This window comes from Paraglaciecola sp. 25GB23A (genome assembly GCF_040012495.1).
In the GTDB taxonomy this organism is placed as follows: domain Bacteria; phylum Pseudomonadota; class Gammaproteobacteria; order Enterobacterales; family Alteromonadaceae; genus Paraglaciecola.
Genome location: NZ_JBDYKM010000024.1, coordinates 1 through 56,526, shown reverse-complemented (window position 1 = coordinate 56,526; position 56,526 = coordinate 1). Strand labels below are relative to the sequence as shown.

Below are 56,526 nucleotides of genomic sequence, written 5' to 3'. Positions count from 1 at the left end.
TTATATCTACTCACGTCCGCAATATGCCGAAGGTACACATTTTCTAATGTAGGTGAAGATTCCACCACCAGAATAGCTGATACTACCCCTTGATGAGCGCTGCCTACGCCCAAAGAATTTGTGGAATAGCTGCTGTAATTGTCATCCCCGCCATATTCCATAATGACGTTTTTTAAACTGCCTCTACTGCCTTCAGCAAATTGAACATATCCCCAATCACCTGCGGCGGGGGTCTCGTTGTCTGAGGTAAAGGTTATGGGCTTCGCCGCACTACCGCTGGCGATTAATTCGCCTTTTACAATTAATCTGCTGGCACGGTCATAACCATATACCTGAATGTCAGGATTAATGGTCAAGGAGGAATCAGTACCAATGGTGGTGGCATTGAATAACTTAATGTTATCGGTAGCAGTAAAATTTACATCTAATTGCCCAGTAATAAACAAGGCACTGCTGTCAGTGGTGTCACCCGTCAGTGTATAATTGCTCAACCTTCCTTGGCTGTCGGCTAAGGGATTCCAATACCCACCTTTGACATTACTATTTAACTGAATACTGCCAAGCGCATAGGCGCCCGTACCCGAAATATAAATGCCATAATCACCGGCATGACTGACGTTTAGTTTGTCAATGCTATAAGCACCAGTAACAGTTGATTGAGCATACACCCCATAACTTTCACTGTACTCAACCGTCAAATCATTGATTGAGGGCGCAGCATTACCTCTAAACCAAACCCCCGCGGCTTTGGGGTTATTTGCGTCGTTATTATATCTACTCACGTCCGCAATATGCCGAAGGTACACATTTTCTAATGTAGGTGAAGATTCCACCACCAGAATAGCCGATACTGCCCCTTGATGAGCGCTGCCTACGCCCAAAGAATTTGTGAAATAGCTGCTGTAATTGTCATCCCCCCCATATTCCATAATGACGTTTTTCAAACTGCCTGTACTGCCTTCAACAAATTGCACATATCCCCAATCCCCTGCGGCAGGCTTGGTTTTGACGGATGAAACTGTAACAGGGTTACTTGGATGACCGTGCATATTCAACTGGCCGCTAACTACTATTCTTGAGCTACGATTTGCGCCAAATAAAGTCACCCCTTGATAGATATCTAACTCGACATTTGAAGGAATTGTCAAGCTTCCATAAAACACTAAGTCTCTGAATATTTCTGAGTTTTGAGTGAAAGTATAATCGCTTACGCGAACGCTGTTTATAGTTGGTTCTACTGTAAATGTATTATTTCCACTGACTACTGGAAAAGCACCACTTGCTGACGAGCCCAAGAATGTGGCCCCCAATGTCCCTTCTAAATAATTATTGCTTACTCCATAAGATCTTGTGGGGGTAGTCGTGCCATTAAAAGCCGCATTTACTGCATATTTGCTAACATGGGTAATTGTCGATTGTTGCAGTGTAGACAGAGTTTCATATCGGAATGATACTCCACTACCGTTGATATGTTTGATTGTTGAACGAATTAGGCTAGCGTTACCTCCATCGAAAAACACCACTGAATCGCCATTACCGCCATATTCTATTTGTACACTATCCAAGACCCCTTTACTGCCAGATTTAAACTGAATATAGCCCCAATTACCTGGTTGGGGACTACTGTCATCTGAGGTAAATACGATATCATTACTGGAATCAAGCGCATCAGCTATAAGTTCGCCGTAAACCACTATGCGTGAACCTGTTCCGGTTAAGTGAATTGTTGTATCAGGAGCTATGGTCAGTTTATTGAAATCAGCATTGTCCTGCCAAGTAAAAGTATCATTACTTGGTATAATCAACTCACCCGTAATGCGATAAGGATGAAACCCACTCGCTGGCCAATCCACTGTTGATAGGATGCCATTAATATCGGTCCTAGCCTCTACCTGTACCGCGTCAGAAAATCGGAAATATGCAGCTCTTACCAATTCGCCGTCACTATTATATTCAGCTGGCACCTTGTCATAAGAGTAAACACTAAACTGGTAAACTTGTGCTTGCTTAAGACCTGTAAAATCAAATGAGCCTGAGCTACTGGCTTTAACTCCTTTTACCTGCCAATCAGAAGTAGCACATATTCCTGTAGGCAGGGTTGCAGGCTCATTCAAATTGCCAGGAACAGCTGACAAATTTTCGGACATACAAACAAGAACACCATCATAACCAATCGGCAATCCGTTCCAACCTACTTTGACACCATTAGATAATCCGGACGCGTATACATTGCGTGTGGTGGTAGTGGAAACTGTCAAACCGATTTTCTTTTCTGCAATATGTAACTCTCCATCAGGGGACTGTAACTGCCAAAACAAGTCGTTTTCGCTTCCTGCGGTAACCACCGGAAATAGGTCACCTGAGGCCGGAGTAGTGTATTTCCAAGTGTTGAGTCCATTTCGAATTGACAATTGATAACCTTCAGGTAAATCAATAAATTTCAGTCTGACCTGACTTCCAACTGAAGTACTACTAACACTTGGGCTTGTACTTATCTTTTCTCCGCTAAACTGGCTCAGTAAGGTACCGTGGCGACCGAGTCGGGAATCAGAAAAATAGACCGGTAAAGTTAAGTTTGCTGACTCAAAGGCTAAGTTGAATTGCTCTTGAATGTCCGCTGAAGTAATTTCCTCGCCCCTGCTGTTTTTATCATCTATTACACCGTAAACACCTAAGCCTCCACTAATCAGTACATTGGCAATGGTACCTACCGCCTTATAGGCGCCGGACGAAGGCAATGCGGCACTGCCGAGTGATACTAAACCTAAGAATACTTCCTTGTTAAAATGGAGGCCATCTGGTTGAGGTAGTTCTAAAATCACTTCTGCTGACGCAAACGTTTTTATGTCGTTCAACATTAACGATTGCATCATACCATCGATATTTTCAAAGGAAATTGGCCGGTTACTGATCAAATCATTGTAGAGCTCATGAAACTGGTCAAATTCGTCTGTATCGAAAAAAGCTCGCCCATCAGCAACAAATTGACTGACAACCGCCATCAGCAATTCATTACGTTCCAGGGCACTGCGTTTTGATGCTAATGTTGTCCATACACTGGTAACGCCGGAACCAGCCGCAAAAGTCACTGCTACAGCGCATCCGGCTCCAAGCGTAGGAACTGCAGTACCGACACAAGTTAATCCTACTGCAACCGCTGTAGAGCCAACAGCAAAGGCCGAACGCAACGCCAATTTTCTGCTTTCATTAGCAATTCCTTCCTCCAATAAAGCAAAATAGTATTCACTAGCCACCTCAAGCTGTTGCTGTACTCTGTCTGAAGGAGAACGCATATAAAAATAGGCTAAATGGTAAGACACTTCATAAAGTTTCGCCGCAGTTAATCGGGGTAGTTCAGTTACAAACTTGCCATCTTGCTTAACGTAAAAAAGTTCATAAGGCAGGGCAAGGACCACTTGGTCAGAACCATTTTCAGGTAAATAAGACTGGTAATAAGGTATAGTGTATTGTTGGTTATCAAATTCAATAGTGGCTTCAGCTATAAAAGGTGTCGCCGCAACTTGGAATGAGGCTAAAAAAACCATGAAAATGGTCAGATTGACTAACGATGTAGTATTTTTATGTAACATTGTTATTCCTAATCAAATTTACTAATGCTTCCAGAGCAATGCCTATAAATTAAATCATTTCATTATGGCTTTTTGGAAATCTGTAAGAGTTTGTAACTATAATCTAAATTACTCCTATGCAATTAAACGAGGAATAAAGTAAAAATTGCCAACTTTCCTTATTTCAACTTTGACAAAACAATCTATCGTCTAACTTCCCACAAAACCCATTTAAAAACTTTCACATTTCGGACAATTTATTTCTTTTTGTATTCTTTTGGTGACATACCCGTTACTTTTTTAAATACTGTTGAAAAATGGCTATGAGTAGTAAACCCGACCGCATAGGAGACATCGTTGATAGCATTGCCTTGTTCGAGAAGTGTTTTGGCTTTGTGAATGTGGTATTGCGTGAGCAGCTCATTGGGGCTGATGCCGAACAGGCGTTGACATTTACGTCTTAAGTTGCGTTCTGAGGTACAAAAAAGTGTTGAGAGCTGGGTTAAGTCTAATGCAAATTGATTGTCTGAATTGTGGGTTTGCAGTGGCTGAATGGGTTTGTCGTTACTTTGTGAAGACAACCGTTGTAAGCACTGTTGTTCGGCAAAGCTGATATTGGATTCTATCAATAATGTTTGTAAAAATTCACCCATCGCCACGTTCCTTGAGACATCCCTTGATATTAGAAATCAAACCTTTGAATTAACTTAAAATATTCAGTTTGCTGTGCTTTAACCATGCAGGTGAAAACAATTAACCGTTATCAGATTTTGGACAATTTTTATCACTATTTGGACAATTGTTAATTTAATGATAAAAAGTAGTTGGATAAATTTATTTGAATAAAAAATAACAAGGAAAGTGGTCTTGTCTCCGATAAATTTTAAACTCGCCATCAGGATATTTTTGTCCAGTATTTTACTCTTACTAGCAGCACAAAGCTGGGCACAAAGCCAACAATTTTACCTTCCTAATCACCCTGAACTCGATAACCTGAATGTGCGCGATGTGTATTTGGATGACTATTCACGCATGTGGATTGGCACCGAAGATGGCGTATTTCGTTTTGATGGCAACAAAGTAGATGCAATTGATCAAACATTTGCCGGTGATGATGGTGTTATTGTTCCGTCTGGGCCTATTTCAAGATTTCATCGCTTAAATGAGCAATATCTTATTGTTTCTTATGCACCCGCAGGCCTCGCGCTGTTTGACTTGTATCAAGATAAATATCTTAGTGAGCCGTTTTCTATTGTTAATTATCAAACAGGAGAATATCCGCGTGGCATTTACCAGTTAAATCAGAACCAGTGGGCCATGGTTTATACTTTTGTAGTTTCGATCATTGATATGGCATCCAAACAGGAAGTGGCACACTTTAACATTGAGGATGGTTATGTCGCCGACACCACAGTGAGTGAAACTCAAGTGCATATAGTCACCACCACCTTAGGTCTCATTAACTACGATATTGAACTTAGAAAATTCACAACAACTGCATTATCGGTTGACTATCCAGCAGGTTCTACAATATCTATTTTAAATCTCGATAAGCATGTTTATATTGCTATTAATAATGATCTTTACACCTTACAAGCTAATAAGAAACTGGCCTTTATTGAGCGCGTTCCGAGTTGTGCAAATGACAAAGGAGGCTTTCCTTACATCAGAAAATTCAGTGTGAATCAACAGACTAATATCATGGTCAGTAATTGTGGCATTTTTAGTTTAGTTAATCCGACTGATACCACGGATTTTCGCATTAGTACCCTAGTCAGTTTTACGCCTTTACAGCAGGCGGCGCATAAAACTTCAAGCAATTATGGCAATAGTATTTTTATTAAGGCCGATGACACCCTATTTTACTTAAATAAAGACGGAAAAATAATCAGCCAGCGCGAGAATACCAAAAATGTCGCGGGCGGTTTTTATTCACAAAATCAGTACCCTGATAAACACTTTGCCTGGGTAAGTAATGACGACAGCCAATTCACGCTTAGATCTGATGTTATTAGCCAATTTTCTGGATTAACTAAGGTGCAACTGCAACGCTTGTTGGGTACGAATAAGTTACGACAAAGCCTGTTTGAAAATGAACATACACTGTGGATTGGCACCCAAGGCTTAGGTTTGTTTAAATTAGTTTTTAATAAACAATCGAACGAATGGCAAACAGTGTGGAATGGACTTGCTGGGTGGCAGGTAAGAGCCTTATATCAAGATGGTAATATCTTGTGGATTGGTACAGAAAGAAACGGTATTTATTGGCTTGATTTAACTGAACTAACACTTCATTCTTTGGATTTACCCGAAAATGTTGATTCAGCTTTTCACTTTGTAGCCTTAAATGAACAAGAGTTACTTATCAATACCTATGCTTGGGGTTTACTTGTAATTAATAGGCAAAACAAAACAATAACCAAACACGTGCCCTATGCTATAACCAGCGCTAATACCTCAGAAACCGATTTTAGAATGCATAGCCTGCGCGGCATATTTAAAGCAAAAAGCGGTGAGCTTTGGTTGGCCACACATCAACAAAATAGAAATGTGATTGTTTTAAATCCAGATTTTAGTTTGAAACAAGTTTATAACCAAAAAAATGGATTGCGACATTTTATGTTTGACATAATGCTGGATAAAAACGATACCGTTTGGCTAGCGACTTGGGGCGGTGGCATTGCCTATAAAAATAAATCGGAAGATCAGTTTCATTTTCTAAGCCGCAAAGATGGCCTACCCAGCGACACGATTTATAGCTTAAAAATTGGTGTTGATGGCAACCTGTGGGCAAGCACGCTTAATGGCCTAGTAAAAATTGAAAACTACCTAGATAGTGACCCAAAGCAATGGCGTATTACTAACTATTACAAAACAGATGGCTTAAGCACACAAAGGTTTGATTCAGAGTCTCATTATCAGCAAGCAGTTGGTACCTTGGTTTATGGCGGTTATGACGGCTTGTTGTGGTTTAACCCAGCGACTGATATTAGGCGTAATGACCTGCCTCCGAATGATAGTTTTTTTACTGGGTTGTCGGTAAATGGCCAAAATATCGCTTTATCTGCTAATGAAAATAACGACAAAACCCATGTTACTTCAAGCCGTGTCTCGCTTCCTTACGATGCTGAAAATATTAAACTTAACTTTGCTGCACCGAGTTATATATTGCCGGCTAAAAATCGCTATCAATATCGCACTAAACAACAAAATAAAATAGGAAATTGGATAGAACTGCAACAACCAGAATTATCTTTTGCCAGCTTAGTTCCAGGTGAATATCAATTTGAAGTAAGAGGGTCAAATAATGATAGTGTTTGGGCAAAGTCTGCCAATCTCACTTTAGCGGTTGAATCACCATGGTGGCAAAGTAAACCAGCCTATATCGCCTACGTATTGTTAGTGATACTAACCGGCATCATCTATGCCGCTTGGAGAAATAGGGCGATTAATCGGCGCAATGTGCAACTTGAAAACCTGATTGCACAACGTACAGAAGAATTAAACAAAACCTTGCTCACCAAACAATCTATGTTTGAAAATATCTCTCATGAATTTCGTACCCCCTTAACGTTGATATTAGGCAAAGCCGAAAACCTACAAAAATCAGACATGGACATAGAACAAAAGTCACATGTTTCGATGATTTACAAACAAGCCCACCGGCTGTATGAATTAGTCGAGAATTTATTAAAACTGGCAGAAATGCGAGCAGTAGAAAAGCAGAAAAGAGTATGTAAACCGGCCATTGAACTCTATGAGTTGTTGCAAAACTGGTGTCATTTAGCGGATGAAAAGCAAATTAAAATCCACTTTGAGAGTTTTATTCCAGACGAACTACAAGTAGTTTTAATAGAAGAAACGTTGCTTTTGGTTGCTGGCAACATTATTGGCAATGCCATTAAATATAGCCCCACTGGAACTCGAATTGATATTGCACTTAGTCAACAACACGGCAATATTGTTTTAATTTTTAGCGATGAAGGCCCCGGATTTAAAAATATAGATAATGTTTTTGAACGTTTTTCACGGGAGAGTAATGTTGGCTCGGGTAATGGTTTAGGCTTAGCTATTGTTAAACACATTGTTGAACAAAATAAAGGCAGCATTACATTAGAAAATATTAAACCGCGTGGTGCAAAAGTAAGCGTTAGTTTACCGTTAAATAAATTATCGAATGACATTCAAGCGCCTGTAAGTATAAATGAAGATGAATTGACCATTGATTCAACACACCAATATTTACCCTTGCCTCAATTCCCTACTAAAAGTCAAATATTACTAGTTGAAGACAATGATGACTTGCGACAATACCTAATTTCATTACTGCAACCTCATACAAACGTTCACAGTTGCACACATGGACAAGAAGCGCTGCTTTGGCTTGAGCAACATAGTCCCGATTTAATTTTATCGGATGTGATGATGCCTGAAATGGATGGTTATGAGCTGTGTGCAAAAGTTAAACAAAATAATGAATTAAAACATATTCCGTTTATTTTACTCACCGCTAAGTCAGATTTAGCCAGTCAGAAAAAGGGCCTTGCCCTGCAAGCCGACGACTACATTGCCAAACCTTTTAGCTCGGACGTATTACTAGCTAAAATCGCTAATACCTTACAAACCTTGCAGGCTTTTAGGCATAAATTACGTGAGTCAATTGTGGGTGCTGAAGTAGAATCTAAGGTACTTGCTGACTCTCCTAACCATGAGTTACTAGCAACAATACAAGCACAGTTACAGCAAAATTATGCTGACAGTGTATATGCTGTACATGATCTTGCAAGCGCTTTGCATATGTCAGAAAAAACCTTGAACCGCAGACTTAACAGCTTGTTACGTTGCTCTTTTTCCAAGTTGTTACGTGACTTTAGGTTAGAACGGGCGTTTGAAAAATTAAAACAAGGCCATGCACCCAGCACAGTTTGTTTTGATTGTGGTTTTAGTTCACAAGCCTATTTTGGAAAGTGCTTTAAAGAAAAGTATAAGCGACCACCGGGACAAATTTGAATGTCATAAAATAGAAGTAGTTGGTCAATGATATTTTTTATGGCTTCTGGGCGGTAACTAAACATAAGACTGACTGCGGTGACATCTCGCTCTGGATGTTCTGCGCAAATCATCTAACACACTTCTTAGGTTTTACGGATATTTGCCGATAACTTTATTATTGGGTTGGAGGAATTATGTCTAAAAGAATAAATACGTTAAGTCGAAAAGTAACAATGTTAACAGTTACCTTGGTTATGTTCACTCTTTCGGGCTGTATGCAAGGTAATGCTGCGACAGATATAGAGTACACGTTCGTTACGGTAGATGGGATTATTCCTCCTAGTGACAATACTATTAAGTTAGTCAATTCGGTTTTTTACAAAAATTTTATTGGAGGAGATTGGCGTTTTAAAGGCTCAACTAGAGTTAACGATACGATTAATGCGTATATTCAAATCCCCCAGCAACTTGAAATGAGCCAAAGCGCTCAAGAAAACTACTTAAAAATGGCTATCTGTCCTTCGGCGCAAAACAAGGCGCTATGGGATGAAATAAAAGGCAGTAAATTAGCCGTACATATATACACTCATAAGCGAAAATACAGCACTTTTGCTATTTGTGATAATTCGGTGCGAACTTAGTCAGCTAATTACAATTATGACAAGGTAATTAAGCAAGCTAAATTAAATATACCAAGCCAACACCAGTTTGTGCTTTACCCTAAAAACTTGATTTTAATATTTAAAACCATTGCATAATCGACAAGCTTGTTTGAATCACAAGTGGAGTTTGACCAGAATAAGTCCGCGCAGTCACTATATAAAAAGTTAACTGAAGTTTAATTCAATTCAGGTGCAATTCAGCCTCTTGGCTTTAACATTCGTTACAAGTTAAAGAGGAGATCACCATGAAAAAACAAACTATCATACTATTATCGTTACTCGCCCTGAGTCCCGCTGCTTTTGCTAAACAACAAAAAGTAAAAGTACTCGATGTGGCGCCTGTTTACGGATACGTCATGATTGAAAAGCCGGTTGAGCTTTGTCGCCCACTCCACTCCAATAAGCAATCGTCAAGACATGATACTGCTTTATTGGGCAGTATTGTGGGTGGAACAGTTGGTCATCTAACCAGCGAACGTCACAACAAAGCCCAAGCGACTATCATAGGCGCGGTGATCGGTGGCGTCATTGGTAGTCAACTCGAATCTGGCCGGTATCAAGTGAGCAATCCCCCATCAATGCAATGCACAAGCCATTATGTAAAAGCAGAAAAGGTGAGGGTTATTAAAGGCTATGATTATTGGTATCGGATCCATGGCAAGCTATATAAAGGATTTAGCAAGTCAGAGCCCAACAGATATATTTCTGTGCATTAGGATGCGTTTAATTTTGTTTTCACATGGCTTATGTCAACCTTACTTTCTTGCTAAAGTAAGGTTTGATTAAAATTTTGCTGCACATAGCCACTACATTGGGACAACTTTTGAAAAAAATCTCAGTCAAATCCATGGTAAAACTTAGTTTGATAAGCTTTTTATTGTTATCAAACTTGGCTGTGGCTGATGATAAAAAGAAAACTCCAGCACCACAAACAAAATCTGAAGCGGCTCAACAAGCACAGCAAAAAGTAAACGGACGTGTACTAAAAGTTGAACAAAATCAAACAACTTACCGTGTTAAAGTATTACAAAAATCAGGCCGTGTTGTGTCTGTTGACGTTGATAAAAAATCTGGAAAAGTGACCAAAGAGAAAAAGGACTGAAGATGCGCGTATTGATCGTTGAAGACGATAGTCGTTTACTGACCCAACTGGATCAGTTGTTGCAAAAAAATGGCTATAGTGTTGATTTAGCTGATGACGGTGCAAAGGCGCTCTTTTTGCTAAATGAACACCCTTATGATTTGGCTATTATAGATATTGGTTTACCGGTGGTAGATGGCTTTGACGTTATTCAACGAGCACGAAAAAATAACATCACTTGCCCTATTCTGATATTAACTGCTAGAGATCGATGGCAAGAAAAAGTGGAAGGTTTGGATGCCGGTGCAGATGATTACCTCACTAAACCGTTTCATAATGAAGAGTTACTTGCCCGCGCAAAAGCACTGATACGTAGAGCGGCAGGCAAGGCACATCCACTAATTGAAAAAGGTCCTATCGCTCTCGACACACTCAGTGAAGAGGTGACTATTAATGGCAATCATGTTGAATTAACCGCCTATGAATACAAGGTACTCGAATATTTGTTATTAAATCCGCAAAAGATTGTTTCAAAAACCGAGTTGACCGAACACATTTATGATCAGGATTTTGATTTAGACAGCAATGTTATTGAGGTATTCATTGGCCGTTTGCGCAAAAAGATTGATCCTGACGGGACACTCAATCCGATAGAAACCCTGCGTGGTCGAGGCTACCGTATTAATAGAGATCTATAAACACGGTGCATTTTCCAACGGCCTTAAACAAACTTTCGCTGCGCTTTAGAAGTTTTGCCGCAGCGATTTTAACCCTGATTATTTTTATTCCTTTAACGGCGATAACCCTTGAAAAAGCCTTTAACAACAGTTTAAGCCAATCAATGCTGCAGCAATTAAAAGTTCAAAGCCTAACTTTAATCAGTGAGTTTGAATTTGAAAACAATCAAGCCAGCATGCCGGAACAATTGATCAATGACCAATTTAACCTGCCAGATTCAGGGCTTTACGCGTTTATTTTGACTGAAAATAATATCGTCTGGAAATCCTTATCATCCCTTAACTGGCAACAATTACCTAAGCTTATACCGCCAGCCATTGGCACTGAGACCTTCATTGAAGAATTCGGTGCGACAGATGAATATTTTCTTTATGCCTATACGGCAGAATTTGAAAATGCAGATACCTATCAAGCGGTCAGCTTTTTTATATTGCAAGATAAGGGCATTTTTAATACAGAAAAAGACAAGTTTGCCAATATTCTTTTTGAATGGCTTGGCCTTATTGCTGCACTATTGCTGGTATTACTATTGGTGAGTTTAAATGCTGCCTTATTGCCAATTAGTCGACTTAATCAACAAATTAAAAAAGCCGAGCGAGGTCAGTTAAAACGGGTCGATCAACAATACCCGCCCGAATTGGAGAAACTGAAAAGTAGCATCAATCACCTATTAGATAGTGAAGAACTACAACGGTCTCGATATAAAAATAGTTTGAGTGATTTAGCCCATAGTTTAAAAACCCCCTTGGCGGTTTTGTCTGGATGCGCCGAACTACCGCCGGAAGCTAGAGAGCCTATTCAGCAGATAGACCTGTTAATAAAACGTCAACTTAAACGTGCTGTTATAGGCAGTTTTGCAGGCTGGGAGCAAGCGGTAGAAATTCGACCATCGGTTGTAAAACTAGTTAATGCAATGGCCAAAGTCTATGCCGATAAACACTTAAAGTTGAACATTGAAGACGTTGATGCAAGTACCCGTTTTCAAGGTGATATTACTGATTTGATGGAGTTATTAGGTAATTTGTTAGATAACGCCTGTAAGGCAGCGCAGAAACACATCACTGTTCAAAGCTCAATAAATACTAACTGGCTTAATATATCCATAGGCGACGACGGTCCTGGGATCCCTGATAACAAACGTCAGGTTTTGCTTGAACGAGGTATACGCTTAGATAGTTATACCGAAGGACAAGGCATTGGCATGGCGGTTGTTGCAGACTTAGTTAGTGCCTATCAAGGACAACTCGAAATTGGCACCAGCGCCGCAGGAGGCGCCTTAATCACCCTGAGATTCCCAGTCAGACAATAACGGGCTTATGGCGTTTGTGGCTCTTCCTTTTTCTCGTCAACTTGTTCATCATTTTCACTCGCCAGTAATAGGGCAATCCAACGAGTATTGGGATTAGATTCAAGTGCAATTTTTACAATCATAGTGAGGGGCACAGAGAGCAACATACCTACCGTTCCCAATAACCATCCCCAAAAAATAAGGGACAAAAATACCACTAAGGTGGATAAACCTAAACCTCGCCCCATATAACGTGGTTCGACAATATTGCCCATAATCGTATTAGTCATTATATAACCCAGCGCAACCAATCCAGCAGAGCCAGAGCCTAATTGCACAACCGCTAATAATACAGCCGGTATTGCCGCAATAATAGAACCAATGTTGGGAATGTAGTTAAGTAAAAACGCCAACATTGCCCATAATAGAACATGATCAAGCCCAAGAAAATAAAGCCACAAACCAATCACTAAACCAGTGCCAAGACTCACCAATGTTTTGATCGCTAAATAATTTTTAACTGACACTAAAAATTTATCTATTTGTTGGATCTTCATATCAGGATCATCAAGTGCAATATGCACTTTTTTGGGAATGGAATCAGCTTCAAACAGCATGAATACTACAATTAATAAAATAAGCAGAAAGTTAGTGAGTACACCCCCAAGGCTCGAAAGTAGGTTGCTTACCATATTCATGGCCATACCCGGATCTAAATAAGATAATATTTGTTGTTTATCAAACTTGAGATTGAAATTCTGTGCTTGACCAATTAACCAAGCAAATTCATCGACTAATTGAGCTCGATATTTTGGTAGATTTTGGCTAAATTCATTCATGGATTGCCCAACTAATCCGGCTAGAATAAATCCAAAAACGACTATCATCAGTATCACTAACACAACCGCAATTGAACGCGGTACTTTTTTGCTAATGGCCCATGTCACAACCGGACTGCAGGCCATAGCGATAAAGAGCGATAATAAAAAGGGCACAACAATCACACTGGCCGCTTTAATACCAGCTAAGACAATAACAATAGATGCTAATATAAGTAATACTTTGAGTGAAGATGAAGACGGATTTTGCATTAAGAGTTTCTTTGGCCATTCCTTTTCTAGCAAACTATCAGATATGGCATTACTTTTACAGTATGATGACGTTGGTATTGGTGACTAACAATGACTAATAATTTTGGAATATCTTAAAAATGAAATTAAACCCCGCTACTATTCGTATTAAAAACCTTCGATTACGCACTTACATCGGCATTAACCAAGATGAAATTGTGAATATGCAAGATGTCGTGATTAATGTAAAAATTCATTACCAAGCGGATCAGGCAACAGATACAGACTTAATGGATGATGCTTTAAATTATAAAACGATCACCAAGCGGATCATTAAATTAGTGGAAAACAATCGTTTTTCGCTGTTAGAAAAACTCACTGCTGATGTACTCGCAATCGCAGCGGAACATCAATGGGTGACTTACGCAGAAGCCGAAGTCGATAAACCACATGCATTACGCTTTGCAGATTCGGTCTCATTGTGTTTATCTTGCAATAAAAATTAACCACAAAGGACATCATGAAAATTCTCATTACGGGTGGCACAGGTTTAATTGGATCAAATTTAATTCCTTTATTAAGGCCAAACGAGATTGCCGTCTACACACGTAACGTGGCAATGGCTGAACAAATTTTAGGGCACAAGATCCACTATCTTTCTTCTCTAGCCCTCCTGAAGAATTTAAATGACTATCAAGTAGTGATTAATTTGGCCGGAGAACCTATCGTCGGCAAAAAATGGACAAGTGAACAAAAACACAAAATCGAACAAAGCCGGTGGGCAACTACCGAAAGACTAGTCGAACTTATCCATGCTAGTGACGAGCCGCCAGAATTACTTATAAGTGGTTCTGCGATTGGTTTTTACGGCCCTCAAGATGATCAGTTAATCGACGAATCATTTGATACGCCCAATGATGACTTTGGTCACCAACTTTGTGAAAGATGGGAGCAACTTGCCAGAAAAGCCGAATCTACCAGAACAAGAGTCTGTATCATACGTACAGGCGTTGTTCTTACTAAACGTGGCGGAGCATTAGAAAAAATGTTAACGCCCTTTAGGTTGGGTCTAGGAGGCCCAATTGGAAATGGAAAGCAGTACTTCTCTTGGATACATTTAGAAGACATGCTGCAAGGCCTTGTTCATTTGATTGTTAACCCAGACTGCAAAGGTATATACAACTTTACAGCCCCGAATCCAGTCACAAATGGTGAGTTCAGCCACGCCTTAGCGAAAGCCCTTAAACGCCCTTGCTTTTTTAAAGTACCTGAAGCTCTATTAAGGCTGACTATGGGAGAATCCGCAGATCTTTTATTGTATGGCCAACGTGTGCTACCCAAACGCTTAGTAGACAGCGGGTACACCTTTATTTACCCTGAGATTAATAAAGCCTTAGATTGCGTTAGAAAAAAATAGAGCTCAGTATAGTGATGGCTATGCTTATATCCATCACTACCTACCCTATTGCTTAGACCATTTGACGCAGCAGAGCGCTGGTGTTTAGTTTCAGCAAACGCCAACAACTAATCGCACCTAAACACGATACGACGATGGCACCCGCTATTGGTGCTATCAACCAATATTGCCAGTGCATTTTAGCTTCCATTTGAAAGACTTGAGTTTGCAGCAAATATAAACTCAATTCGTTAAATGCAGTTGCCATTAATCCTGCTGTTAGCCCGATTATTATAAATTCACATAATACACTGCCGCGTATCAGGCGACCTTTCGCTCCAAGCGTTCGTAAAATAGCCAATTCTTGTTGACGCTCATCCATACTCGCTTGCACCTGTGCAACTAACACCAGTGAACCGGCAATCAAGACTAATACCAAAATAAACTCAACTGCCAATGAGACTTGCTGCACGATTGAGCGCAATTGATCAATTCTGGCATCCACATCAATCATGGTAACACTGGCAAAAGGCTGCATCAGTCCGGTTAACAGTGGCTTTTGCTCTGAGGCTAAATAAAAACTCGCCAAATAGGTAGGACTAAACTGACTTAAGGCTTTTGGCTCAATAACAAAAAAGAAATTCGGTTTCATCGACTGCCAATTAACATCGCGTAAACTACTAACGGTCACTTCCACCACTTCACTGCCAATATTAAAGGTCAGTTCATCGCCTAGTTTTATATTTAAACGCTGGGCTAGGCGTTCTTCAACAGAAACACCATAACGCGTTTCTCCTTGGGCGTTTGTAAGGGTTGTATCATCAAACCAACTTCCAGCCACTATTCGACTGCCTGTCTGTAAAGTATTACTCCAAGTAAGATTAGCCTCTCGTCCTAATCCGTCGCGTCCAGTAGTTTGTTCTTCTTCATCCTCTTTACTGATCGCGGTACGAATTTTTTCACCATTGATGGCAACAAAGCGGCCTCTGACAACGGGATAAAATTCTTCAATATCAACATTACTATTGGCAAAGTGTTGAGCGAGTTCCCCTTGTTGATCCTGGGTAATGTTTACTAGGAAATAATTGGGGGTGCCTTGCGGAAGTTGATCTTGCCACTGCTGCACCATATCGTTGCGCATCACTAATACAACCAATAACAACATAATGGTAATAGCAAAACTAATTAATTGAACACTGTTGTCTAGGGCGCGACGATGAATACGTGCCCAAGCTAGACGCCAAGCACTCATTTTGCCCTGCCCTAGTGCTCTGCCAAGCCAAATTAACCCATAAGTGACACCTAACAGTGCGAGAACCAACAATACGCCTGAGGTAAACAAAATAGCGCTAATCTTCAGATTCTCGCTATAGGCCCACATCAATATAAAAATAGCACCGCCAGAAGCAATAAATTGAATAATTCTAGAACTCAGGGTGGCCCCTAGGTCCCGTCTAAGCACTCGCAGTGGTGACACCGAAAATAGTTTAAGTAGAGGATAGAGTGAAAACAATAAGGCACAAATAGAGCCAGTAAAGATGGCAATAAGCAAAGGACGCCAATGCCACTCATCCATAGATACATTAATCGTATCGGCTAGCGCCCAAACAACCAACTGTTGCAATACGAAGCCCACTAACGAACCGATAACTATACCGAGTAGAGTGATAAATAGTATTTGTAATAAGTAGACATTCTGTACAAACTTTTTTGTGGCACCGAGAGTTTTCATTATAGCGACAGGGTCATAATGGCGCTGACTGTAACGCTGCGCAGCCACGGCAATTGAAACCGCAGCTAACACTATGGCGAGTAAACTAGCCAATAAAAAATACTGTTCTGCCCTTTTTACCGAATTACCTATAGGTGAATTGTCATCTTCTATGGATTTCCACCGATGGATTTCACTGTCCAAATAAGGCATTAACCATGCGTAATAGTCTTCTAGGTTTTGTGAACTGCCAGTAAAGAAGTAGGCATAGGTTACTCGACTACCAGGACCCGTGACCTTAGTTTTTTCCAAGTCATTGAAGGAAAGTAAAACTTTGGGGTCACCGCCAAAAATATTAAAACCTGCGTCAGGTACTTCTATTAATACTTTATCAACGACAAATGTGGCATCTCCCACTTCGATACTATCGCCAACGACCAAGTCCAAACTTTGCATTAAGCGTGATTCTACCCAAGCATGCCCTGCCTTTGGCAGTTCATCGGTAACTTCGCCTTTAGTAAACGCGACATCGCTTATTTTTAATTTACCCTTTAGCGGGTAACCAGCGTCAGCCGCTCTCAATTCTGCCAGCAACATTTTATTTTTGTTAAATATCATCGAACGAGTATAGACCTGTTGAGTGGTCTCTAATTCATATGACGCGGCTTTGATTAGCCAATCGGGATTAACTGGTTTGCGAGAGTCCAACACACGATCTGCGGCAATAAATTCAGCGCTTTTTGCAGTCAAGGCAGATTGCAGTCTTTCACTGAATAAAGACAGTGATAATACTGACGCAACGGCCAAAACGATAGCTAACAAAATAATGGTTAGCTCACCTCGTTTGGTTTCGTGTTTAAATAAACGCCACGCTAGGTCGACGGAAGCTGATTTCATTCTTTTATCTCATCCACAGCAACTTCACTTAATTCACCGGCATGCATATGTAATTGCCGCTGACATTTTGCAGCCAGTTTCTGATCATGGGTCACTAAAATAAGGGTGGTATTGAGTTCTCTATTTAAATCAAAGAGCAATTGCTCAACCTTGTCGCTATTAGCGGCATCTAAGTTACCGGTAGGTTCATCTGCAAATAAAATTTTGGGTTGAGTAATAAATGCTCTCGCTATAGCAACACGTTGTTGCTCTCCTCCAGAAAGTTGATTAGGGTAATGTTTAGCTCGATGATCTAATCCAACAAGCTTAAGAATTTCTAAGGCTCTATTTTTTGCGTCTACCAAACCGGCAATCTCAGCTGGTAACATAATATTTTCAAGTGCAGTCAAACTCTGAACCAGCATAAAACTTTGAAAAATAAAGCCTACCTTAGCACCACGAAGTTGAGCTCTTTGTTCTTCATCCATACTATGCATGGCTTGGCCATCGATGAATATTTCTCCTGAACTCACCTCATCAAGTCCAGCCAATAAACTCAGTAATGTCGATTTACCCGAACCAGACGCGCCAACTATTGCGATTGACTCGCCCGCTTTAACGTCAAAGCTAATAGGTTTTAAGATCTGTAATTGACCTTGGGTCGTAATTACTGTTTTACTAATGCTGTGTGTACTAATCATACTTAATGGAGTCATAGTGTTTTTTAAATTTACCCATGTTTATCAATTTAACGTTAGATTGTTTGTATTACTTATACCGATAATACTTTTTTCAGATCATTTAGCGGCTAAAGAGCAAAAGTTGCTTATCTTAGGTGATAGCTTAAGTGCCGGCTATGGCATATCCCAAGCAGAAGGTTGGGTTAGTTTGTTACAAGATATGTGGAAAGAAAGTCCAATTACTGTTGTCAATGGTTCTATTAGTGGTGAAACAAGTGATGGCGCACTGGCACGCTTACCTAGATTGATAGAACAGCACCAACCAAGCCATATTTATGTAGAGCTGGGCGGTAATGATGGTTTACAAGGGCACCCGATTGACAAAATGGTCGATAACTTAAGTAACATCATTGAATTAGGGCAAGCCAGCGGCGCGACTGTCATTTTACAGTCAATGCAGATACCAACAAACTACGGTAGACGCTACACCGAAATGTTCACCGCAGCTTACCAAACATTGGCAACACAGTATCAAATTGCCCTCATCCCTTTCTTTCTACAAAAAATCGCACTGGATCCAGATTTAATGCAACGCGATGGGATTCATCCAAACGCCAAAGCACAAATACTGATAGCAAAAGATATGAAAAATAAGCTTAATGATCTTATTTTAACTAGCAGTACAGATAATAACCAACTAAACTATACCCAGTAGTAAAAATCTAAATTTAGGAGTACCCAATGGAGATTAGTTCATCTGGAGCGGGATCACTTGCTCAGACTGTACCAACACAAACAGGCTCTCAACAGGAAGTTGTGCAGGCGCAAACGCAACAACAAAAAGTGGAATTGGAATCTTCAAGCGAATCTGCAGAGGCCTCTCGCCCCTCTTCGTCAAATGAAAGAGTTGGATCCGTCGTCGATATTCAAGTTTAACAATTTCTGTATCTACTTAATAAAATCAACTAGAAAGCCAGTTTTGTTACTGGCTTTTTTATGCCAAAAAATCACAGAACTTAAGGTCAAACGTTAAACCCATTAGAAACTCTTTACTACTGCAATTATCTCATCAGCACTCTTTAAGCAGCGTACCTGGCTAAATAGCTGACCGGCTTGTGGATACTGAATTTTTAGATAACCTAACCACTGTTTTAATCTATTGGGAAAATATCGTCCTTTATCACCAAAAATCTCATAACCAGAGTATTTTACTAATAATAAACGCACCTCTTCCCACTCCATCGATAACTGACTGCCTTTAATTACCTGAGCCAAATTTGGTAAGGCCAAAGCCCCTCGCCCTACCATTAAGTTTTCACAATTTGAGATTAGTTGACAATTGACAGCATCTTGCTTTGACCAAATTTCACCATTGGCGACAATGTCTATGTCAACGGATCTTTTGATTCTTGCAATCCAATCCCAATAAGCTGGTGGTTTGTAACCATCTAGTTTAGTTCTAGCATGAATAACCAATAAATCAGCCCCAGCCTCAGCTATTGCTTGCGCATTTTCTATGGCTAAAGAAGTATCATTGAATCCTAATCGCATTTTGGCACTCAGTATTTTCTCTTTGGGCACCGCTTTTCGAACTTGACTGATAATTTGAAATAAGGTTTCGGGCTCCTGTAACAGCACAGCCCCTCCCCTACTTTTGTTGACTGTTTTAGCTGGGCAACCGAAATTCAAATCTATACCGTGAGATCCCAAATCGATGGCACGGGCAGCATTCTCAGCCAACCAATTAGGCTCATGTCCTAATAGCTGGATTTTAACTGGTACGCCAGCCTGTGTTCTGCCACCGTTTTCCAACTCTGGACAAATTCGCTGATACACCCGACTGGGCAGTAATTGGTCTACTATCCTAATAAATTCAGTGACACACAGATCAAATCCGCCTATGTGTGTCAACATATCCCTCATTAGACTATCAACAACACCTTCCATAGGTGCGAGAGTTAGATGCATAAAGCCTCAAATATAAACAATAAAACCAATATAGTTAGGGTAAAGTTAGCCTTTCGAAGACTTAAAAAAATCATTTTTTCGCGTTTGGCAATTATCGATAATCGCCAATTTGCAGTTAGTATCCGCCGCTGACCAATTTAAAATTTCGTTCAAACTTCTAAAACAACCAATACAAATATCTTTGTCATCAAGGCAGCATTGCCTAATACAGGGAGAATGAGGTTGTTCCTCAGTTATATTCATCATAAATCCAATAGAATCGTTATTGTTGATAGTTACAGATTAGGTAGTAACACGGTTCAGAACAGCAATTAGCTTAAAAGGTTTACACAAATAAAAAAGCCCCATTTGAATGGGGCTTTTGAAAAACCGAGTGTAATTAGAGATTTACACCGCGATTTTTGGCTTTTTCTTTAATATATGGTTCCCAACTACGCGCACTTCTCGCAGTTGAAGTATCTTTCTTTGCTTCCAATACATGCACATAAGCCGTTTTGAAGTCACCAGAATAGAAACTAGCTTCCATCATAACCATATGGATCCGACCCACGTTGTCTGCACCGTTATCTAAGGCTTTTTGTAAAGCCACTAATGCATCCTTGTACTGTTCAGATAAAGCAAGTGATGTACCTTCTTTATAGAACAAGTCTGGATCTGAGCTCATTGCAGCCGCTTGGCCATAATAAACTGCAGCCTTTTTAGGCTCTTTAGCTAAGTTCCAAGTACTGGCTAAAGTAGAGAGATTCTTCTCGTCCTTTTTAACCAAACCTGATTTCATATACTTTTCAAACAACACAGCCGCTTTGTATGGAATATTATTCGTAGAATAAAGCTGCATTAACGCTTTTATTTCAGCTTCCTTGGTCAAATATCCTTGATTCAGTGCCATCTCAAAAGTAGACAGAGCTTTTTTGTAATCCTCAACCAACATGTAGAAAAATCCAAGTTGAGTCCAATTAGCCTTGTTGTCTGGAAAAATAGTCACCAAATCTTCTGCAACTTGGATTGTCTCTTTGTACATCTTACGATTATAAAAAGCAGTCAACTTAAGTGCATAAGCGTTCTTGTTGGGTTTGTCTGCCAATTTTATAGATTTATTGGCAGGCTCAACAATATCGGCCCATTTTTGTTGTTCATAAAGTGCAGTAGCTATACGTAAATAAACTTCAGAGTCTTCTTTACAAGTAAAAGCCATCCATTCTTTATATTTAGTTACCGCATCAGCATACTTCTTTTCTTGCATATTTAAGTCAGCAATCAAGCGTAAAGTACCCGCTTGTTCTAGGTCGTTTAACTTCTTACCCTTAACTGACTTGTTCAAATATTCCAGAGCCTTATTGGCCTTGTCTGGCTGAGTCGCCAGCAAGTTCCCAATAAAACGGTCGGTGAAAGCGCGATCAAATTCTTGAGATGTATCGATTTCATACAAAATCGATAATGCCTCATCAACTTGGTCTAGGTTATAGGCGTCTAAAGCTTTAGAAACCTTTTTACCGGTTCTCTCACTTGGAATATTGGATGGTCCTTTCTTATAATCTGGACAGATTATAGGAGCACCTTGTGCAAATACCGCATTTGGCAACAATGTAGCCACTGACAAGGCTGAAACCACGCATAATTTTTTTAAATGTAATTTAATCATGATTGATCCAACTTAAAGTCTAATTGAACTGTCAACCCAAATTGCTTTATCGGCTTACCATCTTCGATCTTTGGCTTATATTTCCATTTATCCAAAGCCCGTTTGGCTTCTCGGTCAAAGATACGTTTAGGTTCTGAGTCAATAACCTCAACATCTTCAACACCACCAACTTCGTTTATGGTGAACGACAGTCTTACCCATCCTTCTTTACCATCACGAGCAGCTTGAACAGGGTATTTAGGTTCGATACGAACGATTGGCGTAGCATCACCATCACGTTGCATTGCACCAACACCACCAATGTCTACAGACGCTCCACCTACATCGATAGACGGCATGTTAAAGCCTAATCCATCAGTATTTGCTTTAGCCACATCAGGTTCAACCGGCTGAATCTTAGGCGGCTGTTTTGGCGGTGGCGGTGGCGGTGGCGGTACTCTTTTTCTTGTTTGTGTAGAATCATCTGGCGTTGCCATAACAATATCGATTATTGGTGAAGGTGGAACTTTATCCACTGGCCGAGATGAATTTTCAATCAACTTTGCCATCACTACAAACAATCCAAACGCTATTGCTGCACCTACTAAAATTGAAACTAATAATCTTCCCATCTTAACCGCCTGTCGTTGCTATAGATATGCGATCAACACCAGCTGCTTTGACTTGATCCATCACATCCATAACAACTCCATAGTCAGAGTTTTTATCTGCTTGAATAATCAACACGTCAGAAGGTTGCTCTGCCATCAAACGTTCCAAGTTAGCTCGCACACTGTCTATATCAATTTGACGCTTATCAATCCAGACGTCACCAGCTTCTGTAACTGCAATAAAAATATTAGCATTTTTAGGCATAACAGATTCGCTAGCACCTGGTTTGTTAACTTCTATCCCAGCTTCTTTTACGAACACTGTTGTTACGATGAAGAATATCAACATGATAAACACAATATCCAACATCGGAGTCATGTCTATCGCGGCATCTTCATCTTCGACTCGAACTTTTCGACTCATAAGATTCTCTCCTTAATGATGGGGTAGACTATCAACCAACTTTTCTCTAGCAATTTTAACTTTCGCTTCTAAGCGAGAGCTAAAAAATACACCAGATAAAGCCGCTACCATCCCAGCCATTGTCGGAATAGTCGCCATAGATATACCTGCCGCCATAAGACGAGGATTACTTGTACCTTGAGTTGCCATTGTTTCAAACACCCCAATCATACCCGTTACAGTTCCTAGCAAACCTATTAAAGGACACATAGCGACAAGAGTTTTAATTAGTAACATTCTTGTGCTTAGCCCGTCCGACGCTTGTGAAATCCACGTATCACGGATTCTATGCGCATACCATGAAGTAGTATCTTCTCTTGCATCCCATTTCGCTATGATTTCATTTCTTAGCTTTGGAAATACAGAGGTTAAATACCAATAACGCTCAATCATAAATACCCACATGAGAAAGAGCGCTAAGGCAACGACGTATAGAACGTCGCCACCGGCAGCGATAAAATCCCTGACCGACTCCCATAGTCCAATCAGGTATAACATCTTAAGCTTTCTCCGTCTCAGCGTGGGCCGCAATAATGCCTGCAGTTTGCTCATCCAAAATATGGACGATAGATTTGCTACGGCCAGCAACAATGCTATGCATTAGTAACAATGGTAACGCAGCGATAATACCTTGCGCTGTAGTAACAAGCGCCATCGATATACTGCCAGCCATCAATTTAGGGTCACCCGTACCAAACAATGTAATCTGTTGGAACGTCGCGATCATACCTAGTACCGTACCTAATAGACCCAATAGAGGAGCAATGGCAGCGAATATTTTAATGATGTTAATACCACTTTCAATACTTGGAAGCTCACGTAAAATCGCTTCATCTAATTTAAGTTCTAGGTTTTCAGCATCGACATTTTTGTTGTCTTTATAGACTGTCAATATTCTGCCTAGAGGATTAGAACTTGAAGGATTACCAGGATTTTTAAGTTGTGAACGCATTTTTCCAGCAATCAATGTCAAGGTAAGGATTTTGTATAAACCGATAAGTAGACCAATGGCCAACATCACAGTAATAACATAACCTACAACACCACCGGCATGGTAGCGCTCCATCATGGTTGCTTTTTCTTTCAACAGACCAAGTAAGGCACCGCTTGAAGGGTCAGCATAAAATGGGATTAGACCAGAAGTTGCAGAACGCACTTCTTGGGCTGAATCAACTAAATAACCGTCTGGTTGGCGACCCAAAGGCTGAACAATCTCATCCTTATCGTCATAGATTAGGTAGCCTTGTTCACCCACTAGGTTAAAGGTACCTACACGAACAACTTCTTGCTCCAACGAACCACCGTCTAAACTAATTACTTGGGTTCTGAAACGTGAAACTTGTCCAGACTCTGTCATCTCAGTTTGTAAAGCGAACCACAAGTCTTCTAATTCTTGAATATTAGGCAGACCTTTAGACTCTTCTGACATACGTTTTAAGAATTCACCACGACCAGGGAACTCAGCACTTACAATTGAAGTAGAGATCTGACCATAAGCTTCAGCAGACGCTTGACGAACCACACCAAACATTTCACCCAAAGTACCGGTGGCTTGGTCTAACTCGATTTCTTTCTCAGCTAATCGGGTTTCGTTATCAGCAAACTGCTTAGTAAGACGATCACCACGAGACTTTTCTGCTTTCAATGTGTCTTGGGCTTTTTTCAACAAAGCTTGTTTGTCAGCACGTGCTGATTGAAACTCTGCTTCACGGTCTTTATTAATACGCGCTTCAGATACACGATTTTTCTTAACTTCTTCTAACAAATCTTCTAACGAATTGGCAGCATATGCACTAGATGCCATCATAGCGATAGTTGCAGCTGCCAATATGGATTTAAATATAGGTTTCATCAATATTACTCCGCAGCTTTGATTGGTAACTTAATAAGATCAGCTGGCACAAGTTTGTTGGCCATACGCACTGCCGTGACGACAGAACTAAGATACTCGTCACCTAACACTTGCCATGCGCGTGCATCATTATCCCACACCCAAGCATTTTTCTGATCCAATGACAAAGCGATCAAAGCTGTTCTACCTAGATTGAAAAAGTCTACCGTAATATCAGTACCTTTTACGTCAATCGTACCTTTATACGAGCGAATACCGCGGCCGTATTGGTTCTCGATTTGATAGGCTTCAATAACCTGACGGAATTGCTCAGATGTTGTAACGTTTGAGTTACCCATGATATCGCGTAAACGCTCAACACGGTCTTTGCGCTCTTCCAAATTAATTGGAATATCCAAATCGATGAATTTCTCTAAACTGTCGATCATTCTGAACATCAACGGGACAACGCCGCGCTTAACACCCTCAATGCCATCAATCTGACGCTGTAAAGAATCAACACTACGTTGTTGATCTGCAACCAGGGTGGCTACGTAATCGTTATAAACTTTAAGGTTCTCAGTTTCGTCTACGACTGCACGATACTCTGCAAATAACTCTTGAGATTGCTCATAAAGATTATTTATCTTCTCTTGGGAGTTCGCTGCAGCCACATGAATTTTTGATTCTTCTAAATGAAGATCGTTTAACGTGTCTGCAGAGACAACGGCGCTGCTACCGAGTGCTAAAGCACCAACGACGGCAGAAGCAATAAGGTTTCTCTTGCTCATTTTGGACATAATTCCCAACCAATTTCTTTTTTTGAATCCTTACCGAACGCCTGTATGGGTCAGTAGGGGGCTATAAAGCTCTGTTGTTTAAGGGGCTTAGATTCTGAGTAATTCAGAACTAAGACCGTTGAATGTTCACACGGATGTAAGCGAATTGTCAAGGAGCGGTTTGATCGAATCACTAACATTTAACTAATATATACCTGAATCAGCTCTTGTGTTTCATTAGTTTCCATTTTATGTCTAAACAATAGACAGTTAGGGCTATTTAAATTTAGCCAAAAATGGCGCTAACAAAACATCTAGCTTTCCTGAACTTATTGAAGTTGAATACATTTTTCGTTTGGCTTGAACAGCACTAGCAGTAAATATTGGTCGGCTATTGTTGAAAAACTCCAACATTGCAGGTTCAAAAGATAAATTACAATATTCAACAATTCGGGTTATTTCATGCTCGGTGTTGTTAACCAAGTTTTCGTATTGAGTATTCAGAATTGTTGCGCCGAAACGCTTGTTCCAATGCTCATACAAACTAAATTCACCAGCAAAATAGTCAGCAATATCTGCTAGTGTTGCACTCCACTTTAAGCCTTGGCTAAAATGTGTTTTAAAACAAGACCAGGCTGAATCTATGGGTTGTCGATGCAGAAAAATGATCGGCGAATCAGGAAATATTTGACGAATCAACCAAACAAAACGGTTATTATTTATGCTTTTATCAACAATTATCCCTTCACTGCCAAAGCGGTTGTGAGCATAATTTAGATACACTCTTTTTATATCTTCGAGCTGTTCAGCGGTGAATTTAAACTGCTCTACTGACTCACCAATTGGCCTTCCACCCGTTAAGGCTCTGGCAGCTCGCTCCATGCCATTAAACTCTCCTCCGTCTACAATTTTACTGTGACTACATAAGATTTGTTCTAATAGAGTTGAACCGCTTCTAGGTAGACCAACGATGAAGATTGGACTTTGCTTGCTGCTGTGTATCTTTATCTCATTTGCAAGGGCTTGTTCAGAGGTGTTTGCTATAATGTTGCCAACGTAAGCTAATTCCTTTGTGGCATCATAGTCTGTGTTTTGATGAGCAACTTGTTTAGACTTTGTCGCATAGGTAAAAGCAAGTTCGAGATTTTTGTTATCTTCATAGACTTTACACAGTGCCGCTAAATAAGACGATTTTGAACGATTGTTGGCTTTAGCGACTATTTCTTTTTCATAGCCAAGCATTTTTTTGAATATGTCACTTTCCAGCTGCATATCAGTTGCATTAACTAGTAATAGCCATGCTTCGCCGGCAAGAGGCCATTGAGATAAGGTAATTTGCGCATATTCAGCAGCGCGTTCTCTTTGCCCTAATTGCAAATATACCGTGCTTAAGAAATGACTCACTTCTGGACTAGTTTGATTGTCCTTAAATAAATTTTCAGCTTTCTCAACTGCACTATTAAACTCACCAACTTCTATCAGAGCAGCTAAATAGGCCATATCAATATTTAATTTGCTATTCGGTCTTTTTTTGAAAAGCGTGAGTGCTTTTTTAGCAAGCTCTACTTCACCCGCCAACAATGCTAGTTTGCTGATACCTAACCAGTCTTCATGCAAATCCGGTTTATGTTCAATTATGGTGGCTAACTGGGTTGCGGCAAGGGTAAATTTAGCCTGTTTGACAGATTGAACTACTTCACCCAATAGCTGTTTAACATCCAACATGTGATTAAAACCTTTTAAATAATTACTTTTCTAATAAAAAAGCCCCGCAAAAGCGGGGCTCATATTAATGCGAGATTAAAATTCTTAGAATTTCAAAGATGCACTGAAACGAACATAACGTGGTGATTGCCAGTTAGTAGCTCCACCGAAGCCTGGATTCATTTCCTGAGGACCGCCAACTACATAGGCAGCATCATCATTGTCATAAATCTCATCTACTTCAGTCACTGTATCGCTATTTAACACGTTAAATATGTCTGCACGCAAGGTTAAGTCATAATCTTCACTAAGTTGAATATCATAACTTGCAGTAACATCGATATTTAATACGCTGCTAGTAGTACCTAAAGAACCACGAGGTACTAACTCACCGTTTGCAAAGAACGATTCAGAGCCATATGCACGTGCAAACACATCCGTTGGGTGGTATCCAAAAGCATTCTTCGGACGGCCAGTTTGCCACTGCATATTAACACCCACGTTTAGGCTTTCAGTTACTTGATACGAACCGAATACCTTCACTGCATGACGTCTGTCATTAGGTAAATTACCGTTGGCGCCGTCTAACAATCCTGGCTGATCGAATAAGGTCGTTAAACCTGCATCATCCTGACCATTATCTGAACGAATATAACCTTCGTTGTTACCCCAGCTGTGTGACCAAGTATAAGCAGCGTTTAACAACCATACTCCGTCCCACGCTTTTTCAAACGTGACATCAACTGCAGCATACTTACGAATAGACTCAGGATAATTAAGGTCGTCAGCAGGGATGGTATACTGTACACCATCATCAGCAGTAAACGTTAAATCAGTACCTGGGTTGGTTAATACGTAATAATGGAAACCGCTACACTCTTCACATGATCTATCGAACTCACGCTCAAGATACTTGTTAAAGCCAAAGTCAATCGCCACGTCTTCAATAGTAGTTGAAAGTTCACGGTAAGTACCCTGAACAGCCATGCTCCACTCATCAGTTAACTGGAACTGATAACCGGCAATAAACTCATCAGAGAACATTGGATCAGTGCTGGTATCAACGATTGAATCTTTACTAGGCACATCACCGTCTGAAAACACTTGTTGTGCTCGAGTCGGTGTACCACCATCGTTAAAGTTAGGAATATCTAGAGCTGGATCAGCCAGACCTTCAAAGGCTCTAAAATCATGAATGTAGGTTTCTGCACCTGACAAACGAATGTTAGTATTAGCCGCTACTGGAAGGAAATAACGTCCGTAACTTGCCCATAATTTAGACTCGCCATCACCCATTAAATCATAAACAGCACCTAAACGAAGAGCCCACTGATTGCTTAATTTAATAAATGACTCACCGGCACCATTAAAGTTTTCGAAAGAATCATTTCTCAAACCCGCGTTAATGATTAAATCGTCAGTTGCTTGCCATTGGTCTTGAATGTAATAAGCAAAGTTTTTATTTTCAAATGCACCACCAGCTGAATAAGTACGACGACGCACTTCGTAAGGAGCAGGGTTAGCAGGATCAGTTTCATCATCCACATAGATTAGATAGTAGTTACCACCAGATAACACAGTCGTTGCGTTAGCCGTTAGTGTTTCTGAATCCACACCGACGCGTATTTCGTGGTCGCCTACATACCAATCGGCATCAATTCTGAAGACTTCGCGCTCATCATCGCCAACATCCACTAGGAAGTTTGCATGGCCACCAGTTGGAACAAACTGGCCAGTACTGTCAAAACGACGATAAACAACAGGGTTAACATCCAAAGCACTTGAAGTTGTACGATTTGCTTTATTCAGGCCGTACATAGCCGATACAGACAAATCATCACTTAGTATACTGGTGTATTTTACAATGTAGTTTTTACCACCTTCATCAGTGAAGCCTACAGCTGGTGTACCAGATATAGTACCATTTAGCTTGGTGAAACGACTGTTAACAGTGGAACTTTCATCAGAAAAAGCAGTAAATTCTAAAATATTATTTTCATTGATATACCAATCTATTTTGGCACCCCAAAAGGCGTCTTCATCTTCTGCTTTGAAAAGACTTTGACGAGTATCGGCACCGTCTTGAACTATGCCGCTGTCAGCATCAAAGACATCTGAACGCGGGTTATACAGCACATAAAAGAACAACTTATCTTCGATAACCGCACCGCTTGCCCACAAGTTAACATCCCAGAAGGTATTACTATCAGATGAGTTATCTATACGCAATGTTCCGTCTGGAAAGTATGAGTCTGGCTTATCTTCACGTAGCGCATCAGGCTCGTAGAAGGCGTTAACACCCCATTGAAACTCGTTGGTACCGCTTTTGGTTTTTGCGTTAACAACACCGCCGGTTACACGACCGTATTCAGCTGAATAACCACCGGTTTTAACCTCAAAGGTATCAAACATTTCGAATGGAGGATTACTTGAACCCACACCCGTTCTAAAGTTGGTTAGGTTAAGGCCGTTTACGTAATAAGCATTTTCTGCAGCAGACGCACCACCAATTGAAGGTACATTACCAAAAGCAGAGTCGCCTTTAGTTGTGCCTGGCGCCAACAAAGCAACACTGGTCAAGTCACGAGAAACAGGCACTCGTGAAAGAGTAACAGAGTCAATAACAATACCAGTACTGTTACTAGTCACATCAACTAAGGAAATAGCCGAACCAGTTACTTCAATACGCTCCATGCTTGCATCGCTAAGCGCTAAGTTAACATTTACCTTACCGCTGATACCGACTATGACGCTTTCTTCAATCGTTGTTCTGAAACCATCTTTTTCAGCAACAATTTTGTATGGCCCTGGTGGTAGTAAAGGAAAACGAAAGTCACCCTCAGCATTTGAAACAACAGAACGTTTCAAGCCTGTTTCCAAGTTTTCGATTGAAACCGTAACGTTAGAGAGCACAGCTCCAGACGTAGTAACTGAGTTACCGGTTATGTAACCGTTAGTATTGTTCGCCAATGCGGGCATTGACAAACCCAAACAAGCCGCTACTGACAGAGCAGCAGCACTTTTCTTAAATGTAAACATGTATGTCTCCCTGGACCACTAAGTTTATAGTGTGATTGTGTAGTCGTTTTAACGACTTTTTATAAAGAAGGTAGTGAACCTCACACCGATAGTAAACAATAATTAGCCTAGGGGTCAACTCCCAAACCACTGAAATCTTCCATTAATGCATAAAGATTATGGTGATTAAATTCTAGCTGGACATATTTATTTACAATTGCTTAAGCGCGTTCATCAAAGTTATTGTTCAATTAATAAGCGCCAGGGCCAACTCTACATCCAAAGTTAATCTGGCTATGTCAACAAATACGCTGTGTTAAGATTTTTTAGCCTCGGCTAACTGTTGTGAATAGCCAGTTAAATAAAAGGCTTAATACATGTTAGGCAGAGGATGTTTAGCCAGAGAATCAGACAGAGACAGAACTAATAATCGCTCCAAGCTGAAAAGCCAGGGGTTCACTTGCCCTATCGAAAGTATTGGGATTAGTGCATGAAAAAAATAAAAGTGAGTTGGAAATAGGATTTAGAATAAAAAAACGCTGGTAAATCAGCCGTTTTTATTTTCACTGAAGCTTAAAATTGAAAAGACAATATTGTCTCTGCAAGTACGACAAAGTGATGCATAAGTGCAGGGGAAGGTATTACCATTGTGAAAAGGTGTTGTTTCTGCTTCACCAGCTACAACTGGAGAATTTTTATCAAACACATTGTCTATATCAAAACTATCACCCAAAGGTTGCTCACGATGTAGTTAGTAAATAAACCGAAGTAACTATATGAAGCAATCACTGGTGACACAAGCGAACTCAGAGTTTTAATCTCTAAGTATTTATTAAGACTACCGCTATAATACAGCGTGCCATAATCAGCGAAATTGTCAGATAATCTTAAATATTTTTTATATTTCTATTTTGGTAAGGCAAGGTAGTTCACAATTGACTTTGGCTAGATTTTTTTGCTCATAGAGCTATTTTGTTGCACCGCAAATATCTAGGCTATTTTGTATTTTGTTTTCTTTAACAAACACGCTATGTTAAAGCATAATGACTTTTTACAATGATGCACGCTCTTTACACTTAGAGGTTTTATATGAAACTTGATGATGATATTCATAACTATTACGAACATTTAGTATTGGAACAAATTGAACGCCTTGAATTGAACAAAACAAAAAATGAAGATTATTTAGCGGACTTATGTTGCTTAGCACTCAATCAATTGCCTACTCGATATATTCGCTATGAAGTTGATATGGCATTTTATTTACCACAAAGCGAACGTCAACAAATGTCAATGAATGCAATAAATGCAGTCAAACATGGCATGACATTTTTAGATAATAAAGAACAAAGTAAAACTGAATAAAGCGAGAGTGCGATGAGGGCATTGGGTGGTGCCCTTTCAGCCACACCTCGGCACATGAGTCCTTTGCTGCGGCTGCTCCCTTCCAGGCCTGACCGAGTTCACAAATTATCATTGCGAGGGGACCGAAAGGCCACCATTGAAATTACTCCGTTATAGAGTGCTGAACAACAAAGCGGGCGCATTATCTACAAAGGGATAGTGAAGTGCAACCCACTTTTCGTTTTTATTGTGAACTAGTCCTTTTTTGTAAACCTTTCTTCCGCTATTTGGTTTGCTACAATGTTAGTCGCTTGGTCTAGCTCATTGGCGCGCTGATAAATTTCAACTAAAGTGGCACCAATCCTTTCTAAATGAGCGCGCATAGCTTCATGAGAGCTAGGAATTTTTTGATGATATATATCAATAATACCGCCCGCATTGATAACATAATCAGGCGCATACAATATGCCTTTATCTTTTAATAACTGACCACAACTTTCTTTGGCTAATTGATTATTTGCCGCCCCAGCTACGACCTTTACTTTTAACCTCTGAATCGTTTCTGGACTTAAAATAGCGCCCATAGCACAGGGAGCGAAGACATCAACATCTAAGTCATAAATTTCTTCTAAACTTACAGCCTTAGCACCATAAAGACTAACGGCCTTATCGATACTCTCAGGATAAATGTCGGTAACATAAAGCTCTGCACCTGCTTTGTATAAATGCTCAGCCAAGCGCAAGCCTACATGCCCTAGGCCTTGAATCGCTACTTTAACGCCACGTAAATCACGCTTCAAGGCAAACTCAACTGTTGTTTTTAAACCAACAAACACGCCGTAGGAGGTTGAAGGTGCTGGATTTCCATCCGCTTGTTCACCGTTAACATGATATTTTGCTTCAATACCGGCGATATGATTAGAATGCTCAGCCATGATTTTTAAGTCAGCTACTGACATACCCGAGTCTTCAGCACTAATATATTGACCACCTAAACTTTCAACAAAACGGCCCATTGCTCTCAGTAAACCGACGGTTTTAACCTTACGTGGGTCACCGATAATCACGGCCTTGCCACCACCTTGGTTTAATCCAGCCATAGCGGCTTTATATGTCATGCCTTTGGATAAACGTAATACATCATTCAGGGCTTCATCATCAGAAGAATAAGGCCACATTCTGCAACCACCCAGTGATGCTCCAAGCTGCGTATTATGAATAGCAATAATTGCTTTGAGCCCCGTCTCTTGATCATGACAAAAAGCTACGTGTTCATGGTTATCAAATTCGATATGTTGAAATACTGACATGGATCATCTCTTTTGCGGTTAAAATGTGATGTTATCGATGGCAAATGATATAGCACTTTAGTGAGGATGACTTATCCAACTTTGTTGCTGCAATTAAAAAAGTTGCAGCACAATGAGTAAAATACTCACTTACTTAGGATGTATATCCTCATAATTCCGCTTGAAAAAGATAGTTTTTTTAAGCATGCTACCTGCAGTTAAAACAATAAAAATAGATAAACAATGAGTCGGGTAAAGTTAGACAAATTTGATCGCGAAATACTAAGGGTGTTACAAAGAGACGCTACCATTTCTATGGCTGATTTAAGCCAAAAAGTAGGTTTATCCCACACTCCCTGCTGGCGCAGAGTAAAAAGGCTTGAAGCAGAAAAAATCATACTGCAAAAGGTGACCCTGTTAGACAATAAAAAACTTAACTTAGGTGTATCAGTTTTTATTTACGTTACCTTAAAAAATCATGATGGTGAATCACTTAATGATTTTGAAAAAGCGGTGCAAAGTATTGAAGCAATCGTAGAATGTCATACTACCAGTGGTGAAAAAGATTATTTATTAAAAGTGATTGTAGAAAGTATCGAAGAATATGAGCATTTATTAAAATCTAAATTAACTCATCTGCCCTTAGTTGATCATCTCAGCTCTACCTTTGCGCTAAAACAAGTCAAAAACACCACCGCATTGCCGATAAAAAATCTATAAAACTTATACTGATACCGAGCCATAGTGATTAATATTTACCATGGCTCGGCATTACTCTGCATCTATTTGATTTTCTGGTTTTGCAGCGTCAAAAACGCTTAATTTGTTGCAGTTATGATAAATCTGTTTGATTAAAGGAAAAGCATTTAAATCAATGGAGTATCGCAGTGCATTGTAGACTTGGGGTATCAAACATACGTCAGCCATAGTGATATCATTGGCAAAGCAATATTGGCCTGCGGTATAGCGCAGGCGCTTTTCTACTGACCTTAAACCTTTTTCTATCCAATGCACTAACCAGCGTTGTTGTTCAACATCTGGCAGGCTCAGTTCGTTTTTTAAATACTGCACTATACGTAAATTGGTAATCGGTTGAACATCACAGGCGATATCTTGTGAAAGCGCCCTCACCCTGACTTTATCGGCTGAATCGACCGGCAATAATCGATTAATAGCCGGGTATCTTTCATCTAAATATTCGATGATTGCCATACTCTGATTTAAAACAAGATCATAGTCATCGTCAATTAAGGTCGGTACAAGTTCTGTTGGGTTCAGACTCTGATAGTTTTGCTGGTGTTGCTCACCGCCATTTTTCACTAAATGCACCGGAATATATTCATATTCAATATCTTTGAGATTTAACACAATCCTCAAGCGATAGGTTGCCGATGACCGCCAATAACCATAGAGTTTAATGCTCACCTTGTGCTCCTTCGCAGTTATTTAGGCCAGTTTGCAGACTTTCTGTTCAATAGCACCAAAAATACTCTGGTTATCTTTATCCAACATTTCAATCTTGATCGTATCGCCAAAACTCATAAAGGCGGTTGAAGGCTTACCTTCTCTGATTGTTTCAATCATCCTTAATTCTGCGATACAAGAATAACCCACCCCACCCTCTGCGATCGCACTGCCGTGTCCGGTACCTTGTTTATTCGACACTGTCCCTGAACCAATAATAGTGCCACTGCCCAAATTTCGTGTTTTGGCAGCATGGGCAACTAACTGGGCAAAGTTAAATGTCATGTCTTGGCCAGCACTGGGTTTACCAAATAGTGCGGCATTATAATAGGACAGCAATGGCAAATGTACTTTGCTATCTTGCCAATTGTCACCCAGCTCATCCGGTGTAACGGCAATAGGCGAAAAAGCCGAAGAAGGTTTTGATTGGAAAAAACCAAAACCTTTGGCTAATTCTCCAGGAATTAAGCCACGTAAGGACACATCATTCACTAACATGAGTAATCGAATATGTGAGGCTGCACTACTGGCCTCTGTGCCCATGGGTACATCATCAGTAATGACGGCTATCTCTGCCTCAAAATCAATGCCCCAATTGTCGTTAGCAAAAACAATATCGTCGTAAGGGCCAATAAAATCATCAGAACCTCCTTGGTACATCAAAGGGTCTGTCCAAAAAGACTCAGGCATTTCTGCACCGCGGGCTTTTCGAACCAACTCAACATGATTGACGTAAGCGCTGCCATCAGCCCATTGAAAAGCACGGGGTAAAGGGGAGCTACATAATTGAGCATTGAATTCAAAACACTTGTCTTGTTTACCGGCACAAAGTGAGCGATATACTTGCTCAAGCAATGGCGCTTTGGTATCCCAATCATCAAGAGCTTGCTGCAAGGTCAAAGCGATATGTTCGACTTTGACTGCATATTTCAAATCCTGGCTAACCACTATTAGTTGCCCATCTCGCTTTGCTGTTTTTAATGACGCTAATTTCATTTTGCTATCTTTGCCTTTCGTTAAAGTTAGAACTCTTTATTTGGTTTTCCAACTATCAACATAGTTAGGATTTTCAACACTGGTCGCCGCGCTGGCAATATGCAAAGCATCTCTGGTATCCAACATAACGGCCACTTCATCGGTAAATGTTTTAAGGCTTTGCTGACCCGCGGCAAATGCCTTTGGATGCGGGCCATGGGTAAACCCAGCGGGATGAAACGTCACCATTCCTTGTTCGATATTATCCCGACTAAAAAAGTTACCTTGGTGATAAAACAACACTTCATCATAATCATCGTTATTATGGAAAAAAGGCACTTTTAGTGCCTGCGGATCACTTTCAATCGGTCTGGGAACAAAGGTGCAAATCACAAAGCGATTGGCAACAAAGGTAGTATGTGCAGAGGGAGGTAAATGATAACGATGACTCATGAGGGGCCGAATATCACGCCAGTTAATGCGTACAACACTTAAGTCACCATGCCACCCAATGGCATCCAAAGGATTAAAAGGATAGGTGATAGTTGATATTTGATTGTGTCGTTTTACTTCAACTTGCCACTCAATTTCACCTTGTTGCGCCTTAAATGTCTCATTTAACAAAGGCGTGTCTAACATAGCGGGATCAAAAATAGCATGGGCCCCTAACAAACCTTTCTCAGGTAATTGATAACTGTCATTAGTCGCTTCAATCATCAATATTTGCAGAGGCTTTTGTGGCTCAATCCGCCACATGGTTGCGCGAGGAATAACTACATAATCTCCTTCTTGCAAAACCATGTGACCATAGTCACTGAAGAAATCAGCGCTACCTTGATGCACAAACAATAACTCATCACCGTCAGCATTTCTGGCTAATTTAGCCATGTTTTCTACACAGTGCCACATGCGATACTTACAATGATCATTAAATAAAATCAGTGGTGCTGACCAAGGAGAGCTAGTAGCAGGCTGATACTCGGTATTGACTAAGTTGTTTAAATCAAAAGCACGAGGTTTCAGCTCTCCTTGCCAATCTATCCAGCCCGTTGGTGCGTGACTATGATGCATATGGGTGGCTGGACCAAAAAATCCATTGCGACCAATTTCACGCTCATAAATACCTTCTTTAGGTAAGTCGGCATGGGCTTGGCGAGAAATCGTCCCCTGTTGAGTCGGAAACGTTATCCACTTACGCATCAAGTTTCACTCCTGACTTTATAGATGTGTCTTCGATCACACCGCGTCTAATTTGGTCTTGTTCAATCGATTCAAATAAGGCTTTAAAATTGCCTTCACCAAAACCTTCATTGCCTTTACGTTGAATAATTTCGAAAAAGATCGGACCAATCACGGTATCAGTAAAGATTTGTAATAAAATACCGTCTTTTAGCGGAGCGCCATCAATTAAGATATTGAGTTCTTGCAGGATGGCTAAATCTTCGCTGTGTCCTTCAACCCGTTTGTTGACATTTTCATAATAGGTATTTGGGGTTTGCATGAACTTTACTCCACCCTTTTTAAGATCCCGTACCGTTTGATAAATATCCTCAGTTGATAGAGCAATATGCTGAATACCTTCGCCATTATATTCACGGATAAACTCTTCGATTTGCGACTTATCGTCAGAAGATTCGTTAATCGGAATACGGATTTTGCCACAGGGTGAAGTCATCGCTTTACTAACCAAACCAGTCAATTTCCCTTCGATGTCAAAGTAGCGTATCTCTCTAAAGTTACCTAGGCGCTCATAAAAATTAGCCCATACGGCCATGTTACCGCGTTTAACATTATGAGTAAGATGATCTAATGAACAGAGCCCCACGTCGGTTTCAGCCATAAGTTGTTGCCAATCAGGGTAAAAACGAAAATCAACTTCATAGATCGATTCATCGCCAAAACGGTCAACAAAATACAAGGTGCTTTCACCGATACCGTAGACTGCCGGTATGTTAAGTTCCATTGCGCCTAAATTACCGATGAATTGCTTAGCGCCTTTGCTAACCGCATGACGTAATGCTTGGGCCGCGTCTTTTACTCTAAAGGCCATACCACAAACACTTGGCCCTCTTAAACGCGCAAACTCTTCTGCTTGAGAAGCCGGTTCGGCGTTTACAATAAAATTAATATCACCCTGCTTATATAACCACACGCGTTTGGAGCGATGTTTTGCAACTTCGGCAAAACCTAAAGAACGGAACAGCTGTTTTAATTGTTCAATACCAACTTCGTCTGCTGCGGTGTATTCCACAAACTCAAAACCATCGGTATTTAAAGGGTTAAATGAATCGTTATTTGTCATGTTAGTTCTCTAATCAACGCAAGATGCAGACTAATAGACAGCAAATAGCGGGGAAAGAGAAGAGGCTAAGCCTAGCCTCCTAGAATGGTAAAAAAGCAATTTTGTAATATTTATTTTACAAATTGTTTTCAATCGAGTTTAACGGCCTGTGTAGCCTTAAAATCTCATCAAATTGGCAAAATTTAGGTACACAGGTGTAATTAAAGATTTACAGTGTGTTTATTGATACCGTATTCACGCAGTTTATTAGCTACTGCGGTATGACTTAATCCAAGCTTTTTTGCCAGTTGTCGCGTGCTGGGAAAACTAGGATATAAACGCGCTAATATATCTTTTTCATAACGCTTAACTTCTTCATCTAAATTACCGGTAAAGTCTTCGGCCACAAAACTGGTTACCGCAGAGCAATTGGGCACTCTGATATGCTCCTGTTCTAACTCATTACCTTCCAACAAAGAAACTGCCCGATAAAGTGCATTTTCTAATTGCCTGACGTTGCCCGGCCAAGGATAAGAAGACAAATAATCAGTACAATTTTTACTCAACTTGGGGGTGCGTCTACCTAACTTAACACTGTGTTGTTTTAAAAAGCGCTCTGCTAGTGGCAATATGTCTAGTTTACGCTCTCTTAAAGGGGGTAAGACTAAACCTAAGACGTTAAGACGGTAATATAAGTCTTCTCTAAACAGACCTTGTTGGACTAATTTTCCGAGGTCTTTTTGTGTGGTACAAATAATTCTGACGTCAACGTCTTTTTCATTTACATCACCTACCCGTCTATATTTACCATTTTGCAAAACGCGTAACAATTTGACTTGTAACTGAGCAGACATTTCCGCTATTTCATCTAAAAATAAACTGCCACCTTGGGCTAACTCTAATAAACCAGCCTTTCCTTCGCTCTGACCAAAGGCGCCAGGGGCATAACCAAACAGCTCTGTTTCAGCAACATTGTCAGGTAAAGAGCCACAATTAAGCACCAAAAACTGCCCATCACAACGTCTACTTGCCTCATGGCAGGCCTTGGCTATCAGTTCTTTTCCTGTACCTGTCTCACCAAATATAATCATGGGTCCGTCTAACTCAGCCATTCTTTTAGCTTCAAGGATTACCTTTTTCATGACCTTACTTTGTGCCTGAATCGAGATAAAACTATCAAAGCTTGCTTGATGGAAAACGGTGAGTTGTTGGCCAAGACGCAACTCTGACTTAAGCATAATGACCGCTCCCGCGACGATATTTTCCCCATCCGCATCGGGTATCATAACTGGCAAAATATCGGCTAAATAATCTTGCTCTAAAAAGCGGATCTTTTGTGCTTGGGCACAAATGTTTTTACTCTCTAACCAACGGCTAATATTAAAACCTTTAATTAAATCACTAATCTCTTCGCCTAAAACTTCGTTTTTGGTTTTTTCCAATTGGCTTAATACGACCTCGTTCACTAATACGATGCGTCCTTTAGGGTCCACTGAAAATACCGGATCAGGTAGCGTTTTTAATAAGGCTTTCAACTGATTCTGTTCGCGCTCAAGTGGCATAAAGGCAGTTGTTTTTACATCTTCTATGCCCGCAATCTTGCGTATTTTAGGCATAAGATGTTGAAAATCTTCAAATTTAATAGTGGGGAAATTCAAGTAAATCTTGCCCACTTCATCAATTTCAATCCCTCTGAGATCGATTTGATGGCTCACTAATATATCAAGTACATCTTGGGTAATACCTAACCTATCCTGACAACTAATTTCTAATCGCATTAAGTTTCTCGCATAGTAATAAACGCCTAAACGCCTTCCATTTTGATAATCAAATATGGAAAATTTGTAAAGATATTATTACAAAACTAGGCGCTAGAACAGGATTTTCAATGATATAGAAAATCAACTTGCCATGGATTGTTTAGGCGGGAAACGCGGCTCATGCAAACCTAAGCGTTTTGCTTGCTGTACCAGCTCCATTAAATCAAGTTCGGCAATCGCAAACAAATCATCAAAAGAATTGAGCAAGTAATAAAGGGGTTGCATGATATCAATTCGATAAGGAGTGCGCAGAGCTTCAATCGCCTGCATGATGAAATGCTCACAGGCAGATGTATCGAGGGCATGTATCGTTTCTCCTGGTGAAGAAAGAATGCCTCCACCATAAATTCGAATGCCCTCTGGGGTTTTTAATAATCCAAATTCAATAGTAAACCAATATAAACGAGCCAAATAAACCCGATCTTCTTTACTGGCCCGTTCTCCTAACTTTCCGTAAGTATGGGTAAAGTGAGCAAAGGCAGGGTTGGTTAATAAAGGACAATGGCCAAAAATCTCATGAAAAATATCGGGTTCCTGCAAATAATCAAATTCATCGGCTGAACGGATAAAAGTGGCAACAGGAAATTGCTTATTGGCTAATAGGTTGAAAAACTTGTCAAAATTAATCAGTGAAGGCACTTGTGTGACTTGCCATCCGGTGGTTTTTTCGAGCACAGTATTGATATCATGAAGCTGAGGAATAACATCAGCAGTCAAACCAAGTAACTCTAGGCCTTGCAAATATTCATCACAAGCGCGCCCCTGAAGAAGATCTAATTGTCTTTCTACTAGCGCTCGCCACGTCGTATTTTCTGCATCTGACCAATGAATAACGCCGTTTGCATCGGCTTGATTTGAAATATACTTTGTTTGTTTAGACATAATTTAATTAACTAATAAATGATGCCTATAGTCTACTGACTCGGCCATAAATCTACAGAGGGGCAGCAACAAGAACAAGTTAATTTTATGTAAAGATAATGCTACAAACTCTCAATTTAGCGAACATTGTAGAGCGAAAATACTTACTTTAAGTATTGGCTTAGTTCCTCACGCAATTGATTGGTCATACTGCTTAAGCCGGGCCTAGTGGCCGACAGCCATGGCATCGGTCTACATTCATTTAATGCTTTTAAACCGATACGACTAGTAAGTACCCCTGCCCCTAACCCTTGGGCAACGCGAGTGGATATTTTACCTGTCAGGCCAACGCCCAATGCGTAATTGCCAGCGTCACTTAATATTTCAGCAGCCCCGGCGTATAACATAGAGCGAAATATTTGTTTAATAAGGGCTACTCGCCCCCAATAACCTAGGCGGACACCGTATAAACTACTCAACTGATTGATCATTTTTATGTTGCGCCACAATACAATCAACATATCCAACATAGCAAAGGGGCTAACCGCTATCATCACCCCTGCAGCAGAGGCATTACTGGTGATTTTATTCAGCGCCATTTTATCAATAGGGCCTAATACTTTGAGTTCAAATAGACTCAATACCTCTTTGTTCGTGTAATGGCTATGCAAACCATCACTCCAGACTTTAACTAAAGGTTGATATTCGCTAGGTAAACGACGGGCAATCACTTCGCAATGGGTCTGTCCCAAACCAATCGCTGGGGTATTAAATAAATCAGCCGAGTATTGTTGTATTTCCTTCTGTTGCTTTAACTTTTTTAAAGACTTAAATTCACTAAAAACAAGCTTACAGCCAGCAATCAAAACTATACTAAACAGCACTAACCAGCCTCCAGCCAGCCAGTTCTGGTCGGTAATTACAAATGAAATAGCCGAATATAACTCTGCCATACTGAGGGTAATAACCAGCACTGTTGTCGCTAACCACAACAGCCTGCTTAGTTTGGATGACGAAGCCGGTTTTTTTACTTGAATGAGCGTGTCGTCAGGTTTTTCCTCTATTGGCGATACATGTAACTGCTCGTCAAAAATGGTTTGGCTTTGCAAACTAGGCTGATTGACCTCTACCTCAGGCTTTTTGTTAAACGGTATCGCTTGCACAACTATCGAGGCTCTTATTGGTTTATCCCCATCATCAGGTTCAAAAGAGTCAGTGTTTTTATTAATAAAGGATGCTTCTTTTTCATGCTTGTTTTCGGTTTTATCCTTCATAGCAATTTATCCGCCAGCATAAAATCAAGTACTTGATCCATTCTTATATGAGGCAAGGCTTGCTGATCCTTTAACAAAGGCGCGGCAAATTGAGGGAAAGCAAATCCTTGTTTTTGCCAAAATTCGGCTTTTGGGCAAGTTGCTGGCACTTCACCAGGAAATAATGTCAAATTTAGGCCATCCTCTGTACGGCCTTGTAATACAGGGACAAACTCTCCATTAATCTGTGCTTTACCACTCGTTGAGGCTTTTATAGCGGCAATAAGTGTCGATTCCGTCACGACACCATCAAATTGCAACTGTTTACGAGCATCTCGCAACATTGAATCAAGAAGTTTAACTAAATTGACTTGTTGATCAGGGGTAACATGATCAGCCTTGCTAGCAGCGAAGACCAGTTTATCTATTTTGGGTTTAAATAAACGTTTGAGTATATTAGACGAGCCATAGGCAAAACTTTGCATTATCCATTGTAAAGCAGCCTGAAGATCCTGATAACTGTGTAAACCATTATTTAACGCACTAAGGCAATCAACTAAAATAATTTGTCTGTCAAAACGTTTAAAATGTTGTTGGTAAAAGGGTCTAACAACATGCTGTTTGTAATATTCAAAACGTTTCACTAACAGCTCAGCATTACTACCCTTTACGAGCTTAGCAAGATCGATATTTTGTGCTATTAATTGTTCGGGAGAGACAGGAAAGAAATGCAATACTGGTGCTCCTAGCAACTCACCAGGCAATAGAAAACGCCCAGGAAGCAACAATTGAAATCCCGCCTGCTGACATTGTTTTAAGTACTTTGCATAAGATTCAGCTGTTTTTTGTAAGAGCAGTTCATCGCCCTTGGCATTTAAATCAATGGCTTCAATTTCTGCGCGAATTGGCGCTGCAAGTTTCGCTCTTTGCTCGTTAATGAGTTGTCGACTAGAGTATTCACACCATTGTACAAAATCCATATCTAGCAAGGGCAAATCTAACAACCATTCACCGGGATAATCGGTAATATCCAAGGTCAGTTTTGCATCTTCACTTAACCAACGACTTAGCCCGCTTTTTTTCTTATAACGGATCACTAACCTGATTTGAGAAATACCAGTGGTGGATTGTGGCCAAGTTGGAGGTTCTGTCGACAAGCCCAAAATGGCGTCTTCATAAGCAAAACGACTAGCGCTTAAATCAACTTGATTACTGCGTTTCACACCAATGATACGACCTTCCCGTTTAGTTGAGAAAAACGGCAACTCTGCATCTTCATTCACTTCGAGAAGTTGATTCATTAATGAGGTAATAAATGCAGTCTTACCGCTTTTACTTAGCCCAGTGACAGCCAAATTAACGTGTTTATCGGCCAAGCGAGCACCGGCTAATTTAGCATGATGCATTGCCTGATTAACGTAGCGTTGTGCGGAATTTGCTTTATCCATGGGCCCTTAAAAATCTTAGAGTGAATGCGGTTTTACCAATAAAAAGACCAAGCAAGTTAAATTAGATACATGCTTGGTCTATAAATATAGCGCTATAACTGGCTAATTTCTCTATTGAGTTGAAACTCAGATGATGTGACATAAGTTTCCACTTGTCTTAAACGTATTTCATTTTTTGCAAATCGTTGCTGTATATCTTGAAATGCTTGTTTAGGTGGCTCACCTGCCTGCCAGATTTTAGACTTGACCACCACTTTGTCTTCATCATCAGTTTGATTGTGCCAGCCCTTGCCTCTCGTTTTTGTCACACTGCTATGAGCTACAAAAGGTGTTTTACTGCCTTTTGAACCAGGTTTCTTGTCCAAAATAAACCAGGCGGCAATGTAACTTACGAAAATAAATGGACCAGCAAATAGGAAAAAGGCACTGACCACTAAAATTCTGACCAACCATAGTTCCCAACCAAAATACTCAGCTAAGCCAGCGCATACCCCAGCAATTTTGCCTTTGTCAGGGTCACGATATAGATCTTTTTTTAAGGTCATACTTTGCTTCTCCACTGAGGTGCCTCGGCATCCAATATAGACTCTAAAGTATGAATGCGGTCGGCCATTTTTTCTGCTCTATCAGCAAGTTCCTGCAACGTAGCATACTCATCCTGAGATAATCCTTGATTCATTTGCTTCTTACTGCGGTAGTGTAAAATAAGCCATATTGGTGCCACAAAAATCATGAAAATGATGATTGGAGCAATGATTATTCCTACGATATCTTCCACAATTTACCTCCTTATTTTGCCCAGAACTTACTTTTTCGCTGCCGTTGATTTACTTTGAACTTTCTTTTTTAGCGCGGCCAATTCATCATCGATATCTTGTCCGGCTTCAAGTTCTGCAAATTCATCGGCTAAGGTTTTTTTGCCTAAATCATAAGCATCGACCATAGACTCTAAATCATCAATTTTACGCTCATACTGCTCGAAACGTCCCATGGCTGCATCAACTTTAGTGCTATCCAAGGTCTTTTTAACTTCAAGTCTTGAACTTACTGTATTCTGACGCAGTATGATGGCCTTTTGACGTGTTTTAGCATCGGCTAATTTATCCTGCAATTGGCCTACTTCACTTTGCAACTTAGTAATTTGCTCGTCAACTAAGCCCAATTCTTTAACTAATATATTAGCGTGATCATCACATTTTTTCTTTTCTTGTAAAGCCGCTCTAGCTAAATCTTCTCTATCCTTACTGATAGCAAGTTCAGCCTTTGCTTTCCAATTCAAAGCTTCGTTTTGAAGCTTATTAATCTGTGTGCTAATTTCCTTTTTATTAGCTAAGGTTTTAGCTGAGGCAGAACGCACTTCAACCAATGTGTCTTCCATTTCTTGGATAATTAGACGAACCATTTTTTCTGGATCTTCAGCCTTATCTAAAATGGCGTTAATATTTGAGTTCACTATATCGGTGAAACGAGAGAAGATACCCATAGTTATTACCTCTTTGTTTAATGTTAACTAATTTTATTGTTTAACGTTGTTTATGTTGTAGTTTATTCAATATATGGGCCAACCTCGACAACAAACTAACATACTGATTTTAAACAATAAATATTTACATTAACTTGAGTGCAATCTACAATCGTATCAATCTACGCTAATTATTAGCTAAATCGACCACTTTTTAAGGATATTGATGAGCCGCTTTCGCCAACAAGATAATTTGGTAGGACAGTCTAATAGTTTTTTAGAGGTTCTAGAGCAAATTTCACAAATAGCTCCCCTTAACAAGCCCGTTCTGATTATTGGTGAACGTGGCACAGGTAAAGAACTGGTTGCCGCTCGCTTGCATTTTCTATCTAAGCGTTGGGAGCAAACCTATTTAAAATTGAACTGCGCAGCGCTCAATGAAAACTTACTCGAAAGTGAATTATTTGGTTATGAAGCAGGTGCGTTTACGGGGGCGGCCAAGAAACGTGAAGGTAGATTTGAAACAGCCCATAACGGCACCCTGTTTTTAGATGAATTGGCAAATACCTCTGGCATGATCCAAGAAAAACTATTAAGAGTCATAGAATACGGGGAGTTTGAACGTGTCGGTGGCTCACGCAGTATTAAGGTAGACGTGCGTTTGGTCGCCGCAACCAATGAGGATTTACCGAGCTTAGCTGATTCAGGAGAATTTAGAGCTGATTTGTTAGACAGACTTGCTTTTGATGTTATCACCCTGCCGCCATTACGAGAGCGAAAGGACGATATTATGATGTTAGCCGAGAATTTTGCTATCAATATGGCAAGAGAGTTAGAAATGGAATTGTTTAGTGGCTTTACTGAAAAAGCCAAGCGCATTTTACTTGAATATCATTGGCCGGGTAATATTAGGGAGCTGAAAAATACCGTAGAACGTGCGGTATATCGTAGTAACAATCCACATTTACCTGTGCACCAAATTGTACTCGACCCCTTTGAGTCGCCATTTAGACCGAAAAAACGCATTAAAACACATGATCGGATTACCACGTCTACGCCCTTACCAGCAGAAGAAACCACAATTAATAGCGAACAGTCTGTCGTGCTACCAACGACCACTGCTAAATTAGAGCCACAGTTTGAGTTTCCTGTTGATTTAAAGGAGTTATCACAAGACTTTGAAATTGACTTGATTAATAAAGCACTGGCAGATAGTCAATTTAACCAAAAGAAAACAGCAGAAAAATTAGGTTTAACCTATCATCAATTACGAGGCTATTTAAAAAAGTATAATCTTCTTGAAAATGCCGATGAGCAAGATGCTTAGTTATTGCGGGTTTAAGCTAAATTCCAAAAAAAGGCTATTACAAAATAGTTTTATTATTCTATTTTGTCTCAGTTTGTTTGGCTGTGATGCCCTGCTAAATGCCAACAACCAATCTGATGGTGTTATTTATTGTTCAGAGGGTAACCCGACAAGTTTTAACCCACAATTAGATACATCGGGCACCACAGTGGACGCTTCATCTCATCAAATATACGATCGATTGCTCGATTTTGATGGGCAAACCGGCAACGTCATTGCTGGTTTAGCCACCAGTTGGCTTATCAGCGATAATGGCTTGCGTTACACTTTCCAATTGCGAAAGAACGTTGAATTTCATCAAACCGATTACTTTACCCCTACCAGAGCATTTAATGTTGATGACGTGATTTTTAGTTTTGACCGTTGGCGGCTAAAAGACAGTGTTTATCACAATGTTTCAGGTGGCGCCTATCCTTATGCAGACAGTCTAGGACTTGGCAAGTTAATAGAAAGGGTCGAACGAATTAATACCTATCGCCTTGAAATAGTATTAAAACAGCCCCAAAGTTCTTTTTTATCTAATTTGGCCACTGACTTTGCAGTTATTTTATCTAAGGAATACGCGGAACAACTTGAACAGAACGATCAAAAAGACCTGATTGATCGTCAGCCCATCGGCACAGGTCCGTTCAAATTTGCCAACTTTCGACAAGACAGTTTCATTCGCTTTAAAAAGCACAATCAGTATTGGGGTGACTCAATACAAACTGAACAATTAATTTTTGATATTACGCCCTCAAGCTCCCTGCGATTAGCCAAGTTAATTACCGGTGAATGTGATGCTATGGGACTGCCCGCCCACAGTGAATTGGAAGTCGTTCGCCAATCAAAAGATTTAATCCTAGACGAAAAACCAGGATTGAACGTGGGCTTTTGGGCTTTTAATACCTCTAAACCACCATTTGATCGTCCCGAAGTAAGGCGTGCCTTATCCTTAGCAATAGACAAAAATGCCCTAATAGAAGCCATTTACTTTGATAGTGCAATTTTAGCTAAGAATATCGTGCCACCCACGTCATGGGCATTTCAAACTGAACAAAAAAATATTAGTTATAATCCCTCAGCCGCCCAAAAATTACTTAGAGAGAATGGTATTGAACCCGGGTTTACTATGAGTATTTGGGCCATGCCCGTTGAAAGGCCTTACAATCCGAACGCAATCAAAATGGCTGAGTTGATGCAGGGTTATTTGCAAGCTGTCGGGGTCAACGTAGAGATCGTCAGTTATGAATGGTCGACGTTTAGGGAGAAGTTAAAACAAGGCAACCACGATTCTGTCTTAATCGGTTGGTCAGCAGACAATGGTGATCCGGATAACTTTTATCGTCCTTTACTGTCTTGTGGAGCCATTAAATCAGGCACTAATCGCGCTTTTTGGTGCTCTGAAGAATATGACGCCTTAATTGACCAAGCCTTACGTTTCACCAATAATGAAGACCGCCAATATTTTTATTTTAAAGCTAACGCTTTAATTGCTGAACAATTACCATTAGTACCCATTGCACATGCCTCAAAGTATCAAGCATTTCGCAAAAACTTAGTAGGCTTTGAAATCAATCCATATGGCGGAGTAAAATTGGCTGGGGTGACAAAAGAATAATGTTAAAAGTGATACTCCGATTTTTTAATCTCGTCGTTTTGACTTTGCTCGCCTTGAGCTTTTTTTCTTTTATCTTGATCTATTTATTTCCTGGGGATCCTTTAACCAACTTATCCGGGATAGCTAATCCTAATCCACAGCAACTTGAAATTCTCAATCAAACCTATCACAGAGATAGTGCCTTCTTAATCCAATATTGGTACTACTTAATAGATTTATTTAGTGGCAATTGGGGGCTGAGTGTTAGCTCAGGCTTGTCTTTAGCCGATGAAGTAGCACGGACTTTACCCGCAAGCATAGAACTCAGTACTTATGCCCTAATACTCTCGTTCATTATAGGCCTGCCCTTAGGGTTTTTAGCTGGGCTTCGTCACCATAAAACCACTGACTATGCCCTACTGTCAGCCAGTGTATTAGGCTACTCTATTCCGGTTTTCTGGTTAGCAATGTTGTTAATTCTCGGATTTTCTTTGCAATTAGGTTGGTTTCCATTATCTGGTCGCATTAGTCTGTTATATGAAGTTCCGCGAATAAGTGGATTCATGTTTCTCGATATCATATGGTCAGATATTGACAATAAATCAGAGGTTATTTTAGATGCCTTCCGTCATCTTATTTTACCAACACTATCGATAGCCGCATTTACTACAACAGTGACATTGCGCATCATGCGCCGTTCAATCATAGAGACTTTAAATAGCGAGTATATTCAAGCCGCGGTTGCCAGAGGGCTTACCTCAAGACAAATCATTATGAAACATGCGCTTAAAAACGCACTGATGCCAATATTGCCCATTCTCGCTATGCAATTTACGACATTATTAACCAACGCAATGATTGTAGAAGTGATCTTTTCATGGCCGGGCATTGGTAATTGGCTTATTCAGGCTATATATCAACGTGATTACCCAGCCATAAGAGTAGGCATGTTAGCTGTTTCGACCTTAGTTGTAATGTTTACTATGACAATTGATCTGCTGCTAAGACTGATTGACCCTAAAAAAAGTAAGGTGGAACGTGTCGCGATCTAAACTATATCAGGAAGAGTTCCACCCCTCTCCATTGCAACATACGTGGATGGAATTTAAAGAAAACCATATTGCGGTTGGTGGCTTATGCTGCGTGCTTTTTATTTTAGTTATTGTGTTATTTTGTGGGGTTTTAGCCCCCTTTGATCCCTTACTGCAGCAAGCAGATGCTATTTTGATCCCCCCCGCGTGGCAGCCGAATGGAGGAATAGTCAATGTTTTTGGCACCGATGCACTTGGCCGCGATCTGCTCTCTAGAGTAATGCACGGCTGTCAAATGACGTTTGGCATCAGCATATTGTTGGTCTTGATAGCCATGTCGATTGGGGTTTCCGTCGGCGCCATTGCCGGTATGAGTAGAGGCGTACGCTCAAGTGTGGTAAACCACACGTTAGACTCTATTATGGCCATTCCAACCTTACTCATCGCTATCATTATTATTGCTATACTTGGCACTGGATTAGTTAATAGTATGTGGGCAATTGCACTGGCACTCACTCCCCAGTTTATTCATCAAACCCGCGACTATGTGCGACAGGAATGCAAAAAAGAATATGTGCAAGCAGCGAAGTTAGATGGCGCTCCACCCAATCAGATTTTTATTCGTTCAATATTACCGAATATGGGGGAAATATTGGTAGTACAAGGAACAATGGCCTTATCCATAGCCATCTTAGACATTAGCGCCCTCGGTTTTTTAAACCTTGGGGCACAAGCACCAACGCCGGAACTCGGGGCTATGCTTTCAGAAGGAATTGAAGTGGCTTACATTGCGCCTTGGAGTATAGCCTTACCGGGCGGTGCGATATTTTTAATGATGTTATCTATTAATTTAGTTGGCGATGGCCTGAGATCAGCGCTGAGAAATAGGTTACTACATTAATGAGTCTACTTGATATTAAAAACCTGACCTTAGAAATTGATATCGCTGGTGAGTGGGTCAAAGCTTTAGATAAAATTAACCTGGTCATTAACGAAGGGCAAATTCATGCACTAGTAGGTGAATCTGGCTCTGGTAAGAGTTTAATTATCAAAGCGATTGTGGGTGCCATACCGCAACGTTGGCGAGTTACCGCAGATCGAATGACGTGGCGAGGGCAAGATTTACTAACTATGTCGGTCAAAGACCGGCGCAAAGTCATTCGTAGTGATATTTCGGTTATTTTTCAAAATCCCAAAAACTCTCTTGATCCCTTACAAACATTGGGTGAGCAGTTAACAGAAATTGTGCCTGAAAGCCGTATCGAAAGTCGTTTGTTTTGGCGTCGCACTAAAGAGAGAGAAAAAATCGTTATCGAATTGTTGCATCGGGTCGGCATAAAGGATCATAAACTATGTATGCAAAGTTATGCCCACCAGATTTCTAACGATGTTTGTCAAAAATTTATGATTGCCATGGCCTTAGTGTCGGAGCCAAAACTTATCATTGCTGATGATCCAACCCGTGGAATGGAAGTTACGGCTAAATCGCAAATATTAAAATTACTGAGTCGAGTTAATCAAGTCAGAAAACTGAGTGTACTATTTGTAAGTCATGACTTACTTGCCATTTCCAGTATGGCCCATTACATGACCGTACTCTATTGTGGTCAAACCGTAGAAAGCGGCAATATGTTGCAACTCAAAAAACGCGCCTTACATCCTTACACTCAAGCATTATTGGATAGTGCGCCAAGTTTTCGTAAAGATTTAGCACCAAAATCTGCACTGAGCTCCTTGGACGGCACCATCCCAACTTTACAGCATTTACCTATTGGCTGTCGGCTCGGTCCGCGCTGTCCTCGAGCACGCAGAGAGTGTGTCGTGGTACCTTCGGTAAGACGAGTCCATGAACATTATTATAGTTGCCACTTCCCCTTGCATTGGGATAAAAAATGACTGATTTAATCCATGTTGAAAATTTAAAATTTGTTAATCATAAAGACAAACTTAACTTTTTCAGTACAAAAAAAACCTTTGAACTTGGGCCAATTAATATTGACCTCAAAGCGGGGGAAACCTTAGCTGTTATTGGCGCGAACGGCTCAGGAAAATCGCTGTTAGCCAAGTTACTTGTAGGCTTGGAAAAACCGGAAAGCGGGCAGATTTTTTTGCATGGTGAAGCCTTAAACAAATCCAACCAGCGCCAACGTGGTTTAAGTATTAGGATGATTTTTCAAAACAGTAATGAATCGCTGAATCCTGGCATTACGCTTGGGTCGATTTTAGATGAGCCCTTACGTTTGAATACCGATTTGAATATGATGCAGCGGGCCGCAAAAATTGAACAAACATTAGCTCAAGTCGGACTTATGCCAGAACACCAGTTTTTTTATCGCCATATGTTGTCTGATGGTCAGAGACAGCGTGTAGCCCTTGCCAGAGCATTGATATTAAATCCACAAGTGTTGGTGGCAGATGAGCCATTTGCGGCCTTAGACCCTTCTGTACGCTCTCAAATTGTCAATCTATTGATGAACCTACAGCGCGAATTGGGTCTGGGTTTTATTTTTATTTCACACAATTTGGGCATTGTCCGCCACATCAGCGACAAAGTCATTGTGATGCGCCATGGTAAGATTATCGAATCAGGCCGGACTGATGTTATTTTTAATTGGCCAAAAGAAGAGTATACGCAAAAATTGGTACATGCTCATCAAGCGCTTATTAACCGACAAAACACTTGATGAACATGATTAAATGCTAAACCTACCCGACTAAGGCAAGTAAGATGCCTGCGGCTACGGCCGAGCCAAGTACACCTGCTACGTTAGGACCCATGGCATGCATCAGTAAAAAGTTATGATGATTCGATTCTAAACCCACCTTATTAACCACCCGCGCAGCCATAGGTACGGCAGATACCCCAGCAGCACCAATAAGGGGATTAATTTTTTGTGAGCTAAAACGGCCCATCAATTTAGCCATTAAAATACCGGCAGCAGTACCGACAGAGAACGCAATAGCACCAAGAGCTAATATCCCTAAAGTTTCCAGAGTCAAAAACTTGTCCGCGGAGAGTTTTGAGCCCACAGCCAAACCCAGAAAAATAGTCACTACGTTAATTAATTCATTTTGTGCACTATTACTTAATCTATCTACTACCCCAGATTCTTTCATTAAATTACCCAAACAGAACATGCCGATTAATGGCGTGGCACTGGGTAAAAACAATATAGTCATCAGCAGTACTGCTAAAGGGAAAATGATTTTTTCACGTTTTGATACATGGCGTAATTGCGCCATCTCGATTTTACGCTCTTGCTCATTGGTTAGTAGGCGCATTATCGGGGGTTGAATAATCGGTACCAATGCCATGTAAGAATAGGCGGCAACGGCAATAGCTCCGAGTAAGTCAGGTGCCAAACGTGAAGCCAAAAATATGGCTGTAGGCCCATCAGCACCGCCAATAATAGCTATCGCGGCAGCATCTTTCATACTGAATTCAAAACCTGGAATGAAATTGAGCGCAATCGCGCCAAACAATGTACCAAATATACCAAATTGGGCCGCAGCCCCCAGTAATAACATACGAGGATTAGCAATCAAGGCACTAAAGTCTGTCATGGCGCCTACCCCCATAAAAATTAACAGAGGAAAGACGCCAGTTTCTATACCAACATGATAAATGTAATAGAGCAAGCCTCCTGCCTCACTAAACCCAGCTAAGGGGATATTTGTTAATACCGCACCAAAGCCAATGGGTAATAGTAGTAAAGGCTCAAATTTCTTAACAATTGCCAAATATAGTAATAAGGCACCCACTAACATCATCACAACTTGACCAAGTTGAAAGTGAGCGAGCGCGGTGCTATCCCACAACAGCTGAATTTTTTCCATCTAAGTCATGCCTTAATTAAACGTCAACAAAGATTGACCAGTTTGCACTGAGTCGCCGTCTTTAACTAATATCTTACTTATCCTGCCGCTAACAGTAGAGCGAATTTCGGTTTCCATTTTCATCGCTTCCATGACCAATACCACTTGTCCTTGAGTGACGTCTTCATCAACCGCAACCAGAATCTTAAAGATGGTTCCCGATAAAGGTGACTGCAAACTCTCCGTCGCCGCAGAGGTAATTTTATTATTCGCAACAGGGCTTTCAGTCACTGCTTGAATATTACTCAAGGCACCTGACTCGCCTACTTCAACTTGATAAGTTTTGCCATCAACACGAACAGAATAGCTAGCAGGGCCGGCTGAGTTAGTATCAGCAGTCTGAGGCTTAATACTCTGTACTTTATCAGCAGCTTGCGGACTGGGCTCAAAAGCAGATGGGTCATGACGATTTCGTAAAAATTTCAATCCAACTTGGGCAAATAATGCATAAGTTAATACATCATCTACTGAGTCAGTCGCTAAACGCAGGTTTTCTTGCTTCGCTATGTCTGCCAGTTCACTGGTGAGTGAAGCTAATTCAGCGCCAATAAGATCGGCTGGCCGACAGGTAATGGGCTCTTCACCCGCTAGCACTTTTAATTGCAAACTCGCGTTTACCGGTGCTGCTGTGGCGCCATATTCACCTTTTAATACCCCAGCTGTTTCTTTAGTGATGCTTTTGTAGCGTTCGCCGGTCAAGACATTGAGGACTGACTGTGTACCTACAATCTGCGAAGTGGGGGTCACTAGTGGGATAAATCCAAGATCTTCTCGCACACGAGGAATTTCTTTCAGCACTTCGTCCATGCGATCTAAGGCACCTTGTTCCTTAAGTTGGCTTTCCATATTAGTTAGCATTCCACCCGGAACTTGAGCAATTAGAATGCGCGCATCAACACCTTTTAAACTGCCTTCAAATTGGCTATATTTTTTTCTAACATCCCTAAAATAACTGGCTATATCGGCCAACAAGGGTAATTGTAAGCCTGTATCACGCGCCGTATCTTCAACGATAGCCACAACGGTTTCTGTTGCGGTGTGGCCATAAGTCATGCTCATAGATGAGATAGATGTGTCGAGTATATCAATACCTGCATCAATGGCTTTTTGATAAGTGGCCGTACTTAAACCTGTGGTCGCATGACAATGCATTGCAATAGGCACTTCAATCGTTTCTTTCAAACGACTAACAAGCTCCTCGCAGACATAAGGTTTTAGCAGACCTGCCATATCTTTAATACAGATAGAATGAACGCCCATATCTTGTAATCTGGCTGCCATGTCTAACCATGTCTGTAAATTGTGCACTGGTGATACGGTATAAGACAGCGTACCTTGGGCATGGGCTCCCTGTTTAATCGTCGCCTTAACGGCTGTTTGTAAATTACGGATATCATTCATAGCATCAAAAATACGAAAGACATCAACACCATTGGTGTGGGCTCGTTCAATAAACTTTTCTACTACATCGTCAGCATAGTGACGATAACCGAGCAAATTTTGACCACGCAATAACATTTGTTGTTTGGTCTTTGGCATGGCTTTTTTTAGGGCTCGGATTCGCTCCCAAGGATCTTCGCCTAAATAACGAATACAAGCATCAAATGTTGCTCCGCCCCAGGTTTCTAAAGACCAATAACCAACTTGATCTAACTTCTCAGCAATAGGAAGCATATCTTCTAAACGCAAACGTGTTGCAAGCAATGATTGGTGTGCGTCACGTAATACCACATCAGTGATAGCTAGCGGCTTTGACATAATAATATTCTCTTAAGTTTGAAAACTATTTATTGCTACGGTGTTGATGAATAGCAGCGGTGATGGCAGCCACTAACCCAGATGGTAGAGCGTTATTTGACTTACTTGAACTAGCAGGTTGTTGGCCTGAACTAACAGCAGATTCTGGAAAGCGTTTATTAAGCCACGCAATTACATTTACCGCCCCGATTAGGGCCGCTAGAAACAGGAAAACCACGAACATGCCAATCATCATTAAATTGGCCGCATCCATTAACAAACTGACAACATCATGAGGCATAATTATGCTATTCCTATTGAGGCCCAAACTGAGCCTTTACTTACCATTGAGCCCAACATATTACAGCAAAACCACCAAAGCAAAAACACTTAAAAAACAAAGATAAATTCAATTTAGTTGAATTTATATTCAACTAGCCTAAATAAACTCACCTAAGGAGTAATTTTTGTATTCTTCTACTAGGCAGTAATAAGCCGATATAGCTAGACCTGTAGTGACGTCAGTGTGAGGCCAGATAATCTAGTAATATTTTATTATACGGTTCAAAGGCTTTATATTATGGAGAGATTCCAGCAGCTTTGAGAATATCGAGTGTTGGAGATAACTGATTCTTATAGTTCTTCCATCGGCCAATCGAGCGGTTATGTGCCTTTTCACGTACTTGCGCTGCACTAGCGGTCACAACGGCAGTATTGTTTTTTTCAAAATTAATGCAAGTATCTTCCCAATCAAGACCTAGATGCTGAATAAGCCTACGTGCTTGCACTTCGTTATCTGCAATAACATCTTCATACGCTATATCCAAAATCTTACCAGGCATAATGGTATGCCAGTGCTCCATCAATTGCCGATACATAACAAAATGTTCTGCCATTTCGCTTTGAGCATAACTGTGCTGATAGACCTCTTCAAATAGCTGTTTAAAAACGGCAAAACAAGTATCTGCTGGGCTCCGAGTAACATGAATGATTTTAGCCTTAGGGAAGGCCTTTGCGATAAAACCTACTAACATAAAATTCATTGGAAATTTATCAATGAAGTATGGGGTTTTGCCTCGAAGCCTAGCTAATCCAGTAAGATAGGATTGAGCTAATTCGGCACCGGTAACATAGTGAGATTTATTGATTAATTCTGCTGAAATAAATTCTTTGGTACGCACTCCTGTTATCGCCCGAAGTGACATAGCCAATTGCACCGGTTCACCAGCCGAATGCACTAAACTGTGGCTAGAAATAATGCGGTCGATAAGAGTGGTACCCGTGCGGGGCTGACCAATAATAAATATTGGGGCAGTCTCATTAGTTTCATTAACGGATGTATTAAGCCAATTTTCTGTACACACAGATTTAATAACTTCAAAGGTCTTTTTGGCTTCTGAGCTATCATAATCAACGATCTTACGCTTTGCAGCGGCACCACGTTCGAATACTTCAAAGGCTTTATCCCAGCATTGTGTATCCTCAAATAATTTCCCTGCTGCATATCCCAGAAAAGCATGAGCTCTAGGAGTTGTTTCAGTCTTTTTCATGAGCGCGAGTAATTGCTCTGCCAAATCATTATTTTGTGCTTTTACAAGTGAAGATAAAATCCACCAAGACTCCGCATCATTTTCATTAAGAGCCACCGCTTTTTTGAGAGATTGCTGCGCGCCGCTAAAATCGCCTAATTCTAACAAACTGACACCAAGAGCATGGTGATATATTCCATTATTAGGTGAGTTCTGAACGGCAATACGTAGATTTTTGACCGCCTCCTCAGCGTGTCCTAAAACACTTAATACATGAGCAATGGGATGTAAAATATAAGCCTTATCACTGCCTATTTGTTGGGCGGCCACAACGGCGTTTTCTGCTTTGACCATATTACCGATTTGGCTATATACCAAAGCTAAAAATGCCCAATATTCTGCTACCGTTCCATCAAGTTCTACCGCAGTCTCAAGCGCTTTTAATGCGATATCTAACTGCCTGGTTTCTATTGTTACTCTGCCAATCAAATAATGGGCTTGCGGAATTTTTTTATTAGTTTTCAGTAACCCTTTAGCAATCTCTATCACCAGCCTAAAGTCTTTCACTTCCAGAGCGTCAAAAGCTCTAGATAATTCCGTTACTACTTGGCCTGCTTCAGGTTTGTCTTTAGTAATAGCAACGCTGGATGGGTGTTGATTCATGTAATTTACCTTTGATTTTTCCAGACCGCACAAGATTATAGAAGACTTTGAGACTGTCAAGCGCCTGAACCCGATACACATTTTGCACATGGGAATTAGAAAGAAGTGAAAGGTAACTATAAATACTGCGCCGCACGCCTCTTGTGCGCATAACTGAGAAACAATACTAATTTACTGGTGGTAATTGAATGAGCGTCACGCGGTGAGCGTCACGCGGTGAGCGTCACTGAGTGATGAGCTATAGGAGTAGTTTCTATAAAAACTATCTTAAAACAACTTTAGACTAAATTTGGGGAGGTTATTGAAATGGCGCGTGTGGAAGGATTCGAACCTCCGACCGCCTGGTTCGTAGCCAGGTACTCTATTCTGCCCGTCACGGAGTGATGAGCTATAGGAGTAGTTTCTATAAAAAATATCTTAAAACAACTTTAGACTAAATTTGGGGAGGTTATTGAAATGGCGCGTGTGGAAGGATTCGAACCTCCGACCG

49 protein-coding genes and 1 other RNA gene are annotated in these 56,526 nt (G+C 40.5%); 18 read left to right on the top strand and 32 right to left on the bottom strand.

Features of this window, described 5'->3' with window-relative positions:
* A partial coding sequence (locus ABKW31_RS19620) for a hypothetical protein (RefSeq protein WP_348618290.1) occupies positions 1–3,590 on the bottom strand: 3,590 nt, incomplete at its 3' end.
* A 236-nt stretch (positions 3,591–3,826) separates the two neighbouring features.
* A complete protein-coding gene (locus ABKW31_RS19615; RefSeq protein ID WP_348618289.1) occupies positions 3,827–4,222 on the bottom strand; it encodes a helix-turn-helix transcriptional regulator in 396 nt (131 codons plus the stop codon).
* A gap of 214 nt (positions 4,223–4,436) precedes the next feature.
* On the opposite strand from ABKW31_RS19615, the gene ABKW31_RS19610 reads away from it, so the two are divergent.
* From ABKW31_RS19610 to ABKW31_RS19585, 6 genes are all read left to right on the top strand, one after another.
* Positions 4,437–8,579 (top strand): response regulator, encoded by a 4,143-nt coding sequence (locus ABKW31_RS19610; protein WP_348618288.1) that lies wholly within the window; start codon positions 4,437–4,439, stop codon positions 8,577–8,579.
* A 176-nt stretch (positions 8,580–8,755) separates the two neighbouring features.
* Complete coding sequence (locus tag ABKW31_RS19605) at positions 8,756–9,202, top strand: hypothetical protein (protein WP_348618287.1); 447 nt, start codon at positions 8,756–8,758, stop codon at positions 9,200–9,202.
* Positions 9,203–9,468: 266 nt separating this feature from the next.
* Positions 9,469–9,939 carry a glycine zipper 2TM domain-containing protein gene (locus tag ABKW31_RS19600; protein ID WP_348618286.1) on the top strand — a complete coding sequence of 157 codons (471 nt, stop codon included), beginning with the start codon at positions 9,469–9,471 and terminating at the stop codon, positions 9,937–9,939.
* 107 nt (positions 9,940–10,046) lie between these two features.
* Positions 10,047–10,325, top strand: a complete 279-nt coding sequence (locus ABKW31_RS19595) for a PepSY domain-containing protein (RefSeq protein ID WP_348618285.1) — start codon at positions 10,047–10,049, stop codon at positions 10,323–10,325.
* A 2-nt stretch (positions 10,326–10,327) separates the two neighbouring features.
* Entirely contained in the window at positions 10,328–11,002 is a 675-nt protein-coding gene (locus tag ABKW31_RS19590) for a response regulator transcription factor (protein ID WP_348618284.1), read from the top strand.
* Positions 11,003–11,007: 5 nt separating this feature from the next.
* Positions 11,008–12,351: an ATP-binding protein gene (locus tag ABKW31_RS19585; RefSeq protein ID WP_348618283.1), complete on the top strand. Its 1,344-nt coding sequence runs from the start codon at positions 11,008–11,010 to the stop codon at positions 12,349–12,351.
* Between the two features lie 5 nt (positions 12,352–12,356).
* On the opposite strand, the gene ABKW31_RS19580 is transcribed toward ABKW31_RS19585, so the two are convergent.
* Entirely contained in the window at positions 12,357–13,421 is a 1,065-nt protein-coding gene (locus tag ABKW31_RS19580; protein WP_348618282.1) for an AI-2E family transporter, read from the bottom strand.
* Between the two features lie 119 nt (positions 13,422–13,540).
* Between ABKW31_RS19580 and folX the strand changes: the two genes are divergently transcribed.
* Both folX and ABKW31_RS19570 read left to right on the top strand, forming a co-directional pair.
* The gene (gene folX, locus ABKW31_RS19575; RefSeq protein ID WP_348618281.1) at positions 13,541–13,906 is read left to right on the top strand and encodes a dihydroneopterin triphosphate 2'-epimerase; all 366 of its coding nucleotides are present in this window, start codon (positions 13,541–13,543) and stop codon (positions 13,904–13,906) included.
* A gap of 14 nt (positions 13,907–13,920) precedes the next feature.
* The gene (locus tag ABKW31_RS19570) at positions 13,921–14,817 is read left to right on the top strand and encodes a TIGR01777 family oxidoreductase (RefSeq protein ID WP_348618280.1); all 897 of its coding nucleotides are present in this window, start codon (positions 13,921–13,923) and stop codon (positions 14,815–14,817) included.
* 52 nt (positions 14,818–14,869) lie between these two features.
* On the opposite strand, the gene ABKW31_RS19565 is transcribed toward ABKW31_RS19570, so the two are convergent.
* Both ABKW31_RS19565 and ABKW31_RS19560 read right to left on the bottom strand, forming a co-directional pair.
* The gene (locus ABKW31_RS19565; protein WP_348618279.1) at positions 14,870–17,404 is read right to left on the bottom strand and encodes an FtsX-like permease family protein; all 2,535 of its coding nucleotides are present in this window, start codon (positions 17,402–17,404) and stop codon (positions 14,870–14,872) included.
* Entirely contained in the window at positions 17,401–18,084 is a 684-nt protein-coding gene (locus tag ABKW31_RS19560; protein WP_348618278.1) for an ABC transporter ATP-binding protein, read from the bottom strand. The genes ABKW31_RS19565 and ABKW31_RS19560 overlap by 4 nt, the downstream gene beginning before the upstream one ends.
* 16 nt (positions 18,085–18,100) lie before the next feature.
* Here ABKW31_RS19560 and ABKW31_RS19555 point away from each other — a divergent pair, with 16 nt between their 5' ends.
* Together ABKW31_RS19555 and ABKW31_RS19550 are read left to right on the top strand one after the other, a co-directional pair.
* Positions 18,101–18,778: an arylesterase gene (locus tag ABKW31_RS19555; RefSeq protein WP_348618277.1), complete on the top strand. Its 678-nt coding sequence runs from the start codon at positions 18,101–18,103 to the stop codon at positions 18,776–18,778.
* Positions 18,779–18,804: 26 nt separating this feature from the next.
* A complete protein-coding gene (locus ABKW31_RS19550; protein WP_348618276.1) occupies positions 18,805–18,999 on the top strand; it encodes a hypothetical protein in 195 nt (64 codons plus the stop codon).
* A gap of 102 nt (positions 19,000–19,101) precedes the next feature.
* Here the strand turns inward: ABKW31_RS19550 and ABKW31_RS19545 are convergent, their stop codons facing one another.
* The 10 genes from ABKW31_RS19545 to ABKW31_RS19500 all read right to left on the bottom strand — a co-directional run bounded on the left by ABKW31_RS19545 (position 19,102) and on the right by ABKW31_RS19500 (position 30,079).
* Positions 19,102–20,031 (bottom strand): tRNA-dihydrouridine synthase, encoded by a 930-nt coding sequence (locus ABKW31_RS19545; RefSeq protein WP_348618275.1) that lies wholly within the window; start codon positions 20,029–20,031, stop codon positions 19,102–19,104.
* A 45-nt stretch (positions 20,032–20,076) separates the two neighbouring features.
* Positions 20,077–20,274, bottom strand: coding sequence for a DUF1289 domain-containing protein (locus ABKW31_RS19540; protein WP_348618291.1), 198 nt, complete (start codon positions 20,272–20,274; stop codon positions 20,077–20,079).
* 136 nt (positions 20,275–20,410) lie between these two features.
* Positions 20,411–21,673: a hypothetical protein gene (locus ABKW31_RS19535; RefSeq protein ID WP_348618274.1), complete on the bottom strand. Its 1,263-nt coding sequence runs from the start codon at positions 21,671–21,673 to the stop codon at positions 20,411–20,413.
* On the bottom strand, positions 21,670–22,284 hold the full coding sequence (locus ABKW31_RS19530; RefSeq protein WP_348618273.1) for an energy transducer TonB: 615 nt from the start codon (positions 22,282–22,284) through the stop codon (positions 21,670–21,672). The genes ABKW31_RS19535 and ABKW31_RS19530 overlap by 4 nt, the downstream gene beginning before the upstream one ends.
* A 1-nt stretch (position 22,285) precedes the next feature.
* On the bottom strand, positions 22,286–22,687 hold the full coding sequence (locus ABKW31_RS19525) for a biopolymer transporter ExbD (RefSeq protein ID WP_348618272.1): 402 nt from the start codon (positions 22,685–22,687) through the stop codon (positions 22,286–22,288).
* 12 nt (positions 22,688–22,699) lie between these two features.
* The gene (locus tag ABKW31_RS19520) at positions 22,700–23,224 is read right to left on the bottom strand and encodes a MotA/TolQ/ExbB proton channel family protein (RefSeq protein WP_348618271.1); all 525 of its coding nucleotides are present in this window, start codon (positions 23,222–23,224) and stop codon (positions 22,700–22,702) included.
* Position 23,225: 1 nt separating this feature from the next.
* A complete protein-coding gene (locus ABKW31_RS19515; protein WP_348618270.1) occupies positions 23,226–24,578 on the bottom strand; it encodes a MotA/TolQ/ExbB proton channel family protein in 1,353 nt (450 codons plus the stop codon).
* 5 nt (positions 24,579–24,583) lie between these two features.
* Entirely contained in the window at positions 24,584–25,348 is a 765-nt protein-coding gene (locus ABKW31_RS19510; protein WP_348618269.1) for a DUF3450 domain-containing protein, read from the bottom strand.
* Positions 25,349–25,612: 264 nt separating this feature from the next.
* The gene (locus tag ABKW31_RS19505) at positions 25,613–27,061 is read right to left on the bottom strand and encodes a sulfotransferase (RefSeq protein ID WP_348618268.1); all 1,449 of its coding nucleotides are present in this window, start codon (positions 27,059–27,061) and stop codon (positions 25,613–25,615) included.
* An 84-nt stretch (positions 27,062–27,145) separates the two neighbouring features.
* Positions 27,146–30,079 carry a TonB-dependent receptor gene (locus ABKW31_RS19500; RefSeq protein ID WP_348618267.1) on the bottom strand — a complete coding sequence of 978 codons (2,934 nt, stop codon included), beginning with the start codon at positions 30,077–30,079 and terminating at the stop codon, positions 27,146–27,148.
* Positions 30,080–31,147: 1,068 nt separating this feature from the next.
* Between ABKW31_RS19500 and ABKW31_RS19495 the strand changes: the two genes are divergently transcribed.
* Positions 31,148–31,423 (top strand): late competence development ComFB family protein, encoded by a 276-nt coding sequence (locus ABKW31_RS19495; RefSeq protein ID WP_348618266.1) that lies wholly within the window; start codon positions 31,148–31,150, stop codon positions 31,421–31,423.
* A gap of 31 nt (positions 31,424–31,454) precedes the next feature.
* Here ABKW31_RS19495 and ffs read toward each other — a convergent pair.
* Positions 31,455–31,551, bottom strand: an RNA gene (ffs, locus tag ABKW31_RS19490) — signal recognition particle sRNA small type.
* A 105-nt stretch (positions 31,552–31,656) separates the two neighbouring features.
* The gene (locus ABKW31_RS19485) at positions 31,657–32,712 is read right to left on the bottom strand and encodes a Glu/Leu/Phe/Val dehydrogenase dimerization domain-containing protein (RefSeq protein WP_348618265.1); all 1,056 of its coding nucleotides are present in this window, start codon (positions 32,710–32,712) and stop codon (positions 31,657–31,659) included.
* Between the two features lie 222 nt (positions 32,713–32,934).
* Here ABKW31_RS19485 and ABKW31_RS19480 point away from each other — a divergent pair, with 222 nt between their 5' ends.
* Entirely contained in the window at positions 32,935–33,411 is a 477-nt protein-coding gene (locus ABKW31_RS19480) for an Lrp/AsnC family transcriptional regulator (protein ID WP_348618264.1), read from the top strand.
* A 51-nt stretch (positions 33,412–33,462) separates the two neighbouring features.
* Here the strand turns inward: ABKW31_RS19480 and maiA are convergent, their stop codons facing one another.
* The 11 genes from maiA to pspA form a co-directional block, all read right to left on the bottom strand.
* Positions 33,463–34,116, bottom strand: a complete 654-nt coding sequence (maiA, locus tag ABKW31_RS19475) for a maleylacetoacetate isomerase (RefSeq protein WP_348618263.1) — start codon at positions 34,114–34,116, stop codon at positions 33,463–33,465.
* Positions 34,117–34,137: 21 nt separating this feature from the next.
* Positions 34,138–35,151 carry a fumarylacetoacetate hydrolase family protein gene (locus ABKW31_RS19470; protein WP_348618262.1) on the bottom strand — a complete coding sequence of 338 codons (1,014 nt, stop codon included), beginning with the start codon at positions 35,149–35,151 and terminating at the stop codon, positions 34,138–34,140.
* Positions 35,152–35,187: 36 nt separating this feature from the next.
* A complete protein-coding gene (locus tag ABKW31_RS19465) occupies positions 35,188–36,330 on the bottom strand; it encodes a homogentisate 1,2-dioxygenase (RefSeq protein WP_348618261.1) in 1,143 nt (380 codons plus the stop codon).
* Positions 36,323–37,432 (bottom strand): 4-hydroxyphenylpyruvate dioxygenase, encoded by a 1,110-nt coding sequence (gene hppD, locus ABKW31_RS19460; protein WP_348618260.1) that lies wholly within the window; start codon positions 37,430–37,432, stop codon positions 36,323–36,325. Before hppD ends, ABKW31_RS19465 begins: the two co-directional genes overlap by 8 nt.
* A 200-nt stretch (positions 37,433–37,632) precedes the next feature.
* Entirely contained in the window at positions 37,633–39,189 is a 1,557-nt protein-coding gene (tyrR, locus tag ABKW31_RS19455) for a transcriptional regulator TyrR (RefSeq protein ID WP_348618259.1), read from the bottom strand.
* Between the two features lie 123 nt (positions 39,190–39,312).
* The gene (gene phhA, locus ABKW31_RS19450; RefSeq protein ID WP_348618258.1) at positions 39,313–40,113 is read right to left on the bottom strand and encodes a phenylalanine 4-monooxygenase; all 801 of its coding nucleotides are present in this window, start codon (positions 40,111–40,113) and stop codon (positions 39,313–39,315) included.
* A 143-nt stretch (positions 40,114–40,256) separates the two neighbouring features.
* A complete protein-coding gene (locus ABKW31_RS19445; RefSeq protein ID WP_348618257.1) occupies positions 40,257–41,366 on the bottom strand; it encodes a TIGR01620 family protein in 1,110 nt (369 codons plus the stop codon).
* Complete coding sequence (locus tag ABKW31_RS19440) at positions 41,363–42,793, bottom strand: YcjX family protein (RefSeq protein ID WP_348618256.1); 1,431 nt, start codon at positions 42,791–42,793, stop codon at positions 41,363–41,365. Before ABKW31_RS19440 ends, ABKW31_RS19445 begins: the two co-directional genes overlap by 4 nt.
* Before the next feature lie 92 nt (positions 42,794–42,885).
* Entirely contained in the window at positions 42,886–43,338 is a 453-nt protein-coding gene (gene pspC / locus ABKW31_RS19435) for an envelope stress response membrane protein PspC (RefSeq protein ID WP_348618255.1), read from the bottom strand.
* Entirely contained in the window at positions 43,335–43,571 is a 237-nt protein-coding gene (gene pspB / locus ABKW31_RS19430) for an envelope stress response membrane protein PspB (RefSeq protein WP_348618254.1), read from the bottom strand. Before pspB ends, pspC begins: the two co-directional genes overlap by 4 nt.
* A 27-nt stretch (positions 43,572–43,598) precedes the next feature.
* The gene (gene pspA / locus ABKW31_RS19425) at positions 43,599–44,276 is read right to left on the bottom strand and encodes a phage shock protein PspA (protein WP_348618253.1); all 678 of its coding nucleotides are present in this window, start codon (positions 44,274–44,276) and stop codon (positions 43,599–43,601) included.
* Positions 44,277–44,481: 205 nt separating this feature from the next.
* On the opposite strand from pspA, the gene pspF reads away from it, so the two are divergent.
* Genes pspF through ABKW31_RS19395 form a run of 6 tightly spaced genes read left to right on the top strand, consistent with a single transcriptional unit; the run spans position 44,482 to position 50,915 of the window.
* Positions 44,482–45,582, top strand: coding sequence for a phage shock protein operon transcriptional activator (gene pspF / locus ABKW31_RS19420; RefSeq protein WP_348618252.1), 1,101 nt, complete (start codon positions 44,482–44,484; stop codon positions 45,580–45,582).
* Entirely contained in the window at positions 45,566–47,221 is a 1,656-nt protein-coding gene (locus ABKW31_RS19415) for an ABC transporter substrate-binding protein (RefSeq protein WP_348618251.1), read from the top strand. The genes pspF and ABKW31_RS19415 overlap by 17 nt, the downstream gene beginning before the upstream one ends.
* Entirely contained in the window at positions 47,221–48,252 is a 1,032-nt protein-coding gene (locus ABKW31_RS19410; protein ID WP_348618250.1) for an ABC transporter permease, read from the top strand. Before ABKW31_RS19415 ends, ABKW31_RS19410 begins: the two co-directional genes overlap by 1 nt.
* Positions 48,239–49,132, top strand: coding sequence for an ABC transporter permease subunit (locus tag ABKW31_RS19405; protein ID WP_348618249.1), 894 nt, complete (start codon positions 48,239–48,241; stop codon positions 49,130–49,132). Before ABKW31_RS19410 ends, ABKW31_RS19405 begins: the two co-directional genes overlap by 14 nt.
* Positions 49,132–50,127, top strand: coding sequence for an oligopeptide/dipeptide ABC transporter ATP-binding protein (locus ABKW31_RS19400; protein ID WP_348618248.1), 996 nt, complete (start codon positions 49,132–49,134; stop codon positions 50,125–50,127). The genes ABKW31_RS19405 and ABKW31_RS19400 overlap by 1 nt, the downstream gene beginning before the upstream one ends.
* Entirely contained in the window at positions 50,124–50,915 is a 792-nt protein-coding gene (locus tag ABKW31_RS19395; protein WP_348618247.1) for an ATP-binding cassette domain-containing protein, read from the top strand. Before ABKW31_RS19400 ends, ABKW31_RS19395 begins: the two co-directional genes overlap by 4 nt.
* 22 nt (positions 50,916–50,937) lie before the next feature.
* Here ABKW31_RS19395 and ABKW31_RS19390 read toward each other — a convergent pair whose 3' ends face one another.
* From ABKW31_RS19390 to ABKW31_RS19375, 4 genes are all read right to left on the bottom strand, one after another.
* On the bottom strand, positions 50,938–52,068 hold the full coding sequence (locus ABKW31_RS19390) for a sodium ion-translocating decarboxylase subunit beta (protein WP_348618246.1): 1,131 nt from the start codon (positions 52,066–52,068) through the stop codon (positions 50,938–50,940).
* Positions 52,069–52,080: 12 nt separating this feature from the next.
* Positions 52,081–53,865, bottom strand: coding sequence for a sodium-extruding oxaloacetate decarboxylase subunit alpha (gene oadA / locus ABKW31_RS19385; RefSeq protein ID WP_348618245.1), 1,785 nt, complete (start codon positions 53,863–53,865; stop codon positions 52,081–52,083).
* A gap of 25 nt (positions 53,866–53,890) precedes the next feature.
* The gene (locus ABKW31_RS19380) at positions 53,891–54,145 is read right to left on the bottom strand and encodes an OadG family transporter subunit (protein WP_348618244.1); all 255 of its coding nucleotides are present in this window, start codon (positions 54,143–54,145) and stop codon (positions 53,891–53,893) included.
* A 277-nt stretch (positions 54,146–54,422) separates the two neighbouring features.
* Positions 54,423–56,036, bottom strand: a complete 1,614-nt coding sequence (locus ABKW31_RS19375) for a sulfotransferase (RefSeq protein ID WP_348618243.1) — start codon at positions 56,034–56,036, stop codon at positions 54,423–54,425.
* Positions 56,037–56,526 lie beyond the last annotated feature (490 nt).

Bases quoted from the DNA above. Each gene is read 5' to 3' on its own strand.
- ABKW31_RS19380 (WP_348618244.1), bottom strand. From the start codon at position 54,145: ATGCCTCATGATGTTGTCAGTTTGTTAATGGATGCGGCCAATTTAATG.
- folX (WP_348618281.1), top strand. From the start codon at position 13,541: ATGAAATTAAACCCCGCTACTATTCGTATTAAAAACCTTCGATTACGC.
- ABKW31_RS19400 (WP_348618248.1), top strand. From the start codon at position 49,132: ATGAGTCTACTTGATATTAAAAACCTGACCTTAGAAATTGATATCGCT.
- ABKW31_RS19515 (WP_348618270.1), bottom strand. From the start codon at position 24,578: ATGAAACCTATATTTAAATCCATATTGGCAGCTGCAACTATCGCTATG.
- ABKW31_RS19570 (WP_348618280.1), top strand. From the start codon at position 13,921: ATGAAAATTCTCATTACGGGTGGCACAGGTTTAATTGGATCAAATTTA.
- ABKW31_RS19530 (WP_348618273.1), bottom strand. From the start codon at position 22,284: ATGGGAAGATTATTAGTTTCAATTTTAGTAGGTGCAGCAATAGCGTTT.
- ABKW31_RS19485 (WP_348618265.1), bottom strand. From the start codon at position 32,712: ATGTCAGTATTTCAACATATCGAATTTGATAACCATGAACACGTAGCT.
- ABKW31_RS19580 (WP_348618282.1), bottom strand. From the start codon at position 13,421: ATGCAAAATCCGTCTTCATCTTCACTCAAAGTATTACTTATATTAGCA.
- ABKW31_RS19390 (WP_348618246.1), bottom strand. From the start codon at position 52,068: ATGGAAAAAATTCAGCTGTTGTGGGATAGCACCGCGCTCGCTCACTTT.
- ABKW31_RS19535 (WP_348618274.1), bottom strand. From the start codon at position 21,673: ATGATTAAATTACATTTAAAAAAATTATGCGTGGTTTCAGCCTTGTCA.
- ABKW31_RS19540 (WP_348618291.1), bottom strand. From the start codon at position 20,274: ATGAATATAACTGAGGAACAACCTCATTCTCCCTGTATTAGGCAATGC.
- ABKW31_RS19560 (WP_348618278.1), bottom strand. From the start codon at position 18,084: ATGATTAGTACACACAGCATTAGTAAAACAGTAATTACGACCCAAGGT.
- ABKW31_RS19500 (WP_348618267.1), bottom strand. From the start codon at position 30,079: ATGTTTACATTTAAGAAAAGTGCTGCTGCTCTGTCAGTAGCGGCTTGT.
- pspC (WP_348618255.1), bottom strand. From the start codon at position 43,338: ATGACCTTAAAAAAAGATCTATATCGTGACCCTGACAAAGGCAAAATT.
- phhA (WP_348618258.1), bottom strand. From the start codon at position 40,113: ATGTCTAAACAAACAAAGTATATTTCAAATCAAGCCGATGCAAACGGC.
- ABKW31_RS19520 (WP_348618271.1), bottom strand. From the start codon at position 23,224: ATGTTATACCTGATTGGACTATGGGAGTCGGTCAGGGATTTTATCGCT.
- ABKW31_RS19510 (WP_348618269.1), bottom strand. From the start codon at position 25,348: ATGAGCAAGAGAAACCTTATTGCTTCTGCCGTCGTTGGTGCTTTAGCA.
- pspA (WP_348618253.1), bottom strand. From the start codon at position 44,276: ATGGGTATCTTCTCTCGTTTCACCGATATAGTGAACTCAAATATTAAC.
- tyrR (WP_348618259.1), bottom strand. From the start codon at position 39,189: ATGCGATTAGAAATTAGTTGTCAGGATAGGTTAGGTATTACCCAAGAT.
- ABKW31_RS19445 (WP_348618257.1), bottom strand. From the start codon at position 41,366: ATGAAGGATAAAACCGAAAACAAGCATGAAAAAGAAGCATCCTTTATT.
- oadA (WP_348618245.1), bottom strand. From the start codon at position 53,865: ATGTCAAAGCCGCTAGCTATCACTGATGTGGTATTACGTGACGCACAC.
- ABKW31_RS19375 (WP_348618243.1), bottom strand. From the start codon at position 56,036: ATGAATCAACACCCATCCAGCGTTGCTATTACTAAAGACAAACCTGAA.
- ABKW31_RS19525 (WP_348618272.1), bottom strand. From the start codon at position 22,687: ATGAGTCGAAAAGTTCGAGTCGAAGATGAAGATGCCGCGATAGACATG.
- ABKW31_RS19505 (WP_348618268.1), bottom strand. From the start codon at position 27,061: ATGTTGGATGTTAAACAGCTATTGGGTGAAGTAGTTCAATCTGTCAAA.
- ABKW31_RS19470 (WP_348618262.1), bottom strand. From the start codon at position 35,151: ATGAAATTAGCGTCATTAAAAACAGCAAAGCGAGATGGGCAACTAATA.
- pspF (WP_348618252.1), top strand. From the start codon at position 44,482: ATGAGCCGCTTTCGCCAACAAGATAATTTGGTAGGACAGTCTAATAGT.
- ABKW31_RS19410 (WP_348618250.1), top strand. From the start codon at position 47,221: ATGTTAAAAGTGATACTCCGATTTTTTAATCTCGTCGTTTTGACTTTG.
- ABKW31_RS19415 (WP_348618251.1), top strand. From the start codon at position 45,566: ATGAGCAAGATGCTTAGTTATTGCGGGTTTAAGCTAAATTCCAAAAAA.
- ABKW31_RS19550 (WP_348618276.1), top strand. From the start codon at position 18,805: ATGGAGATTAGTTCATCTGGAGCGGGATCACTTGCTCAGACTGTACCA.
- ABKW31_RS19605 (WP_348618287.1), top strand. From the start codon at position 8,756: ATGTCTAAAAGAATAAATACGTTAAGTCGAAAAGTAACAATGTTAACA.
- ABKW31_RS19565 (WP_348618279.1), bottom strand. From the start codon at position 17,404: ATGAAATCAGCTTCCGTCGACCTAGCGTGGCGTTTATTTAAACACGAA.
- ABKW31_RS19395 (WP_348618247.1), top strand. From the start codon at position 50,124: ATGACTGATTTAATCCATGTTGAAAATTTAAAATTTGTTAATCATAAA.
- ABKW31_RS19590 (WP_348618284.1), top strand. From the start codon at position 10,328: ATGCGCGTATTGATCGTTGAAGACGATAGTCGTTTACTGACCCAACTG.
- hppD (WP_348618260.1), bottom strand. From the start codon at position 37,432: ATGACAAATAACGATTCATTTAACCCTTTAAATACCGATGGTTTTGAG.
- ABKW31_RS19480 (WP_348618264.1), top strand. From the start codon at position 32,935: ATGAGTCGGGTAAAGTTAGACAAATTTGATCGCGAAATACTAAGGGTG.
- ABKW31_RS19465 (WP_348618261.1), bottom strand. From the start codon at position 36,330: ATGCGTAAGTGGATAACGTTTCCGACTCAACAGGGGACGATTTCTCGC.
- ABKW31_RS19600 (WP_348618286.1), top strand. From the start codon at position 9,469: ATGAAAAAACAAACTATCATACTATTATCGTTACTCGCCCTGAGTCCC.
- ABKW31_RS19495 (WP_348618266.1), top strand. From the start codon at position 31,148: ATGAAACTTGATGATGATATTCATAACTATTACGAACATTTAGTATTG.
- ABKW31_RS19615 (WP_348618289.1), bottom strand. From the start codon at position 4,222: ATGGGTGAATTTTTACAAACATTATTGATAGAATCCAATATCAGCTTT.
- ABKW31_RS19440 (WP_348618256.1), bottom strand. From the start codon at position 42,793: ATGGATAAAGCAAATTCCGCACAACGCTACGTTAATCAGGCAATGCAT.
- ABKW31_RS19545 (WP_348618275.1), bottom strand. From the start codon at position 20,031: ATGCATCTAACTCTCGCACCTATGGAAGGTGTTGTTGATAGTCTAATG.